Genomic DNA, 50,463 nt, shown 5'->3' on the forward strand with positions numbered 1-50,463 from the left:
GATTTTAAAGTCCCAAAAGCCTTTCGATCCTAATTATTTGACTGCTACCCCTTGACAGGTCAAGACAGTATCTACAGGCCTGTAGGGGCGGTTTTTACAGATAATATTTGAGCCTCACAAACAATCTAGATAAACCCGCCCTGGCTATACTAATTGAGTGCGTGAGTTCAGATTAATTGAGGTGAAAAGTCGATCGTCCTTTGGTGTATTAGAGAAGGGGCGATCGAACTTATGAGTCTCTGGTTTATTGCACTTCTTCCGGTTCATGCAAAATATGATTAACTGGTTGACTTTGGGAAGTGGGTAAACAGAGTGGCACAATATCTGCCACTAATGGTAAACCCCTAACCCCTAGTTAAACAATGATAGAGCCTTCAGTTATTCCTCACTTTCAAGGAATTGTCGAGCCACCCGTCCCCAATCAAAACGAGCTTCCTGTGCCTTATTGCGTAGTTTTCCAAGCGGTTGCTCATCCTCGTACCGCGCCCAAGCCATCAGTAACAATTTCAAACCTTCGAGACAATTTGTTAGACGAGAGCGAAGTGTTTCAGGATCTACGCCTTCTACCTCTTCTTCTAAAACTTCGACAAGGTTTTTGTAGGCAGGATGGTTAGCGTTCAAAAATATCATAATTGCACCTCCTCCCCTTTCAACAGAAAAAAAAGCAGCAGTTTCTATATCTGCTTTTCTAAAAGTGTACTTCAAACCATCAGAAACGGTTTTTGCAGCTAACTCTTCAGCTTCAGATGGCAGAACACCTCTATCTATTAATTTGCTTTCAATAATTTCCTTTCGCTCCTCTAAAGGAAGTGACTCATCCTTGTCGCTCTGCCCTTGGTGTCCCTCTTTCTTCCGTTCTTCTGTCACCTCAGTTGCCACTTTCTCGGCCAAAGAGCCTTGATGCCGCTTTTGTCCACTGCGTGAATCAGGCGTTTGTGCATTAATCTGATTTCTCATAGTTGCTATATTTTTATGGAGCTTATAAGCAAGGTCTATTAATGGGCCTCTGGGGTCTCCTTCTTGGATTAGTTCTTCTTTTAGTTCAATAATTGTTTTTCCATCTCTTAGCATGGATTCGATATCTAGATTCGCCAGTTCTGAAAAGTTACGGGCAGATTGCTTATTGTTAGTGACCCCAAACAAGTCGTCAAGTGTTGGGGGAAATTCTATCTCGACCCCCCACCATCGCTCTGTAGCTCTTTTCTGTGCCCAAGACTCGTCTAGTTCCAATTCACGCCCTGCACGAACTACTGAAACGCCTACATTCTTAGCAGCGTGCTTTCCATGCGGAAGATTACCAGGATTCTTTCCTGGCCGAGCTTCCTCCTTAGCATAAGAAAAACGAATTTTTACTTCGTGATCGTGGTCACGAAACTCAATGGTAACTGTTGTCTCATAGCTGTTTTCTTCTGGCCACGGATCAAACATTGGCGTTTTGTCAAAAGGATCTGGGCAAGAAGTCTTTGCCATGAGATAACCCGGATCGTTTGGCTGTGCAAATTTTTCTACCATGATTTTGGTAGGTTCATTAATATCAAAAGTTGCCATACGAATGACTACTTCTTGAGTATCTAAAAATTTTCGATACATTCGTCCAATCACGAACTCGGAATTTTCGATGATTGTCTTACCAGTCTTCCACATACAGCGATCGATATCTGACCAGACAACTAATGTTCCCGTCTCTCCAAAACCTGTTGTGACTTTTTCCCAAATCTCAGGGATAGGGCACTTCTGAGGTTCGGGAACTTCAGTAAGCTGCTTGTTTTTGATTTCCTTCAAATCTAGGTATGTGTAAATTGCATTTTCTACACCACTCTGCCAAGTCCAAACCTCCACCCGTTTACACTGGGAAATTGAAGAGCATGGCAACCCCATACCAAAGCGCCCCATTCCTGTATGTTTGTCTTCTGCTAGATAGGTTCCGTTGCCGAACTGTAAAGCCATTCGCAAAACAGTGGAATCCATACCGCTTCCATTATCTAAAACAGCGATTTTATGAATGCGAGAACGACGGCGCTGTTCTAGCTGAGTTTCTTTCTCAGCACAGAGAACTTCTACCCCAGTAGCTTTCGCTTGAATAGAATTATCTATCAGTTCTGCTAGTGCATAGGCAGCGTTTTTATAACCGTTGTCACGCATGGCCTGAACAACTAAATGTACCGGAACAATATCATGTTGTTTCGTCATTTTAATCTCCAAATGTCTTCCCAATTGTTAAAAGCATCGGCAACACTGCCAAAGCCAGGTAAGTCTGTGTCTACTACAGTAACAATCTCAGCTTGCTCATTGCCACCTGCTTTAAGTCCGCGAATAGCACGTCCAACCATCTGGCTGTATAAAACAAGCGACTTGGTGGGACGAGCAATCACGGCGGCACTGGTTCGCGGGGCATCAAATCCTGTTGTAAGAACGCCATAATTACAGATAATCTTAGTTTCTGGACTGTCCTCTTTAAACCTCGCAATGATTCGCTCTCTTTCTGAAGCAGGAGTTTTGGCAGTTACAGCGGATGCTTGCCAATTTCTAGCTTTCAGCACAGCGGCTAGAAGTTTTGAGTGTTCTACTGATATGGCAAACACCAAAATACGCTTGTGGGTCTTTGCCAAATCTTCTATTTCCAAAATAATGCGGAGATTGCGCTGTTCGTTTTGAGCTAGGCGAGTCAGGATATTTTTTGGTAACTCTAACTCTTCTTCAATACGCTTCAAGTCGTTATTAGATAAATTCAATCCACTCTGGTGTAGCAAAGGTCGGTATTCTACTCGTGCCAAGTATTGCTCTGACACTAGGTAGTCTACTGGATTCTCGTAGCCAGGAACCTCCAAAGTAACCTTGCGCTGTGCAAAGAACTCAGCTAACTCTTCGTCAACACTAATGTCTGCCCAAGTGCGGCCTGGTGTAGCTGTTAACCCAAGCAGTGCTGTGTGTTCGTATGGTAAAACGAGAGAATCGAGGACTAGCTTGTAAGTTTCTGCAATTGCTTGATGGGCTTCATCAATAATGACAAGAGAAGAACGATAACCTAATTTGTTAATAAATTTAATGCTACGTTTAGCACGAATGTAAAGCTTGGAAAGACCTGCAACTACTATGCCATCCCGCACCTGATCAAGATCGAGTTCGTGGTTTCCCCAGAAACGATAGACGGATAAATCTCGATCGCCCAAGTATTTCCAGGCGCGTTGAAACTCGGCGACGGCTTGTTCGCAAAGTTCTTCACTGTATGCCAGCCATACGACTAAAGTAGGCTCTTGCGATCGCAGGCGATCGGCGATAATGTGCATTGCCGTGCGTGTCTTTCCCGATCCGGTGGGCATATGAAGCAGAACACGCCGAGGTTCTTTTTGGAGGAACTGTTTGACTTTGCCTGCTGCACTACGCTGATGAGCAAACAAAGCGTATTGAGGTGCAGCCAGATCCGATGAGGGTGTTTCTTCAGATTCCTCAGTTGATGGCACAACCAATTCAAAAAAGTCGAAAAGGGCACGTTCGCGTTCTGAGCCGCGACGTATTTTAACTTCTTTCAGCGCTTGAAAGACATCTTCAGTGTCTGAAGCTGACAAAATTGTAGCGAGAATTTCAGCTTGTTTGGGTCGTAATAATTCAAATAGGATAGTGCGAGTGTCTTTTGATAAAAGCAGGCTTTCACGAGAGTAAATACTCACCAAGACTTCACGCAGATTAGTGGGAGTTGCTAGGCGACTATCTAAAAGCTTCACTAAACTGAAAGCTGAACTGCCAAATAGAGTCTCTAGCGTTTCTTCACTTGCTCGTGACAGTATATCATCAAAATTCAAAGGATGCACCCCTCGTATATATAATAATCGTCATAGCTAACAAGCTAAGCAGGGCAGCTCATCATCTTCGCTGCCAAGTAAGTTCTCTAGCTAACTTTATTGAGTTGCGATCGCCCCAACCAAATTATCAATCTCCGCCTCAGTTGTAAAATAGTGAACACAAGCCCGCACACAATCAGGGTTAAGAATAGTCCTTACCATAATTCCCTGTTTTTCCAACAAATCGACAAGCTTTTTGTGCGGCATCCCATTAGTTAATCGAAACGAAACCAAACCCGCTTCGGGCGCAGATTTCCGCAAACATTCCACATCGGGAAGTTCCGAAAAACGCTCCCAAAGATACTTACTCAAACGGCAAATTTCTGCATACCTTTCCTCGATCGTACCCCATTCATATTGCAGGGCGATCGCACTCCGCAAACCCGCATACAAAGGATAAGCCGAAGTCGCAATTTCATAGCGCTGCGATCCCGACTTCCAGCCAAGAACTTTAGCATTAGCATCCGTCACAATTCCCCGCCAACCGATAAACACCGGATGCAAATCTGCCAAAGCTTCAGCACTCACATAAAGTCCCCCCAAACCTTCCGGACCACACCACCATTTGTGACCAGTAAAAGCATAAAAGTCAACCCCCGATTCAATCAAATGCAAAGGCAAAACCCCCACAGATTGAGCCGCATCAACTAATACTCTAACTTTTTTATTCTTGGCAGGCAATTCCTCTTGTAACCCCCCTTGAATTAGGGATAAATCCTCTTGTCCCCCCCCTTGCCAAGGGGGGGTTAGGGGGGGTTCATGACACACTTTCACAATCTCAGCCAGAGGCAAAACTTGGCCAGTATTCCACAAAATGTGACTGATAACCAACAAGCGAGTATTTGGCTGCAAACTATCAGCAATCACCGCCACCGGATCGCCTTCATTCAAAGTAGCCGCCAACGGACAAACCGAAACCTCAATGTTGAAACGGCGCTGAAGTTCCATTACACTAGCTACAATGCCGGGGTGTTCGCAATCAGAAAGCAGCAAATGGTCGCCTGCTTTCCAGTCAATGCCCCATAGCGCAATATTGCAGCCGACGGTGACATCTTCAGTTAGGGCGATGGTTTCAGGAGGTACAGCCAACTCAGATGCGATCGCACGTCGCGTCAGCATCGCCTCCTGAACCACCCAAGCCCCCACCTCCCCCGAAAACGGCCCCCCAAGCTGCACCCGTTTGTAAGCCTGATAAATCGCGTCTAAAGCAGGCTCAGGCAGCGGCCCTTGTCCGCCGTAGTTAAAATAAGCTTTATTGGCCAAAGCTGGGAATTGTTGCCGGTGATTGTCCTTTGTCATTTTTTTTTGGGGAATTATTGATAGCGTTAATATTGAATAACTAATGCTGTGAATTTTATACCTTTTGCCTGATACTCTATGCCTTGCGAATACTAAATGTTAATAACTGACAAACTACTACTTTCCTATCAGCGATGCCATCTCCGAGCATTTTTAGACACCTGCGGAGACTGGAAACAACTAGATCCCCCCAGCGACTTTTTGCTGAAACTGATGCGCGACAGCGCGGCATACCAGCAGCAAGCTTTGGAACACGAGACTTACCAACAACCATATTATCCTAGAGGGGATTGGGAAGCCGGCGCGGCCGCTACATTGAGTTTAATGCAGCAAGGGGTCGATCGCATTTACCGAGGAGTTCTGATCCAGGGCGAATTCGGCCAAACCAACGGCGCCACAACTTCTCTGGTAGGAATTGACAGTCAATATTTCCCAGAATTTGGCGAAATCCCCGAAACTCCCGTTCATCTTTCCTCCTCCAATCTTCCCTCTTCAAACATTACCCTGATCGGCCGTCCCCATTTATTAATCAAACAGCCTGGACAATCAAAATTTGGCGATTGGAGTTATATTACTGCGGATATTTGGCTTAGCAAGCGACCCAAACTAGAGTATCAAATTATCGCAGCTTTTCACGCCCAAGTTTTAGCTTCCGTGCAGGAAACAATGCCCGAGGCTGCGTGGCTGATGCTGCGAAAAAAAGGGTGGTGGCAGGTGAATCTAGACCAGCGAACTCCTCAGATGTTCGAGATTTTAGACGACTGCATTCAGATGATAGAAAATCGGGATAAACCAGAGGTGTTCATTTCCCGGCAAAAGTGCAATCTTTGCGGTTGGTATACTATCTGTCACGCCGAAGCCGAATCTATTAAACATCTTTCCTTATTGCCGGGAGTTACTGCCAGCCGCTATGCTAGACTAAAAAGTCTCGAAATTACTGATGTAGAAGCTCTCGCTCGTGCTAGTTCAGAACTGCTTGCTGAGTATCCAGAATTCCCCGACAGAGTTGCTTTTGATGTAGTGCAGCAAGCTCGATCGCACTTGCTAAATCAACCCCTGTTGCGGGAAGAAGGAAGTTCGGCAACGGATTTTGTAACGGATGTAACGGATAGATGTTCGGCAGCGAACACTGTACGAGATTTAACAAATTTAACGGATGTAGGTGTGAAGAAAGAAGGAATAAGGGAAGAGGCAGAAGTTAATAAATTTATAACCATACCTGAAGTTACCGAGAAGAGTTTAGCAACAGTTAATCTTGTTCAGGGAAAGACTACAGAAAATAAACCTGCCACATCTTCTATACCTGCGCCAATTCTCCGCAAGAAACCAATTCCCTATTCTCAATCAGTCTTTTTGCCGATCGCCCCAATCGAACTCTACTTTGACATTGAAGCGGAACCAGAGTTAAACTTGGATTACCTGCACGGAGTCTTAGTTGTTGACCGATGCAACAATACGGAAAAGTTTCACGGTTTTTTAGCAGAATCAGCAGCAGAGGAAGGTGCAATCTGGCAGCAATTTTTAGAATTAATGTGGGCTTATCCCATTGCTCCGATTTTCCACTTTTGCGACTACGAAGTCAAGACTTTTAAGCGACTTGCTAAACTTTACAATACTCCAGCTTATTTGTGGAAACCCGTACTGAAACGGTTTGTAGATATTCACAAACAAGTGACGCAAAAGGCGATTATGCCGGTGGAAAGTTACGCACTCAAACCAATTGCCCGCTGGCTGGGTTTTGACTGGCGAGATGCTAAGGCTAATGGTGCTCAGTGCGTCTGCTGGTACGACGATTGGCTCAAAACTGGCGATCGAGATCTCTTGGAGGCGATCGTCCGCTACAATGAAGACGACTGTCGTGCTACTTATGTGGTTAAAGATTGGTTGACCAATTTTTTGCTGAATCATGAGCCGTGATTTTTAGATTTAACGAACCGCTTTCGTCGTGGCGCGAAGGAAGAAAGGGAAGAGGAAGATAGGTAATAATGTATTTATTGGAAAAATGCGAAAGCTAGGAAAAGCAACTATATTTATTGTCTGTTTTTTGATAGCAGCAACTGTTGCTATTTGGGCAAACCAATCAGCTCAATCTTTCGCTGTTACGAAAATAGATTTTATCGGCAGAGCAATATTTCCTACAGGTTCTCAGTTTCAGGGGACGGAAATTGGCGGACTTTCGGGCATTACTTATGATGCCGAGAAACAAGTTTATTATGCCATTTCTGATGACCGCAGCAGTAAGGCTCCGGCGCGCTTCTATTCTCTCAAAATTAACTGGCAATCTGGTAAACTGGAAAAAGAGCAAATTACTTTTACTGGTGTCACTACTTTATTAGATGAAAACGGCAAAGGTTTTCCTGAATTAAGTTTAGATCCGGAAGGGATAGCTTTTACTGGCAACAGCGTGTTTGTTTCTTCTGAGGGAGATGTCGATCGCCAAATAAATCCTTTTATCAAAGAGTTCTCGCTGGATGGTAAACTCCTGAAAACGCTGGCAATTCCTGAACTATTTTTGCCCGACGACAAAGGCACTAAAGGCATCCGCAACAATCTCGCTTTTGAAAGTTTAACTTTAACGCCCGATCGCAAATACCTATTCACCGCTACCGAAAACGCCTTGGTTCAAGATGGCGCCGTAGCTTCCCTGGAAACCGGGAGTCCGTGCCGGATTTTGCGCTACGATGCCGTAAGCGGCAATCCAGAAGCATCGTTTCTCTACATCACCGAACCGCTACCGGCTGGCGCGAATCCTTTGGGAAAATTAACTAGCAACGGTTTAGTGGATTTGTTGGCGATCGACGATAACCGCTTGCTGAGTTTAGAGCGTGCTTTCTCCCTGGAAACCGGCACAACTATCAGAATTTTTGAGATTTCTCTGGAAAAGGGCGATCGTATTGAAGCGCTCGAAAGCCTCAAAAGCCGTCTGGGCGAGGTTTCTCCCGCTCAAAAACGCCTGCTGCTGGATTTGGAAACCCTGAAAATTCCCCTAGACAACATTGAGGGGTTGACATTTTGCCCGGTGTTAGGCGATGGTAGCAGAGGTCTGATTTTGGTGAGCGACAACAACTTCAGTCCGCTGCAAGAGACTCAAATTTTGGGCTTCCAAATAAAAGTTCAAAAAACCTCTTGACAAAAGGTGAAGTTATAGGCATAATAGAAATTGTGCCTGAAAAAACGGCAAAACGAGGGACAGTAGTTCAATTGGTTAGAGCACCGCCCTGTCACGGCGGAAGTTGCGGGTTCGAGCCCCGTCTGTCCCGTTCAAAATAGAAAATGTTCAGATTGCTGAAAAAGGCGATATGCTGAAAAATAACCGCTTGTACTGAGTTTTCACAGTACAAGCGTTTGTTTCACAAAGCCTAGATCAACATCAGAAGGTAAATTGTGTCAGCACGCACAGAACTGCTACTGAGTCTCAGACAAGAAATTCTTGGCCCCAGACAGTCTTGTTACGAGGTTCTGCCAAGCAATCAAGAACCCCGCAACGAATTCATCACGGGTGTCCTGATCCCCAGAGATGCCAGCGAGGAAGATGCCAGAGAAATTGAGGGGGAAGCAGAAACTTTAGGGACTGGGATAGACGAATATGCCGATGACGACTCGGAGGAAGAAGTACCAGTTGCAGCCTCCGCCCCAGTTCTAGACCCAAAATCTCTACCCCGTTCTATGGGGATTTCTTTTATTGTTCGGGCTACTGATGAACATCAGCCGCAGATAGTTTTTTGTGCAACTTGGGCGCGATATAAAGATGAGAAAGATCCGCGCGGCAAGCAAGTCTTCAGGCGAATTCCCAACTGCTACCTCACACCAGAACCAATTCCTGTTGCAGAACCTTTACCAATACCAGAAATAGACGCGGTTAGAATTAGTCTTCGCAGCGTAAAGCGGGGTGAAAATACTTACAAAGTATCGATTTACTTAGTCAATGAGACTTGTCTGATCGACTCGATGGAAGAATCGGGAAAGCGACGGTTTGAGACAAGTGACATGATTTTTCAGCCTCAAATTCGAGTGGTTTGTGCAGAAAATACAGAGCTTTTGCCTTTCGATAGTTTCGAGCCTGCTGCGGAAGTTCCCGAACCGGGAAGTCTTGAAGAAGAAGATGAGTCATTAGCACTAATTTATCGAGAGTATCAAGCTTATGCACGGGGTCATTTGTGCGCTGCTGTATGGCAAGAAATAGACCCCGAACGTCCTTGTCAGGGAGAAAATCCCTTGCGGTGGATTGACGGGGAAGTTGTCGATTCTCAATATGGAGAACAGCAAGGGCAACAGTTTGTAAAGCCTGACTGTCGAACAGAATATGTCCCTTGCTACCCCATCCAATCTCCTGAAATTGACTGGAATTTAGAATTAACAGGACAGACACCAGAACTCAGCACGGCACAACTCGCAGAAACTTGGAATCATACTGCAATGCGCGAGGCTCTTCAACCTCTTGTAGATGGGTATGGAGTCTGGATAAGTCAACAACAAGCTAGAGTTAATGAGTTAGATTGTAAATATCTGAGAGCTGGTAACAGACACTTAGAAAGTTGCGATCGCGCGCTGCTGCGAATGCAAGAAGCCATTGATTTGATTGTTGGAAATGAGGAAGTTAGACTGGCTTTCTGCTTGGCTAATAAAGCGATCGATTTGCAGGCATCTTGGAAGGGAAGAGGAAGGGATTTCAGGTGGCGGCCGTTTCAACTTGCATTTGTCTTGATGAATATTCCAGCAATTGCTAACCCCCTGCATCCCGATCGCAGAACTTGCGATTTACTAGCTTTTGCTACTGGCGGCGGCAAGACTGAGGCTTATTTGGGTTTAGCTGCTTTTACGATGGGATTGAGGAGATTGAGGTCTCAGAAAGATACTAATGGCGATCGTACTGGACAGGGTGTTAGCGTCATCTCCCGATATACTCTCCGACTCCTAACTATTCAACAGTTTCGTCGAGCTTTGGGCTTAATTACTGCTTGTGAAGTATTGCGAGTTGAAAATTTAGGGAAAGGTCGTCCTGTCGGCTGGCGACCTAAAAATTGCAGTTGGAAAGATAGTAATATTTGGGGAACTACTCGCTTTTCTGCGGGATTGTGGGTTGGCGGCAGCGTTACGCCCAATGCACTGAAGGATAAGTTTATAAAGCCTACCAAGACTTATTTACCCGGTGCAATTTCCGCACTAGCAGGTAAAAGAGGAGTGGAAGGTGAGCCCGGTCAGATTCTTAACTGTCCTTGTTGCGGCTCAATTCTGGCTGTTCCGAAAGATGGTTTGGGTACAAAGCAAGAAGGACATACTATTCATTTGGTAATGAAAGGTGATGTCAACACCAGATTACTTCCCAGCCAAGTTATTCCTTTAGATGAGATGACAGAGGCTCCTGTTTTTTCTGTATCTAACAACAGTACCGCTGAAGGTTACATCACTCTCTCAATTAATTTTAACTTAAAAGCAAGTACGAGAGTTTTTTCAGTCAAATTAGATGATTGGTGGAAAAATCAAGTAAAGCCTCACTTAATTGATGCTGAATTAGTTGCTTTTAGAATCAGCAGGTCGGGCTATTTTAAGAAAGCCTATACAGGAAGTCAAGGTGCTGAAAATATCGAAAATTTTGAAATTTATTGTCCCAATCCCAAGTGCGGATTAAACAACGAAAAAAAATGGAATGAGAAAGTTCCCCTGCAATTTAACAGTCAATATAGAGGGTGCCTGTTAGATGCTCCTAATAATTTTGTTTGGGAAAAACCAATAGACGCTTTTTCCCAAAATTGTTACTCTTTAAAAATACCAATATCAGCTTTTACAGCGGATGACCAAATTTATTCTCGAATTCCTTCTTTGCTGGTTGCTACAGTTGATAAATTTGCCCGTTTAGCGTTTGAGCCAAGAGCAGGATCGCTTTTTGGCAACATTAATCGCTATTGCAGCAGAGAAGGTTACTATCGTGCGAATGCAGCAGTTGAGCCTAAAACTCCTCAAAAACAACAAAAAGATGTGAATCCGCTTTTACCGCCAGATTTAATTCTTCAAGATGAGCTGCATTTGATTGAAGGGCCGCTAGGCAGCATGGTAGGGCTTTACGAAACAGCAGTCGATACTTTATGCGAACAAATGTGTGGGGGTAAAATTGTCAGCCCGAAATATATTGCTTCTACAGCAACAGTACGGCAGTCTCAATCGCAAATACAATGCCTGTTCGATCGCAGTGTTTTTCAATTTCCACCTCTTAGCTTGTCAGCAGCAGATAGCTTTTTCGCCAGAACGCCAGCGAATGTTCACCCGATAGATACTGACGCAAACTCTCGGCATCCTAGCGGTCGCCTTTATGTTGGAGTTTGTGCTCCCGGCAAAGGCGCTCAAACTCCGCTCGTTCGGCTTTATTCATCAATGCTCCAAAGTATTTGGGAACTGAGACAAGCAGAATATAATGATACAGATTGCGATCCTTTTTGGACGCTGGTGGGCTATTTCAATGCGATTAGAGAGTTAGCAGGAGCTTTGACCCTTTACCGTCAAGATATTCCTGAAAGACTGAGGTATGTGGCAGGTAGTCGAGAAGTTACTGAACGAGAATTAGGTGAAGAAGTTGAGCTTTCTAGCCGTAAGGATTCTACTGAATTGCCGGGGTTATTAACCAGCCTGGGACAAGAATTGCCAGAAGCTAAAGATATTGTTTTAAGTACATCAATGTTTGGGACAGGTGTTGATATCGATCGCCTGGGTTTAATGATAGTCAACGGTCAACCCAAAACCACTTCATCCTACATTCAAGCTACGGGTCGCGTCGGTCGTTCTCAAGGAGGGTTAGTCATTACTTTCTTTAGAGCTAGCCGTCCGAGAGACTTAGACCACTACGAGTTTTTTACTGGGTATCACAGGGCAATTTACCGCTATGTTGAACCGATTACAGTCACACCATTCGCTGCTAGGGCTAGAGAGCGAGGCATGGGGCCGGTAGCAGTGGCATTACTGCGGCAAGCGAGAGAAATTCAGGGTGTACCAGTTGCACCTGAATGGGTGGCAAAAACCAATGCTTCTGTCATGCAAAATAATCGCAACTCAGCGACAGAGTTAGAGAGAATTAATCAAGTAATTAACAGGCGATCGCAAATTCAACTGCCAATCCGCCGCCCGCCAGAAGATCAGGTCGATCGCGAAGTGCGAGGGGGATTCGACCGCTGGCAAACAGTCGCAGAAAATGAGAACAATCTTGTTTATCAAGAGTATGCAATTGACAAAGACCCGACTGCACCCGTTGTTTTGGGAGACGAACAACACCAAGAACGAAACTTTACAGTCGTCTATCGGAATGCTCCCCAGTCACTGCGTGAAGTAGAAGGAATGACACGCTTTGGCAGCATTCGCTCCAATCAGTCCAACCAAAAAAATCAACGAGGTTAATTTATGGCAGCCAAAGGTCAATCTCTGCGGCCTTCACAGTACATTACAACTTTTGGGCCGAGCAGCATTCTGGAAACGCCAGACGGTCCGGTTGTTATCGCTGCTCCCAGCCACTCCGGGCTATTTGATAATATTCATCCTGATGCTTATGAAATTCGAGACCTGCGACTTTCACAAACTCTACTCAATAACAAAAAAATCTTTCGGATTCCCTCTAATGCTGAATTAGGATGCAAAGAAAATCGGCTGGTATATAATGCCTACTATTTTCCGAGGTGGTCGCTGTGCCCTACTCACGGCATTCTCTACAGATACGAACCTCAGTCTTTAATTGGCTGTCCCAAATGTCACCAACAGCGTCCGACCAATAATTGGGGAGAAGTATGGGCTAAATCTCGCGAAGAAGCTGTGCGTTTTGTTTTAGCTTGCTCTCACGGACACTTAGATGAAGTTCCTTGGGGTTCGCTCATGAGACACAGAGGTAAATGTTTGGGTTCCAACTTCTACAAATGGGAAGGCGGTGGAGGTGCGATCGGAAACATTCAGATTACGTGTCCAAATTGTGATGCTAGGGAAAATTTTGGAAGTGCTTACTCTAGAAGATTTCCATGTAGAGGTAGATTTCTAGAACGAGGCTCAGAAGACGGTGGAGCTTGTGCAAGAACAGCTAAAATAATTCAACGCGGTGCTGCTAACTTGCGAGTTTCTGAAATTCGATCGGCACTCACAATTCCTCCTCTTGACACCGCTTTACACAATTTACTTCAAAGGCGAGTAATTCTTGATACAATCTTCAGCGAGGACTGTATAGACTCAAAAGACCAGCTTATGCAAAAATTGAACAATTTAGTCAGAAGAAATCGTCTAGATATTACAACTGCTGAAACTATTAAGCGATATGATGAAGCTGAAATACGAGGAGCAATTAATGACATTTTAGGCGCAATAGATAATCCTAGAGACTTGACAGAAGCGACACTCAGACAAGATGAATTTATTAGCTTGCGGAATGCTGCTTGTTATGGTGCGCCACCTCAGAGAGCTGATAAACCAGGCGGCCCGAATCAATTTGAAGTGTATATAGAAAATGTTAGAAACTTCAGCTTAGATTCAGGTCGAACGTTGAGGGTAACACCCCTTAGTAGGTTGCGAGTGGTGATGGTACAAATTGGCTACACGCGACCTATTGATACAGATAATGAAGAAAATCAGCCTAGAATTGTCCCAGTTGAATACCTGCCACCTAATGAAAGTATTGCTTGGCATCCGGGCGTTGAGTTATTTGGCGAAGGGATTTTTATAGATTTTATATCTGATGAAGAACCTAAAGGAATTTCCGAACACTTTCCTGTACAGGGAGAAGCATACCAGCCCTGGCTAGCGGCCTACAATTCACCCGAACTATACAGACAAATAAGGGCTATGCCAGGAACTAGAGAGGAATATTTACATCCTGTGTTTGTCTGGTGGCACACGCTATCTCACCGTTTAATCACAGCACTTTCTGTTGATTCTGGCTACTCTTCTGCGGCCATTAGAGAACGAGTTTATACTTGCACAACTAACAATAAAACAGCAGGAGGCTTGCTACTTTACACAGCACAGTCGGGCGGCGACGGCACGCTGGGGGGATTAATTGGATTAGTTCCCCATTTCGATCGCATCCTTAAATCTGCTCTTCGCAATGTAGATGCTTGTTCTAATGACCCCATTTGCATTGAGGAAAAATTTGGAGAAGACAAGGTAAACGGTGCTGCTTGCTATGCTTGCCAGTTAATTTCTGAAACTTCCTGCGAGCACAGGAATACTTTACTAGACAGGCGATTGTTACTGGACAATTTACCGTGAAAGCTCAAACAGTAGTTACTGGACTGACTTGGATGGGGAGCGGTGTCCGCTCTGTTCGATCGGCATTGACAGATATGTTGAGAAATGCAGAAAGCGAGGTTTTACTGTGTGCGTATTCTGTAACCGGTGGTGCTGACGAAATCCTTGCAGAGTTTGAAGATTGTCTGAAGCGCGGCATCAAGTTTGAAGTAATTATTAATCGCTTTCACCAGCAGCCTCAAGACATTCAAAAATATTTTTTCAATTTAGTGAAAATTTATCCTTATTGTCAAGTTTATAACTTTAATGACTCGGTTGAGGAATTGCATTCAAAACTAATTGTAGTCGATCGCTCAGTTGCTCTGATTGGTTCTGCTAATTTAAGTATGCGGGGCATGAAACAAAATTACGAATTGGGTATTGTTCTCCGCGATGCCGAGGTTAGCACTATCTCTAAGTGCTTTGACAGCCTGCTTAATTTCGCATCTGTTTCGCCTATAAATGGTAGGAATAATTGAGCTAAAAACTTGCATGGTAAGCTTGTACTTGCTCGACAATTGGTTTGGCGATAGCCTCAGCTAAAAGAGGCGGCACAGAATTACCAACTAACTCAAACATTCTAGTCATAGGTGCATCAAATACAAAACGATCTGGGAAACTTTGCAGTCTTGCAGCCTCTCTCACAGAAATACTTCTAGTCTGAGTTGGATGAATATAAGCTAAACAGTCTTTCTGCATATGTGCAGTTAGCGTCCACGACGGTTTATGCGATTCCAATCGTCTGTACTTGTCCTCAAAAATTTGATCGCTATAGCGTTTAAGCTCGTCAGGTATATTTTTATATTTTCCTCCTTGAGGCATGATGCTAAATATATACAAATCTTTGTCATTGTGAGCGCGACAAAGATGATTCATTACTGTTGTGTCAGATTGGCTTCTCATCAACTTTTGATATTCGGATTGTGGCCCGCACTTGTAATCTGTGGCAGAGTCAACTTGCTTTGGTGCCGTGTTTTTTGTTTTCAAGGACAGACATTTAGGCTCTAATTGCGGTAAATCTTCAATAGCTTCTCCCACAGAAATAGGAGAAGCTGTATTCGGTTCGGGAAACTTAAAATCTAGATTTAAATCCTGGCGCCGCCCGACGATGAACAGGCGTTTTCTGATTTGAGGTACGCCGTAATCTGAAGCCACCAAAATTTTTGAGCTAACATTGTAGCCTGGATAGTCCCCATCTTTTTTGTGCAGTCCTTTTTCCAAATCTTCTATCAAAATAGGGAAGATCCAGTGGCTGTGCAGATAATTAACATTTTCAATTACAAAAAAACTAGGTTTATAATATTCAATAAATCTAATAAAATCTTTGTATAAAAAGTTTCTAAGATCGTTTTCTATATCCTTGCCTAAAGACCTCATTTTGCCTTTGCCAACTACTGAAAATACTTGGCACGGCGGCCCGCCAATTAAAATATCAACTTCTCCGGGCTGTAGACCCAGTTCACTTAAATCAGTAATGGATTCGATTGGTTTGGCATCCAGCTTAAGCTGGCAGTTAGGGAAGTTTCTATGATGGGTTCTGATGGCATGGGGATTTTTATCAATACCCCCTAGAATCTCACAGCCGGCATTTTGAAAACCTAAACTCATCCCACCTGCACCGCAGAAGAGATCGAGTACAGTCGGAGCTTTGGTTGTCGGTTTACTTGGCTTAAGCATTCGATGGAGAAACGGTTTTAGGTAAACTAACTACTACGCGGTACAGTTTACCGGAAAAGGCTGGCAAAAAAACTCCTGCTTGCAGTTACGATCGACTCCCAGCAGCGCTCAAAGGTGTGAGGAAATAAACGGTCGGGCGATCTGATATGTCAAAACCAGGGCGATGGGGACGAGAATAGGAATAGCAACTAGCAATCCCCATTTGCCAAACCTAAGTTTTTGACCGTCCGATTTGAAGAGGAAAATCACAGCGGCAATTCCCATAAGTATCCAGAGACCACCGAAGCCCATGAAGACTGTATAGCCTGCATCTTGCATTTTTTTTGACCTTTAATAGTAGTCCATCTTTAATGTTAGTTGCAGTCTGTTTATGCTGACATCTTCTGATAGGTCGATCGCACTTACTAAATATGACTCATTTCGAGTTGGGTCGGCAGCGGCCTTGACTTTCGCACTCGATCCGCACAGTTCGATCGCTCATAATAGTTGCTAAATCCGGCCTTCCCGTCAGCTTCAGCCGCCAGTCCGCCCAAATTCCGTACAGCCAATTGGCGATCGCCCCGATCGCTGGTAACTTAGTCACAGCATAAACCCATCCCATACCTAAAATCTCGTAGGTGCGGCGAAAAACCTCTACATTTTTAACCGTCGTACCGTCGGGTAATATCGCGTGAATCCGACCCATCGCCGTTTCGTAGTCGATTCCGCCGTGGGTCTCCGGGTTGTAGCCATCATCCGCGATATCGACAAACGACACTAAACCTCGCCCCGCGTCGCGTTTTTTCAAGAAATTAACCTCCCGCACGCACAGAGGACATTCACCGTCGTACAGTAACTCAATCTGCCAAGCAGGCGCAACAGACTCGGGTGAGGGCGCAACAGATTCGGAAAACTCAGTTTTAGCAGCAGACATAGGGAAATATATTTTAATGTCGTCGATCGCACACAAACATTTTACAAGCATCAATAGTTATCAGGTGCGCCTTGGGTACTCCTAAAGCAGTTATTTGTGGTGTGAAAAATAGTCCCAAAGGTGAATCCAATCTTGGCCACCCGCAAGCTATTATCATCAAGATGCCCTCTCTTGCCTTGCCGGAGACTTTCGCCCGATCGCCCGATAGTCGAATATCAAGCAATTCGAGGCAAAGCACCTGCCAAGCACAACTGTTAATTCGGCAACAAAATATAATAAAATTTGAAGTCTTAAACATCAGCTATTCCCCCAACCCGTAAATCGCCCAATCTAAAAGCAAAAATCTACATGAATGTCAGAGTCCGTCTAGCGCCCAGTCCCACCGGAAACCTACACATCGGTACCGCCAGAACCGCCGTATTTAACTGGCTGTTTGCCCGCAACCAAGGCGGAAAATTCATCCTGCGGGTAGAAGACACAGACGTAGAACGTTCTAAAAGCGAATACACCGATAACATCCTCGAAGGACTCACCTGGCTGGGTATGGAGTGGGACGAAGGCCCGAGTTTTCAGTCACAGCGTCTGGAAATATACCGCCGAGCAGTCCAAACCCTTCTAGACAATGGACTCGCCTACCGCTGCTACACCACGTCGGAAGAACTCGACGAAATGCGGGAAGCACAAAAAGCCAACAAACAAGCCCCCCGCTACGACAACCGGCACCGCAACTTGACAAGCAAAGAGCGCGCAGCTTTTGAAGGCGAAGGGCGACAAGCTGTGATTCGGTTTATCATCGACGACGATCGCACGATCGCGTGGAACGACATGGTACGCGACACCGTAACCTGGAAAGGTAGCGACCTCGGCGGCGATATGGTAATTGCCCGTGCATCCAGCGGCGGCGTCATCGGTCAACCCCTCTACAACCTCGCCGTAGTTGTCGATGACATCGACATGGCCATCACCCACGTCATCCGCGGCGAAGATCACATAGGCAATACTCCGAAACAAATATTGCTTTACGAAGCTTTGGGCGCGACAATCCCAGAATTTGCCCACACGCCGCTGATTTTAAACTCCCAAGGGCAAAAGCTTTCTAAACGCGACGGCGTAACCTCGATTTCTGACTTCAAAGATATGGGCTACGTCCCCGAAGCTTTAGTTAATTACATGACTTTGCTCGGTTGGACTCCGCCGGATTCAACGCAGGAAATATTTACACTGTCGGAAGCAGCAGAATTATTTACATTCTATCGAGTCAACAAAGCTGGTGCAAAATTTGATTGGGATAAACTCAATTGGCTAAACAGTCAATACCTGCACAAAATGCCAGTGCCACAATTGACAGATTTGCTGATACCTTATTGGTGGCAGAAAGGCGGTTATGAGTTTGACTTGGAGGCAGATCGCCCCTGGCTCGAACAAATAGCTGCTTTAATCGGCCCGAGTCTCGTTCGCTTAACCGATGCTGTGGATATGTGTAAGGTATTCTTCTCCACAACGGTGGAATACGAAGAAGAAGCACTCGCACAATTGCAGCAAACAGGGGCTGCACAGGCTTTACAAGCAGTTGTAGAAGCTATGGAAAGTCATTCGTCCCTGACATCAGCGGAAGCTCAGAAAATCACTAAAAAGCTCAGTAAAGAGAAAAATCTTAACAAAGGGCTAATTATGCGATCGCTCAGAGCTGCTCTGACAGGTGCAATGCACGGCCCCGACCTGATAGAATCTTGGGTAATCCTTCACCAGCGAGGAACGGCTAAAACCCGTTTGCTTGATGCCATTAGCAACTTGAATGGGCCTGCTGTTGGTGTCGCGGACGAAACTCCTACCCCAGAACAACCACACGCAGAAACAGTAGCCGAAAGTTCTGCTACAGAACAGTCAGCAGTGGAGGTTTCAAAAGTCGAAACACCGACTCTTGAAACAGTCGAAACCCCGGTTGTTGAACCATCAGCAGCAGAGGTTTCAGAAGTGGAAAAACTTGCGATCGAAACAGTCGAAACGCCGACTGTCGAACAAGCAGTGGAAGTTACAGCAGTCGAAATACCGACTACAGAAACAGGCGAAGTGTCGGCTCTTGAACCAACCGACGGGGAGGTTGCAGCAGTCGAAATACCGGCTCTTGAAACAGTCGCAGCAGCAGTTGAAATACCTGCCGCCAACCAGCAAAAAACTATTGCGAGTGGAGAAATGACTTCATCAAACGAACCAGAAACAACCGTTATCATTACCGAAATTCCTGCCGGAAATGAAGCAGACAGTTCAAGCGGTACAACAAAAGTCATAATTACCGAAGAACCGCCAAGTCAGGCCCAGCAGATCAAAGAACAAATTATAGCAATTTTGTCCGAGTTTCCCGCTTACATCGGCAGCTTTTACGAGCAGTACAAAAGTCCCCTGACTGTTATCGGTGTAATTGTAGCCTCGATTGTCTCTTTGAAAGTGCTTTTGGGCGTAATAGACGAACTCAACGACATCCCCCTGCTAGCACCCACATTCGAGCTAATTGGTATCGGATACACCGTGTGGTTTGTCTACCGCTATTTGCTGCGATCGTCCAATCGGCAACAATTAGGTCAAGAAATTCAAGCCTTGAAAGAACAAATTTTAGGCAAAAAATCCTAAACTTTTGCTGTAATTTGTTGAATTTTTACCCGAAACTGACAATTTTAAATAAGTTGTCAGTTTCGGGTTTTTAAAAGACTGTTGACTGTTGACTGTTGACTAATGACTAATCACTAAACCCCAGCCGCAGTAAAAGCCGCCCAATAATAAGGATTGGCAAAAGGATAGGGTTTGCGGTTGCGAATTTGCTGCAAAGAAGCCTCCGCAATCAGGCGAGAACTTTGAGAAAGCCGATCGAACATTTGCGAAATTTGAGGTTGAAAATCCGCCAGCAGCACCTCCAATTCCTCGCCAGTCAAATCCCGCAGCCACCTTTGAGCGTCTCCCAGCGCGATCGCTACATCTCCCACCTGCAACCGAGAAAACCGTCCCAGATTTTCATAAAACTTGCTCGTCAGCAGCAGCGTAGAAACATCGTTCACCTTCCAAAGACTGCTAACCACACTAGAGGTGCCAGCATACAACAAACCCGCCGACAAGCCCACAAAATCTCCTCCAGCACCGCTAACTCCGCCGGCGGCAATTTCGCAACCCGATAAAGTAACTAAAAAATATTGCCGCAAATCCAGATTAAAAATTTCCTCTAAACTCAGAGAATCATTCCTCAAAAACACGGCGGATTTCAGAGGCCAAGCCAAATTAAGCAAACTCAAACAAGCAAAATGAGCGCATTTTTTCTGCGGCAACTGCCCTATTTGCTGAGGCAAATTTCCATTATTAGCAGACATTTCTTTGGAAAAAGCCTCTTTAATTGCCGGCTTATGGCGCACAACTTCTGTACTTGCAAAATACTGGGAAATATTGCCGATTTCAATGTTGCTGTAGAACGCATCTCTGGTGAAAGTTGGGATTGCTAAAAGGTGCTGCAAACCTGGTCTGTACCGACCGATAGCCGCTCCGCGTGCACTTTGTCTCAACAGCAATAACTGACAGCTAGGAGCATAGCGAATTCCTCCGACAAATCGATCGCTCAAATAAGCAGCAGGCGCTGCAACGTCGCCAAAAGACGAACTTTGAGAAAAATCCGAAAGGCTGTAGGTTTCCACATCAAAACCGCTGCGATCGCTCCACCCAGACCTAAAAATTCCCCCATCCTCCTCAAACCCGTCTCTCCCCGCCAAAGGCAAAGCGTGGAGTGGCAAAGCGTGCAAAAATCGGTGCGGCACAAAAATCAGCCGATCGCAATTCTCCGGAATCAGCGCCACCACTCGATCGATTTCCAGTATCGCAGCCAAGCGTTTGAGGCGAGCCGGGAGATGATTGATCCAGCGACCTTTTTGTTCAGAATAAGCGCTGAGGTACTCCTGGCCCCAAGTTTCGGCAGCCAAAGCATTTTGCGGGGAACACAGGTGAACGGCGGGATATTGTGCACTCTTTACCACCACAAAAGCAACCAGCAACTCCCCTAAACTCGCCCACACCACAGCAGCGCAATTGTCATCAGGCAACAATTGGCGAATTTGCTCGAAAGCGATCGGTTCAACTTTGTGAGCTAGGCTGAAGAAAGGATCGTTTGCCTGCACCTCCCGCGCAATCAACCTATCAAACTGCTTCCACAATTGATTTAAGTGCATGAAGTCCGAGTTCGGCATCAGAGAACCGCTGTTCAAACCTTGGCTATCGCCCTCAGAAATCAAGGTCGTGTTCGTCTCAGGTTCTCCCTGTTCTTGGTGCCGCTGTTCCCCCGCTATTTCCAGTCGCAGCGACTCCAACTCGCTTCGCACCGCTGCTGGAATTTCGGCTTTCGGAGTCAAGTGGCATTTAACCAGCATTTCTACCAAATTCCGATTTTTGTGGCGTTCGGCGTATTCCAGAGCCTTAGCGTAATATTCAGGTTGGCTAGCGCCGAGTTCCAAGCAAACTTGCACCAGGCATTTATAGAGTCCCGCCCAAGTGCGGGTTAATTTGACTTTTTCGGTACTCGTCCGTGAAGCGTAGCTATCCCGTAGGGAATCGCCAAAATCGACTGTATCAGCCCCAACTTCGCAACGCAAGAATTCAACAGTATCGACAGCAGCACTAAAAACCCCGTAGGCGCGAAGCAAGTCGCCTCGAACTCGGTAAGCTTGACCCAAATAAAATAAAATTTCAGCCCAGCGGTGGGGATAGGTTTCGCGAGTGTAGACTTGACAGGCGCTGTGATAGCAGCCGATCGCGCTTTCCATGTGGGACACATTTTCCGCCTCCGTCAGTTGCGAGTAAGCTCTGCCGAGATAAATTTGCAGCATTGCCCAGCGGTTGGGATAGGCCTGCCTGGTGTAGACTTCGCCCGCATTTTGATAGCAGGCGATCGCGCTTTTGAGGTTGCGGTTTTTTTCCCCTTTCACGTGTTCGCAGAAAGCGCGGCCGAGGTAAGCACACAGCATTGCCCAGCGTTCGGGAGATTTTTGGCGGTTGCAAAACAGCAAAGCATTTTGATAGCAGGCGATCGCCATTTCCATATTTTCGGCTTTTTCCCCTTTCACCCGCCGACTGTAGATCCTACCGAGGTAAGTTTGGATCGAAGCCCAGGCTTCGGGAAATTTGATGCGGGTGTAGACTTGTAAAGCATTTTGATAGCAAGCGATCGCCATTTCCAAATTTTCCACCGGATCGCCTTTAATGCGATCGACAAACACCCGGCCCAAATTCCTTTGAGTCGTCGCCCACTGCTGCGGAAAAGCTTCCCGAGTCCGCACCTGCAAAGCTCTCTGATAGCACGTAACCGCGTATTCGAGATTTTCAGCTCGGTTGCCCCGCAGCAACTCGCAGTAAGCATTTGCCAAATTATTTTGAGTTGTAGCCCAACGCCGGGGAAACACCTTGCGGTTGTAGACTTGCAAAGCATTGTGGTAGCAAGCGACTGCCAGTTCCAGATTTTCAGATCGGTTGCCCCGCAGCCGCCGACTGTAAGCACGGCCGAGATTGTTTTGAGTGCTCGCCCACTCTTGGCCGAAAGCCTCGCGGCTGCGAACTAGCAGCGCGTTTTGATAGCAGGCGATCGCGTGTTCTAGATTGTCTGCCGGATCTCCCCTGAGACGCTCGCTGTAAGCGTTGCCCAGATTGTTTTGCAGCGTCGCCCACTGTTCCGGGTACTGTTCGGGCGTGCGTACTTGTAGGGCATTTTCAAAGCAAGCGATCGCCTGTTCGATATTTTGAGCCTTATCACCTTTGGGACGATCGGTGTAAGCGTTGCCCAGATTGTTTTGCATCACCGCCCATTCTTGGGGAAACTCTTTGCGGGTAAACACCTTAGCAACTGTTTCGTAACCTGCAATTTCGATTTCCAAGTTATGAGCTTTGCTGCCGAGGGGAAACCGCCCAATTTTGTTGCTCAGATTGCCGATTAAGGCTGCAATGCGCCTAGTCTCAGATTCTTTGGCAGCAGAGAACACCAAATTAGCCCAGTGGCGCAGCAGTTCTGCGAAATTCTGGTCGAGTTTGTCTAAATTGTTTCTCAGCAGCGAGTACAGGTGCTGCGAATCAGCACCGCGCGCGACTGCTTGCAATACTTCTGCTAAAAAAGCCAGATATGCTGCCCCGGTTGCGGGCAATTTATAATTGCCTTTTGCAGACTCTAAAGGTGCGATCGCCCTTTGGAAAAATTTTGCAGCTTTCAGCAAGCTTTCTCGCGTCAGTACCACTTCTTCCAAATAAAGCGTTTGCACGAACCCAAAGTCGATCGACTTTGGGTTCGTCCTCAAAATCAAATCTATTCCTGAGTCCCCAGGATTTTCCAGCAGCGCTTGGAGCATATTAACATCAGTTTTGCGACGCTGTTCATCCATCGTGCATTCCGCCGAACTATTAACGATAGGATTAGTGCCCCCCGTGCAGCCAATTAAATCCAGAAATCGGGAAATTTCAATCCCTAATTCTATTTACCCTGCTTTCTGCCTAAAATCAATGGTAGCTGTGACTCGTTTAACCTAAATGAGTAGTAATATTCAGGGATCACTAGCCTAACCCCCTGGTTAGTATAACTGACTACACATTTTGAAGCATGAATCAAGAAGAGTTGATGATCAAATAACTCTCTTAGCAAAATATCCAACCAATTGAACTCGCTGCGACACAAATTTTTGTCTGCTTGACAAGGACTAACGGGACTTAGACATTTTCTAGCCCCTTTAGGGGCTGAAAACCTCTCTGGACAAGCAAAACAGGTTGATGACCTAAAAACGCCTGAAATCTGTGTACATACTAGACTTATGCCTATTCGAGCTAAAAGTCTTTCTAGCTCTGGGTTTGACGCCATGTTAGCTTCTGTTTTTGTCTACATCCTGCTAATTAGGTTGATATAGTTTTACAATAGGTCTAAATATAGTCGTCTTCAAAGGACTTACATCGGCTTGCAGCCACGCAAATACAAAGAAGCTGGGCTTCATCAAGAAACCCAGCTTCTAGTGTATGACTTATAAATCAGGAATTTGCTGTAAGTTTGTATCGCCCAAATACTTGACCAATCTTAATATAGGCAGGAGAATTTGCAATGAGCACAGAAAAAGATTTATGGAAAGCGACTAGCTGTTACTTTGGAGAACGAGTGGAAGAGGGACAAGTTCTCGCAATAGCTACGTATGTTGATCGGCGACGCATTTGTTTTCTGCTTAATGGAAAAACAATAGGTCAATGGGTTCCCGAAGAATCTTTATACGGATCTGTCTCCTCCTTCAAAGTCGAAAAAGAAGCTCAAAAAGAAGCCAAAGATGATGTGAATACATTGACAGAAATTGTCAAAGAGCATAAACAAATTGTTGAAACCCAAAGCGTCAACATCGCAGACATATCAATTTTTATACAAACAATTATTAGTGGGCTTGAATTTGGAGCAAAACTTGTCGTAGATCCTCTATCTTTCCCATATAAAGTGGTTGTTAGTTTGCTAGAAGCCATACCACAGTTAGGAATTTCAGTTAAAGATGAAATATTGAAAACGGTTGAATTATGGAGTAAAGTTTGGAAAGAAAGAGTTTTGACCACACTAATTAAAGGTGAAAAAGTTCACTTTAGTACATCTAATAAAATAGTAGATCAGTTAAGAATTGACTATCCTGATGAAACCAATTATCAACTTGCAGGACGCCTGGTTTTAGAGAAGGCTGTGTATACAAGCATTACCGGTTTTATACAAGGCTTAAGTAGAAGTTGTGCAGGTAAGCTTCCCCAAGAAATTAGTGATTTTATTGCAGGGAATAAAGGATTTGAAACTCTGCATCAATTACTCAATAGTCGTCTAGTTAATTTTTTTGATACCAATAGCTTGCTGGTAGAGATGATTTACCAAATTTCTCTTATTTATGGTATGGAAAGCGGTGAAGGTGATATTTTATTCATTTTAGGTGCTGCCTTTACCAAACAAATGGCTGATCGTTTGGAGATGGCAGTCTTGATTGGTTCACCCGATGTAAGAATTTCGCTGCTAGTAACACCACTTAAAAATTTGTCCGTATTTATGTTAGTGGGTGGCATGGCTATTGATTACTATAAAGCTAAAAAAGAAACTGGTAAGATGCCAATAGATTCCTTAGAAGCTTTATTATCATTACAGAATCAAGCGTTTGCTTATTTGACAGAAACATTGTCAAAAGGCCCCGAACTAGAGCAAGCTTTAGCTAATGCTATTTCCGTTGAGGCAGTTGCTGTTCCACAATTATTTTCGGCTACCAGCTAAATTGTTGAGAGATTACAGCGGATTGTAACTTGCATAGGTACTTCTATCATGCGAGAGGTTTTTTTTTCCTCTGGTTGTACCTACGCGACTGCAAGCCGCTGTAAGCGATAAGAGGGGGGTTTTAACCCCACTCCGGGTGAGAAAACTAACTAAGCTAGAGTATTTCCCAAGGAAACGATCGCACTTTCTACTGCTTCTAAAGCTCGATCGACTTCAGCGGAGGTGACAATCAGCGGCGGGACAAACCTCAGCACTTTCGGCCCTGCTGGAACCAACAAAACTCCTGCGGCGATCGCAGATTTGACAATATCAGCGGATGTAAGTTCGATATCAGCTTGCAATTCCATCCCGACAATCAAACCCCAGCCGCGCACTTCGGCAATTAAATGCGGATATGCGGCCGCCAACTTGTTGAGCCCTGCTTTCAACTGTTCCCCGCGCTGCTGCACGTTTTCCAGAAGGTTTTCCCGTTCCAAAGTTTGGCAAACGCACAAAGCTACAGCGCAAGCAAAAGGATTGCCGCCGAAAGTGCTGGCGTGACTTCCCGGTTCAAATACATCGCAGGCAGATTTGCACAGCATAGCGCCGATCGGGATACCGCCGCCCAATCCTTTGGCAGAGGTAAAGATATCCGGTTCAATGCCGAGGTTTTCGTAGCCCCAGTATTTGCCGCTGCGTCCCATCCCGACTTGCACTTCGTCGAGAATCAGCAAAATGCCTTTTTCGTCGCAAATTTCCCGAATGCGCTGGAAGTAGGGGATATCTCCGGGCCGAACTCCGCCTTCGCCTTGCAGCGCTTCCAACATAATTGCAGCTACTTGGCGTTCGTCTTTGTCGAGTTGCTCGATCGCCGTTTCGATCGCACTAATATCGTTGTAGGGCACATAGTGAAATCCGGGAACCAAGGGGCTAAAACCCTTTTGGTATTTAGGCTGTCCCGTTGCGGTAATTGTCGCCAAAGTCCGCCCGTGGAAACTCGCAACAGCGGTAATAATTGTCGGATTCGAGATATTTAATTTTTCGTGGGCGTACTTGCGGGCGAGTTTAATTGCCGCTTCATTAGCTTCCGCGCCGGAGTTGCAAAAGAAGGCTCTGTCCGCGCAGGAATGGTCTACAAGCCACTTTGCCAGCTCGCCCTGTACGGGGATGTAATAAAGGTTAGAAACGTGGTGTAGGGTTTGAATTTGCTGAGTTACCGCTGCAATCATTGCCGGGTGTGCGTGTCCCAGAGTGCAGGTAGCAATACCGGCCACAAAATCGAGATATTCGCGGCCCTCGGTATCCCAAACGCGGCAGCCCAGGCCCCGTTCTAGGGCGATCGCAAAACGCCCGTAAGTCGTCATTACATAGCTGTCGAAGCTTTCAGAACTGAAGGGACTGGCTTCGGCTTGCACGCTTGGTTCTTTTAGTAAGGTTTCTGGACTCACGAATCGCTCCTTAACACATAATATGCAGACCTCGATTGTACGGTAAAAATCCAGGTTAGCGGTGCAGGCTGTTAGTTTTGTCATAAAATCATAACAGTAACCTCAATTAATCCCTCACAAATCTACTGATGAGTTATTACATTTCTCCTAACTTTCTCGATAAAGTTGCGGTGCACGTCACTAAGAACTTTTTAAATTTGCCCGGGGTAAGAGTTCCCCTAATTTTGGGAATTCACGGCCGCAAAGGAGAAGGCAAAACTTTTCAAACCGAACTGGTTTTTCGGCGAATGGGCTTTGAACCGGTGATGATATCTGGTGGGGAATTAGAAAGCCCGGATGCAGGAGATCCGGCGCGTTTAATTCGCTTGCGCTACCGGGAAGCTGCGGAGCAAATTAGGGTGCGGGGCGAGATGTGCGCCATCTTTATTAACGATTTGGATGCTGGTGCTGGCAGGTTCGATACTACTACTCAATATACTGTCAATACTCAGATGGTCAATGCGACTCTGATGAATATTGCTGATAATCCAACTAACGTGCAGTTACCAGGAAGTTATGACAGCACGCCGCTGCACCGAGTGCCGATTATTGTCACCGGAAATGATTTTTCTACGCTGTACGCGCCGCTGATTCGCGACGGGCGGATGGAAAAGTTTTATTGGGAACCCAGCCGCGATGATAAAATTGGCATTGTTGGGGGAATTTTTGAGTCTGACAAATTGTCAAAAAACGATATTGTGGCGTTAGTCGATAATTTTGCCGATCAGGCGATCGACTTTTTTAGCGCTTTGCGATCGCGCATTTACGACGAACAAATTCGCGAATTCATTCACAAAGTAGGAATCGAGCGAGTTTCCAAGCGTTTGGTAAACACTTTGGAAGCAGCGCCCGATTTCCATAACCCAGATTTCAGCCTCGCTCATTTAATAGAAATGGGCAGTTTGATGGTGGGTCAACAAAAGCGGATTAAGGAAATGCGCTTAGTAGATGAATACAACCAATCGCGCCTGTTTAACGTTCAAGGAACCCCCAATGCCCCTGCTGCGGCGCCCACGCAAAGTCAATTAAACGACCCGTCCTCCAAATATTATAAGGCTTACGTTGAGCCAAGTTCTGAAGGTGGTAACGGTCATGCAGCGCGGCTGAGTTCTGAGGTATTGGAACAAGTAAAGCAGTTGTTAGCAAGAGGCTGCAAAATTGGCATGGAATATGCAGATAATCGCCGATTTAAGACTGGTTCTTGGCAAAGTTGCGCGACGATTAACAGTGCACAGGAAAAAGATGTGGTTGCATCTTTAGAAACTTGTTTGGCGGAACACGGCGGCGAATACGTGCGGCTGATTGGTATCGATCCAAAAGTCAAGCGGCGGGTAGCTGAAACAATTATTCAGCGGCCAGAAAAGTAGACAAGTAGGGTGCTATGCGGCGCACCTTACAAGTTCCAGTAATGCGCGTTTGGAAAGTTAACGTAGGGTGCTCTTCGGCGCACCTTACCAAAGAAAAATTCACAATTCAGAACCCAGAATCAAGAATGGGTTCTGTGGGACAGGATGGATAATCGAGGTTTAAAGCCTCCGATTTTAATATGAGACAATAAAAAAATATTTCCTTACCGGAACCCCTGACTTCATGCCTGGGGAATTCTGAATTCTTAATTCTGTCTTCTGACTCCTTCTCATAAATTTAAATTAAATTCTGCAAAAATTTATCAAAAGTTGCCCGATCGGGCATAGCACCTTGAGCACCCACTTTAGTTGTGCACAGAGCGCCCGCTGCTGCGCCCCACCGTACCGCTTCCGGCAAGGACAGACCGGCATCTAATGCAGATGCCAAACCGCCGTTAAAAGCATCGCCAGCAGCCACAGTGTCGATCGCCTCCACAGCAAAAGCCGGTACAAAAAACGTTTCATCCGCCGTAACAGCAACAGCCCCGCGAACGCCCAATTTGACAATAACATTCTTGACGCCACGCTCCTGCAAGTGTTTGGCAGCTACAATCGCTGTTTCCGTGTCATTCACCCGAAAACCGGCTAACTGGCTGGCTTCCACTTCATTCGGCGTGATAATGTCAATTAGCGGATAAAGTTCGAGCGGCAAATCCGCCCTAGCCGGTGCTGGATCGAGAATAATTCGCACCCCCGCTTGACGAGCAGCTTTCGCAGCTTTTTGGACAACTTCCAGGGGAATTTCTAACTGTAACAGCAAAGATGTAGCTGCTGTTAACAGTTTTTGGAGACGTTCTATATCTGCTTTACCGACATTATTGTTCGCGCCCGGAATCACAATAATATTATTTTGACCTGTCTCGTCTACGGCGATAATTGCCACTCCTGAATGAGTGTTTTGGTCTATTAATACATTGTCTGTATTTACACCATAAGATTGTAGATTTGTCAATAATTCTTCAGCAAATTTATCGTTACCGACGCGACCGATGATGTGGGTGGAAGTGCCGAGACGGGCGGCGGCGACGGCTTGATTTGCTCCTTTGCCGCCGCCTGCTGTGAAAAAATTGCTACCGATTATAGTTTCCCCTGGCTGCGGCAACCGGGGAGTTTTTGCTGCTAGGTCGATGTTGATACTGCCGAATACAATGATGGTCATAATTAAAATTTGTTATTTGTTATTTGTTATTTGTTACTTGGGTATGGGGTATGAGGTATGAGGTATGCGGTATGGCGCCAAAAGCATTGGAACGAACCAATAACCAATAACCAATAACCAATACCCAATAACCAACAACCCTCAAACGTGCTAGAACAGTTATGATCTACATCGGTCAATTCAATGGCTGCAATTACTCTCGATCGCAATCCCTGTGTCCTGCTAGTTGAAACCGACGAAGTTCTCGCCGGACACTTGAGTCTCGACTTAAAATCCTCCGGCTACGAACCGGTAGTGGCTTCTAATACCGCCACCGGCCAACATTTAGCTCATGAATTGCAGCCAGCTTTGATTGTAATCGATCGCATACTTGGCCCTGAGTCGGGGCTGTCACTGTGTTCTTACCTCAGAAGTATTGGCAATCGGGTGCCGGTGCTGCTACTTGTCGGTCGTGATACAGTTGACGATCGCGTAGCTTGTCTGGAAGCTGGGGCGGATGATTATTTTCTGAAACCTTACCGCACTGAGGAGTTTTTGCAGTTGGTGCGCTTGTATTTGCAGCCGGATAACACCAGCAACGAACAATTGAGGTTTGGCGATTTAGTTTTGGATTTGGCCTCTAGACGGGCCCTGCGGAATGGACGGGCGATCGACCTGACGATGAAAGAATTTGAGCTGCTAAAGTATTTAATGGAACACCCCCGTGAGGTTTTGACTAGGGAACAAATTCTCGAAAATGTTTGGGGTTACGACTTTCTGGGCGAGTCGAATGTAATTGAGGTTTACATCCGCTATCTGCGACTCAAAATTGAAGATGAGGGCGAAAAGCGCTTGATTCAGACGGTGCGCGGTGTTGGCTATGTGATGCGAGAAGCTTGAAGTAGTCAGTTGACTGTTGACTGTTGACTGTTGGCTAGTTCCAATGTCCAATGGTCAATTACCAATCTAAAATCTAAAATCAATATGAATTATTTAGCTACTTTGCTCGGTATTGGAGTAAGTATATTTTTGCTGGGATGTTCGCCGACTTTACCCATCGCCAATGCTGGTGCTACTGGTATTTTGGCGGATCGGTCTCCGACGGCGAAAACATCGGGTCAACTGCTGCCTGTTTCTGCTAGAGCTCGGATAGGCGATCGCCCAATCGAACTCGAAGTGGCGAAAACAGTGGAACAGCAGGCTATGGGTTTAATGTACAGAACTTCTTTGCCGGATGACAGAGGAATGCTGTTTGAGTTTAAACCGGCGCGGGGGGTCAATTTTTGGATGAAAAATTGCAAGATTTCTCTGGATATGATTTTTATCCGGGATGGGGTGGTTGAGGCGATAGAAGTTTCTGCACCTCCTTGTACAGCAGATCCTTGTCCTACCTACGGGCCCGATACTGCTGTCGATCGAGTGATTGAGCTCCGGGGTGGGCGTGCTGCTGAACTTGGTGTCAAAGTGGGCGATCGTATTGAAATTGAGTTTTTTAACGAAAACCTCCCTCAATAAACAATCCCCCGGTTTCCTTCTTGCTTCTTTTTAGCATCCGTTACATCCGTTCCCGAACTGCCTTGTGCCTTCGGAATACCGGCGAAAATTTAGAAACTTTACAAAAATTGATAAAATCTATTAGAATATTAATGTAAGATTCAGTACAAACACCAAAAGATTTGCTACGATGTCGATCTCAGCCAGTCAGGACTTGAGCTTGTTTCCGGAAGCTGTAGATTGTTGGTCGCAGGTATGAGACGAGTCAGCGACTCGTTACCAATCCTGAGAGACGATACTCAGCCTCAAGGTGTAGCAACACGAAAAGAAATTCTCTGGAAGTTCTGGCGCTCGAGGTAAATCTACTAAACCTATCTAAAGTAATATGCTACGAGCCAAGTTAATTGGCGGTAATTGGCAAACTTAACTTCTGGTAGCAGTTTCGGGTTTGATCGAAATATCTAACTAATTTTGCCGAAGTAGATTTGCGGATTCTGCATTTCGGCAGATGAAGTTAAACTCTGAACCTGGTTTAGTAGTTTTAGGTAGCAGAATAAATTCTGATTCGCGCTGCAAAGATGCCGAGGTATTCAGTTTAAGTTCGATCGCGATCGCAAGTCGATCGGGCCGACATCAGCAAAATTGCAAAACCTTTCACTTTTTGGGAAAGGTTAGCTTGTGCGCTTGCACTCAGCATTACGTTTGGCAGTTCAACCGCTAATAGCGTTTTAAAAGCTATCGACGGTAACAAGACAAATTTAAAACTGGCTTATTACTCATCAAAAACATCAGGTTCACATCAGAAAATGGTGTCCTATACTTAGAGGTGAAATCACATGGCACCCGCTAAATACACTCGATTAATTCGATTTTTACAAGAAGATTTGGCAATTTCCCCCGCGTCAATTGCTGTCGCCGAACGTGTCGGCGATAACAAACAGCGGCAGCGCGATAAAGACCCGAATTCCTTGCCGATGGTTCTGTGGCAATACGGTTTAGTCACTCTCGAACAGTTGGATAAAATCTTTGATTGGTTATCCGAAGCATATTAAAAGGATTTTAGATTTTAGAGAGTATCAAAAATCCAAAATCCTTTAACAACTGAGATTAGGATTCAGCCAAGAACTTGGCAGCAGCGGCAACGCCGGCACCCGGAGTGTAGCCTTCATGGCCCAATTCCCGCAACACGACTTCTAAAGAGGAAATTGCTGCTAGAATATCGCGATCGCACACAAAGCCCAAATGACCGATTCGGAAGATTTTACCTTTCAAATGGTCTTGTCCGTCGGCGAGAGCAATGTCAAATCTCTTTCTCATCAAAGTCCGCACTTTTTGAGCATCTACGGATGCTGGCGGCATAACCGAAGTAATCGCAGGGCTGGCGGCATCGTCAGCAGCAAACAAGGGCAAACCTAAAGCTTTTACAGCAGCGCGAGTAGTTGTCATCAAGCGTTTGTGCCGCGCGAAAACATTTTCCAACCCTTCTGTTTTCATCATCTGCAGCGATGCTTGCAGGGCAAAAAACATATTGACAGGGGGAGTAAAAGGAGTGGTATTTTTGGCAGCGTCTTTGCTATATTTGCCCAAATCCAAATAATAGCGGGGCAGTTTCGCAGTTTTGTAAGCTTCCCAAGCTTTGGGACTGACGGCCACAAAACCCAAACCTGGGGGAATCATGTAAGCTTTCTGAGAACCCGAAGCAATGACATCGATGCCCCAAGCGTCCATCGGAATATTGACAGCGCCTAAGCTAGTGACAGCATCGACCATAATTAAAGCTTCACCGTGGGCCTTAACGTGGCGGTTGATGGTTTCGAGGTCGTTGAGGACGCCGGTGGAGGTTTCCGAGTGGGTGATGATGACAGCTTTGATTTGCTTCTCTGTATCTGCTTCGAGTTTTTCGCGGAAGTGTTCCGGGTCTAAAGGTTGGCCCCACTCAGCTTTAATAATTTCGGCGTTTAAACCGTAAGCTTCGGCGACTTCAGCCCAACGTTCGCCAAATTTGCCGTTGCATCCGACTAAAACTCGATCGCCCGCACTCAAGAAATTAATTATCCCAGCTTCCATCGCCCCGGTACCGGAAACGGTTAAACTCAGCACGTCACTTTTAGTTTGGTGCAGCCATTTCAAATTTTCGGTACATTCTGCAAAAATCCCGTCAAATTCCTTGCTGCGGTGGCCCATCGGGTGTTTTGCCATCGCTAACAAGGCCGCTTCAGGTACCGGCGTCGGGCCGGGAATCATCAGCATTAATTTGTTGTCCATGATATTGTCCTAAGTTTTTCTGTGGGAGTTATATAGAATAAATCAAATACGATACGTCACGTCGCTACTCTAACTTTTTTAACTTTTAACTCCCTTGTGGTTAATTTCATTTAGAGCCCAGCGGTGTTCTACCGCTATGTTCGATCGCTCGCAGCTTTGTTCTAATTGCTTTTGAATGGCAAGGGCTTTACGCAGTGTAATAATAAGTTGGTGCACTTGTTGCTGCTGCGGCGATTGTGGACTGACAGCAAACATCGTTTTGCGTTCTAACAATTGAAGTAGCAATTCATAATGAATGTACGAAGGAAGGGGGATTGGCTCCATGAAAGCTAATATACCTCAGCGAACCGACACCCCATAGCAATTGCATGAGGCATCACAGGTGAACATTAGATGCCCGATTTTTTATTTGTTTTCTAACCGTACAGCAACCCCTGCTTTGCCGATCGAATATTCGGGGCTGGGGGCGTTGCACACGCTAAATCTTGCGATCGACAGGCTTACAGAATAGATTTAATTGCTTTCTGGCAAAATATTTCTATGCAATATAGCTTTCAGTGCTATTTCTTTTTTACAGTAGCGCTTGAGTCGATGCAGGCTAGAAATTCTCATTATTTACCTACTTAATCATTTTTTATCAGAATTAAGGGTGGTTTGTCAAGCGGTCTCGCCTTTCACAGGCTGGGAGGGCGATCGGCAAGGGAGGCTAAAGCCGCACCCGGATCGGGCTGCTTGACCAGAGATTCGCCAATGAGAACGGCTTCTGCTCCGGCGCTGGCAAGTTTAGCTAGGTCGTCGGGAGTGTGGATTCCTGACTCGCTGACGATGAGGATGCCTTTTTCTTGGATTTCGGTTTGGCGGGAGGCTAATAGTTGAGTGGTAGTTTCTAGGCTGACGGAAAAGTCTGCTAGGTTGCGGTTGTTGATCCCGATCAGGTTGACGCCTTCTAGGGTTAATACCCGATCGAGTTCTTCGAGAGTGTGAACTTCGATTAAAGCTGTCATGCCCAAAGTCTTGACAATTTTTACAAAGTATTGTAAGTCTTTGTCAGATAGAATAGCGGCGATTAACAAAACAGCATCGGCACCGTGAATGCGGGCGAGATAAATTTGGTAGGGATAGATAATAAACTCTTTGCAAAGTAAGGGTAAATCGACGGCCGCACGGATTTTAGCGAGGTTGTCGAAACTGCCTTGAAAGAACTTTTCATCGGTGAGTACGGAGATGCAGCTAGCGCCGTTTTGTTGGTAAGCTAGGGCGATCGCCACCGGGTCAAAATCTTCGCGAATTACGCCTTTACTGGGGGAAGCTTTTTTAACTTCGGCGATGATAGCGGGTGTGGTTTTACCGTTTTTAAGGGCGGCAAGAAAGTCGCGGGTTGGCGGTGCAAACGGGAGTTTTTTGTGAAGATCTGCTAACGGGGTGCGATCGCGCTTTTGGGCCACTTCAGCTTCTTTTTCCCAGACGATTTCTTCGAGGATGTGCTGGGGTTCGGCGTCGGGTACGGCGATTTGGTAGCTGAGATAGAGTACGGAGACTGATGTGCTGGGGGGACGGCGGCGGATTTGAAGCATGATAGGGGGATAAAGGGCGATCGTAACAAGTTTCAACGTATTATATAATGGTTACAGTAAATCCTCCTAGCCTGAGAGCTAATGCGTGCCAGCTAAAGATATATATCACGATACAGTTAAGCGTGCCTTAGAAAAGGATGGCTGGACAATTACTCACGATCCATTTCCCATGCAAATTGGTCGCAAGCGTTTATCTGCAGACTTGGGTGCAGAGCGTCTAATTAATGCGGAAAAAGGAACAAAAAAAATTGTTTTTGAGGTTAAGAGTTTTGTGGGACGCTCGGATGTAAAAGATTTGGAACAGGCTTTGGGACAGTACGTTCTTTACCGCCATGTGCTTAATGAAATGCAGAGCGATAGAAAACTATATCTTGCTATTTCTGAGGAGGTTTTTAATAGTGTATTTTCTATAGAATTAGGGGAAGTGTTATTTAAAAATCAGACAGTTAAACTGATTGTTTTTGATAAAAAAGTGAGGCAATACTTCAATGGATACCCGATTGAGATACCAAGAAATTATCAAAACCATACTTCAAGAACACGCTAACTTCCGCAATACTATACCTGATGGCTATCATTCTCAAATGTTATTTGATGATGAACGAGGAGGATATTTAGTTTTGGATATTGGTTGGAATGAGAACCAGTACCTTCACGCCACACCAATCCACCTTGATTTAATCGGCGATAAAATTTGGATTCAATATGATGATACCGAAGAAGGAGTGGCGACTGATTTACTGGCGGCAGGTGTTCCTAAAGAAGATATTGTACTGGGTTTTAGGCATCCTCAAGTGCGACAATATACTGAATTTGGAACTGGTTTGAGCGACAAAGATGAAGAAATTGTTGCTGAATCTGCTGCTGTGCGATCGGCCTAATTTGAGTAAGGCAGAGGTTTGGCTGTTCTGGCTTTTGCCTGTTTCAGGGCACTTAACAAGCGATCGGCGTTTTTGGGCGATCGCAGCAGGTGTAATGTCTCCAATAAGCTTGCCAACTCGTCAGCGACAATTAAGGCTACGTTTTCGCCGTCTTTGCGGGTGATGATGATGGCATCGCGATCGCTGATGACTTGTTCGCACAGTTCATCAAGATTGGCCAGAGCTTCAGTATAGGTTACTTAGGTTTGTGTGAGTGACATGGTTTTTAGCTTCCCAATACTAAGAATATTATAAGGGCGATCGGGATTCTTTTTATATGTTTGGGCGGGGATAGTTAGTTTTAACATACTCTTTTAGTACGGGTTCAAGGGTGAAAAATGTGCGATCGCCCTCCGGGATTTTTTCAACTAATGAACGCCGTCCCAAGGATTGCATAACTTTCAAAAATTGCGATCGAGATAATTGCAGATTCTCTGGCACTTTTGAGATGGAAACTGGCGCGGTTTCACTCGCTAGCCATGACATTACCTGTTTTTCTGACTCGGATAAGCGATTAAATGGCTGATGCAGTAAAGATTCTAAATCACCTAAAAATAGTGTATCATCCGACAAAAATTCCGATTGGCTGCCGTTAAATAAATCTTGAATCATTGTCGCAACTATTTTTAACCACAAGGGATTGCCTCTGTATTGTTCAATTAGTTCTGACAATTTTGCATCTTCAGTTAAACCTTTTTCTCTAAGGATTTCCCCCGCTTCAGCACCTAAACCATTCAGTTGCAATGAGCGAATTGGCTGATTTTTTCCTTCTAATGCGGCGATTTCTCTAGGCTTTTCCGAACCGAGCAGCATTAAGCAACTGTTGTGAGATAATTCTCCTACCTGTCTGAAGAGTGTGCCGTAATCTTCATATCCAGGTTGGTAATTGCCAGCGAGTTGTCCGCTGCTATTTATCATTTGTACGTCATCGAGTATCAGCAGACAGCGGTATTGTTGCAAGTAGTTCAGTAGGGGAAATCCCCCCGTGGTTGTCCCTTCCTCTGGGGCAGACAAGCCACCGGCATTTGGGGCGGGCACGGGGGCGCCGCCCCTACTGAAGAATTGAATTATATTTGTTTGAAGTATTGACAGGGGTGGAGATGTGGCGAGACTTCGCCAGATGATGAAATCAAATTCATGTTTGATTTGTTCTACTAGGTGTACGGCGAGTGCGGTTTTGCCAATGCCGACTATGCCTAGTATGGCGAGTAGGCGGGTATTTTCGTGGAGAATCCACTGTTTGAGGGTGGCGAGTTCGGATGTGCGATCGTAAAAGGTGAAAATTTTGGGTGCGTCGCTTAAGTCTAGATGGGATTGAGTTGGGGTTTGTGGGGAGTTTCGGGGAGCTGCGGGCGATCGATTATTCATAACTTCTTCTGATTGTTGTATGTTACCATTACAAAAATTAACATTCCTAACATTTGTAAATTCTGTTGTAAAAGTTGATGAACTAATAGATAAATAAGATTTTTGTAATGTACGTCGAAAATTAGATTTATTAACTTCTTGACCTAAAGCATTAGAAATTATTTGCCATAATTCCGAGGCGACATTTCTTACATGACCTTCGGTACAATGTTCTTCTTCTGCAATGTCGCTATATTTCTGACCCTCCCATGTTCCTTTCAAAATTGTCTCTTGCAGACGATCTATATGTTTACCCGTCTCGGAAAAAAATAGACTATCAGTAAACTGCAATATATCTTTTACGTCCATTGCTTTGATTTGTCAATGATTTATATCATATTATCACAAATATCTGACAGTTGATGACATTAGCAATAGTAGATGACATTTGCCGATCTTTGGGCTGACTAAATTAGTTACTTATTCTGACATATTGTAATTTGCATTTTTAAGATTTTAGTTGAATAATATTAATATAAAGTGTTCAAAGCTTAATTGTTTAAATAGGAGACCATAATTGATGATAAAACCAGCGCAATTTAGTAAAATAGCGATGGCTGCCTTAGTTGGTAGTGTAGTTCTGTTTTCTCACACAGAGTCAGCATCGGCTGGGTGGTTTACAAAAGATGAATACCTAGGTCGCCTTTCGACAGGAGACAATTGTAATTATTGGCGAGCACAGGGAAGACTATGTATGCCTACACCTCCTGATGCGAATAAGCTTTGTCAATGGAGATATGGTGGTAGCAATGTATGGGGCCAGTCTGTTTGGTTGAGTTATGACACAAAGTGTTACCGTTGGCGATGGTTTTGGCAGTAATTTTACCTTCATCTTGTCGCGGTTAACATTCTTATGGTTGTTAGTCAATCAGGATAAACACCAATATCTATAAGGCTGAAAAAGTTCCTACTACGAACATGGGCTTCCAGTAGGAACTCTTTGTGCCTAGTTAATTTTACTGTTGAATTAAGGTAAAATGAAATATATTTTAAGGATTTTTTCTCGGCTTTATCGCAAGCCAAACTCAGGTTTCACTCTAGTAGAGTTGTTAGTCGTTATCCTAATTATAGGTATTCTCGCTACTATATCTATGGGGGGTATGTTGAAATTTATAAATAAAGCTAAACAAGTAGAGGGCATTACTTACGTTAATACTTGTCAGAAAAAACAACTAGCTTACTATGCTGAAAATACTCAGTTTACCGACTCCCTAGAACTACTGGGATTGCCCAAGGAAACCAACAATTACATTTTCAAAGTAGATATATTTCCTCCCACCAAGCCTGAAGACGGTAATCAAACATTCGCTTGTTGTATGGCTGGGGAAAAGGGAGGTAGTAAAGAAACGGTGTTTATGTGTGCATCATCTGGTGGCTAAAGTGCTTGTCATATCGGAACGATCGCCCTTTCCTTACTCAGAGCGCGAGCGCTCTTTTTTGGAGTATCACTAATCCTTTTTCTCCAACACCATAGGGGATTTTTACCGCTTTGACAACCATTCATAAGACCAACTATAGTGAGTAGGAGAAAATCGGAGTGGGATATTTGGTATAACGAAAGAATCCCGATCGCCCTCCAATCATTTATAACAAATATGAGCATTAACGATAAGCTTAAAAATATACTGATGCAACTTCGATCGCACTTCGAGCAACTCTACGGCGATCGCCTCACGCAAATGGTGCTCTACGGTTCCCAAGCCAGAGGCGATGCACATCCAGACTCAGATATAGATGTTTTAGTAGTTCTGAAAGCGCCAGTTCAAGCAGGCGAAGAAATTGATAGAACTCTTCAGATTGTAGCAGATTTGTCGCTCCAAAATGATGAAGTGATTAGCTGCCAGTTTATGAATGAAGAAAAATTTACTAATTATCAAAGCCCTTTGCTCAGAAATATCCGTAAAGAGGGAATTTTAATATGACATCGGCTCAATTAAACTTACTCGCAAAAGCTCGTCAAAGCCTTTCAGCGGCTAAGTTAATGTTAGATGGCGAATACCCGGATTATGCAGCATCTCGCGCCTACTACACCATGTTTTATATTGCCGAAGCATTTTTAGAAGGGGAAGGGTTATCTTTTTCTAAACATTCCGCAGTCATTAGTGCCTTTGGCCGAGAATTTGCTCGTACAGGAAGAGTTCCTGTTAAGTTTCACCAATACCTCATCAGATCTCAAGAATTGCGAAATGCTGGAGATTACGGCGAACTTGATGCCGTTACGAGCGATCAAGCCGCAGAATCGATCGCCCAAGCTGAAGAATTTCTAGAATTAGCCCAAAATGCGATCGGCACTCTACCACCGCCTTAAAACAGTATACCGAAATCCCCGACTTATTCAACAAGTCGGGGATATAAAACAAGAAAACAGCCCCTACAAATTAATGACTACCCGCTCCAGCCGCCCGTTTAAACGCCTCATCCAACACTTCCGAAAGCGTCGGGTGAGTGTGAACTCGGAATGCTAAAGTGTTCACAGAATCGCGCTGGGCGATCGCATTTGCCGCCTCCTGAATCAAATCCGCAGCGTGCAAACCGAAAATGTGAACTCCCAACAACTCGCCAGTATCTTTCCGGTAAATCACCTTAGCCATACCGTCGGTTTCACCCTCCGCAATAGCCTTAGAATTTCCCTTAAAATAACTCTTGACAGAACCGACCTCAAACCCTTCAGTTTTTCCTAACTCTTTGGCAGCAGGTTCAGTCATCCCCACATAGCTAATTTCCGGGTGAGTAAAAGCCGCCGCCGGGATACTCAAATAGTCAACTTCGCGGGCACGGCCGCAAATATTTTCTACTGCGGCAATTCCCTGAGCAGACGCAGAATGCGCTAACATCATCTTGCCATTAACATCGCCGATCGCCCACAAATTTTGCACCGGTTCTCCCGCCGCCAAAACCTGCATCTTATCGTTAACTGGGATATAACCGCGCATCGTTTCCACGCCAACTGTTTCTAACCCCAAATTCTTACTGACAGGAACTCGGCCAGTTGCTACCAAACAAGCATCAACTTCCAAAACTTCGACAACTTCCTTAGTTTTGAAATCAGCTAATTCAATAATGACCGGCGAACCAGGAGTAATCTTCTTCGCCAAAACACCTACTTTTGTTTCAATATCGCGGGGTGCAATTAACACTCGTTCTGCCAACTTAGCAATATCCGGGTCAAAAGTCGGCATCAACTGATCTAGAGCTTCAATCATCGTAATTTCGCAGCCCAGTGCGGTGTAAATATCAGAAAACTCCAAACCGATATAACCGCTACCAATAATTGCGATCCACTTCGGCAGCGATTCCAACCTGACAGCATCGTCGCTGGTAAATACAGTTTTGCCGTCAATTTCTATCCCGGGGGGGACGAAGGGAACCGAGCCGGGAGCGAGAATAATATCCTTGGCGGTAATAGTTTTCTCGCCTTTATCTGTTTCGACGGTAATTTTTTGAGCACTGGCAATTTTGCCCCAACCTTGGATGACATCGACATTCAAACGTTTGAGGCTGTTGGTCAAGTCGCCGCGAAGTTTGCTAACAATAGTATTAGCGTGATTGGCGATCGCCCCGCGATCGAAATCCACACTGCCCAATTGAATACCCAAAGTCTTCAGGTGGTGGGCATTCCGCAAATCTCGCACCCGCCCGGAAGCCGCCAACAGCGCCTTCGAGGGAATGCAGCCGCGGTTGACGCAAGTCCCCCCCATGTCCCCTGCTTCGATAATTGCCACTTTCAGCCCGCAGCTAACCGCGTGTATGGCCGCGCCGTGTCCGCCCACGCCAGCGCCGATAATTGCTAAATCGTAATCAAATCCCTGAGTCACCTTAAAATCTCCTAATGCCTTTGAAATCTTAGGACTCAAGCAAAAAACACCGTCTCTCCGTCCTTTCGAGGTGGCGCGTTGCCATCGCAACCCTTGAACAGCGGTAATAGTTGCATAAGTCCTGTCTCCTTATTCTCGACTAGACTAGGGTTAATTAGACAACGAAAGAGCCTTAACTGAGATTTTTTCAGGGTCGATGATTTGGAGCTGGGTCTACACAACGTCTCAAATCACTCAGTAGGTGGGTGTAGAGTTAAATATAAGTTTGAAGGCTGACAATGGTCGCTGCAGGTTTTATATGGGGCAGCAAGTTCAGCAGCAGGCATTCCACCGTCCGGTTAAATAGTGTGCGCTTGCTTGTTTTAGTCGGGTTTTCATGTCTGCACGCGCCGGGGGCGGGCAGAGTTTATTGGCAACTTTTAGAGTCTATGGAGTGGCTTATGACAGATGACGACCAGAAAGATTTACGCCGGGCCTCGGCTCAATCATTTTTTGAGTCCCTGGATGAATTGTTCGATTCTATAGAATCGAACAGCACTCAAGCGGCACAACCTAAATCTCCACCGCCTCCGGCTAAGTCTGCGAGTCAGTCTTCGAGTTTGCCGAAGAAGACTAGACCTGCGAAAATTAATTTGTCGGATTTTGAAGATGCGATCGCCGATTTGGAACAGTTTATCCAGAGTAAACACCAGAAACGCCCGGAATCCAATCAATAGTGCGATGACACATTTTCAAGTAATGAGTGTTGACTGTTGACTGTTGACGGTTGACTGTTGACTGTTGACAAGTGAAAAATTTTAGACCGAACTTCCAACTCCCAGATTCATCTGTGGAGTCAGTTTTTCAATCTAAAATCTAAAATCTAAAATCTAAAATCGACTGGCTGTTAACGGTGCTTTAAGCTTAAGGTGCTTATGTCGCCGCCTACAATATATTCATATTTCATTGAAGATGGCTTGACAAGAATCAAGCCAGATAAATTATCTCAATTTACTATTAATAGCCTTATTTTTAGGCTTTGACTGCTGCGGTAATTGCCTCGATCGCACTTCGATCGCGCGATCGCCGATCGCACTCAAAGGCAACTCGAATTCCTCAATATCATTGCGGAACTTCACCGGAATATCAGCACCGTTAATAATCGCTCCCAACAGCCGCGGCCCGGATTTATGCGACTCGTCCTCCTCAGATTCCAGCAACTGATCCGCAGCCTCAGACAACATACTAGACAAAGTGTAACCAGGCCGCGCCACCAAAATCATACCGTCCGTGTACGGTTCCAGTGTCAGCGCGTCGTTGCACTCGCTCAAAGCCGGAGAATCCACAACCACAAAATCAAAGCGGTTGCGAACATCCTCAAACAATCTCCGCATTTCGCTCGATTCTAGTACGGCGGAGGCTTGCCGCAAAAAGCCGGGACTCGGCACAACGTATAGATTCTCTACCTCGGGAACCAAAAGGACGCACTCGCTAATATTGCCGTAATAGTGCAAAGGTTCCACCGTCGCCAAAGGATCGGCAGCAATTTTCAAAGATTCAACGTTAGAAGCCGATCGCAAATCTGCTTCAATTAGCAAAGTCCGCTTACCCGATCGAGCCGATGCAATTGCCAAATTGTAAGCACTAAAACTTTTCCCCTCCAAAGGCGCCGCCGAAGTCAGCAACACCACCTTCACCGGTTTGTTCCCAATCCGGCGCAAATTAGTACGCAACCGCTCGTAAAATTCCAAATAGGGAGAATTTGCCTCCAGGGCCAGAGGCATTTCATCGCCGTAGGAATCAAACACCGTCACTTCCGGCAAAACTCCCAATATCGGCACCTCTTTTTCCACCAAAGCCGCCCGCACTTCTTCCCAACTGTAAAACTTGCCGTTGAGCATCCCCAACAAAAATATCAACCCCCCGCCCAGCAGCAATCCCACAAAGCCGCCCACCGCCAGCATCACGGGCAAACCTCTCTTGTTTGACTCAACGTCATCAGTTTGCGGCAATTGGGCGATTCTCAAACTCCCCGTTGTCTCAGCTACCGCTGCCTCAGCATCTACCAAAGCCGACTGCATCTTGTCGTAGAGAGCTTTTTTGAACGCCACTTGCTGGGCTAACCTAGCTTGTTCTAACTGCTTGTTGGGGATTGTCGCGTGTTCCCGGCGCAATTCTTTTTCAGTTTTCTCGATTCCTTGGAGTTGCTGTTGCACCGTATCCCGCTGCGTTTGCAAAGCAATCAAAGTTTGAGCTAACTGCTGTCTGGCCGGATCTAAAGAAGAGTCTACCCGAATTCGATCGGCACTTCTGAGCGGAGCCGCCACCCCGTTACCGCCGAGTACCTCAGATTGCCGCTGCTGCAACTGCTGCTCAAAAGCAAGTTTTTGTTTGAGCAATTCTACAATTTTCGGGTGTTCCTCCTGCAAGTCGCTGCGGAGAATTTTGAGCTGAGATTCGATCGAAAACAATTGCACTCGCAGTTGGGCAATAATTGGATCGGCAGAGAGTGCTTGAGCGACGTAAGCTTGCTCCACATTCAATCCCAAGCGAGCCTGCAAACTGTTAATTTGAGCTTCAATTCCTCCCAACTGCACGCGGAGTTGCCGCTGCTGCTGTTGGATGCTGGTAATCGCTTGCGGCAAAGCACCGCTCTGAGCTGCTAAAATTGAAGTTCCTTCTCGTTTTTCGTAGGCTTCAAGTTTTGCTTCCGTCTCTCGGAGTTCCTCAGTTACTTTCGGCAAACGCTGGTTAATTTGGGCGATCGTCGCTCGCAGTCTAGAAGTATTAAATGTTTTGCTGTACTCCACCATTTCCTTCATCAGCGTCTCTACTACCTCTACTGCTTTTTTACGATCGGCATTTTTGTACAATACTTGAATCAAAGCGCTGGGGTCATTATTCTTAGTGGGCATCTTTACTTGCACATCTTTTGCCAGCTTTTTAGCCAAAGCCTGTACTTTTTTTGCCGCTTCTTCTTGGTTTAATTTTTGTTGGGGTTTGATGAGTTTTTCTGCGGCTGGTTTAATCACCCTTGTATCCAGCAGCATATCTTTAGTTATTTCTTGTCCTTCCTGTTGAATTTTAGTAGTAGTCGATGAAAAAATCACGCTCGGTCTGTCGTAGGCCAGCGTACCTATGGCAACGTAAACTGGCGCTGCCTTTGGCTGCAGGGCCACTACTCCCGACACCCCCACAGTCACCGCGAGAGTAGCCAGTCCCACCCACTTGTATTGGTCGAAAGCAATTAAATAACGTTTGACAACTGATAAAGTCATGACGATTTTAGATTTTAGATTTTAGATTTTAGATTGCTAATTGTTAACGATAACTAATGACTGCTGACTAATTCTACCAATCCCCCAAAAACCTGCAACCGTAGGTTCGCGATCTAAACTCATATCCCATAAGTCATTGCCCGTCGCCAATAGAAAATGGTATGACTACCTATCATTACGTGACGGACCGAACAAATCTGTTACCCCATTTCTCAACTGCTCAAAGAACAGAATAAATCCCAAAGTATCCCGGAATGGTCGAGTAAAAGTATTGATTACATAACCAATGCGCTCTACCAAATTCCTACCAATAACAATCACATCATTATCTTCGAGCATCGGGTTCTGAGAAACATTGCCCTCCAAAGCAGCTTTAGCATCTATCGAACGGTTGATTGCTCTACCTTGCTTTTCGTCGAACCGAATCAGGGCTATTTTCCGCAAGTTAGCAAGATTAACAGGCAAGTTGTTGAGAGCATCCAAAAACCTGCTGCCATTTTCTACGTAGAACGAGGTCAAACCACCACTAGCGTAACTCAAAACTCGAACGTAGATCCTGGGTTTAATCAGAGTAGACCGCGAAACAAGAGCTTGGTCGTAATCTAGGTTTTTGGTACTAGCGTCCAATTCCGGGATGACAATCACATCTCCCGATGCCAAAGGAAAATCGAACAAATCGTTAGCGTTTGCTAGGGGAGTGTAGAGGTCGATTGGTTCCTCCACCGAGGAGCCGTCCATCAGCGTCCGCCGCACTCGTACCGCGCGCAAATCGGCTTTTCCCGTGACTCCCCCCGCAATCACCAAAGCAGCCGAAATTCGACCAGAACCCGCCGGAAGCGTGTAAAAACCCGGTTTGCTGACTTCTCCGGTGACAGTGATTTGGACGGGGACAGCAGCAGCAGCCAGGCTGTACCTGGATGCTAAATCTTGATCCGATTTACGATCGGGCGTAACCTGTTTATACGGTACGACGATCGCATCTCCATCTTCCAAACGCAAATCCGGCGGAGCAATACCAGTTTGCAGCGGTGTCAAAATATCAACAACTTGCTCCGCCACAGCACCTCCCGGCAGAGTCCGCCGCACCCGCACCGCCCGCAGTTCCGCCGTAGGATTAGTCCCAGCAGCCGCCGCCAGAGCTGCAGGAAGCTGGGGGGTTTGCAGCGGATAAAAACCCGGTCTGGCCACTTCCCCCGTCACCGTCACCACTACGGGCCGCTGAACCAGCAAAGCAGCCGAGACTTGAGGATTTTTAATAAATTGACCAAAGCGCTCCCGGAGGCGCTGCTGTGATTCTTCGACAGTAAGACCGCGCACATTTACTGTTCCGATTAGCGGCAGTACAATTACGCCTTCAGGGCTGATTGGACCTGTAAAACCTAGCTCTGGGAAGCGCTGAACTTGAACAGCAATCTGGTCTCCCGGGCCTAGGCGGTAGGGCCGATTCCGAAAAGCTGGGTTAATATCCCGGTTGAAATTGGCAGGCGGCGGTGGCGGGACCCGCAATGGCGGCGGCGCCACGAGCCGCTGGTCTCTTGGAACAACAGATTGAGCTAAAGCCGTTTCCGAAAAAATTTTGCTATTAAAACCCCAGAATACAGCAGCAAAAGATATAGTCCAAGCAGTTGAATACAGGCCTGCCAAGGAAAAAGCGAGGCGATTTTTAATTGTGGATTTTCCCCGCCTTTTCAGAGGATTTAAAAAAGTATTATTTTGAATAATGACGTGAGTTGTAAGTTTCATCTAAATATAGCGACGAGAAAAAACAATAAGATATTTTATGGGCGAGTTGAATCCTGATATTTACTAGGAAGCAGTTGATTTTGGCAAAATCGGCCCACGCCCTAGGCTGATTTATTTGCACCTACCTGCTTACTAAAACCGAAAAGTTTCTGTAATTAATTTAGCCTGAACACTTTCACCGAGAGATTCGAGCAAGGGTTGAGCTATCTTAATGTCGTCCTGCGGTTGAATGGGAAGGATGATACTGACAGCAACCCAAGAGGCGCGGCGGTTCGACAGTCTAGCAATGCTGTCTTCCCAAAACCAGCGGCTGGTTGCTGGAGAACCCCCGTTAGGCCAAGCGTACCATTGCGCGACAGCAAAAGTTTGTTGGGGAGTCCAGCTTCGGAAAAACCGGGCTTCGACAGTAGGCGGTGGCTGGTCGGGTATTGGTGCTAATTTTACTGTAAAGCTCAAAGTACGATGAGAATCGGTTTGCCACTGATGAAATCCATCGATATCTAGCCATTCTACTTGGGGCTGGTTTTTGGGGTAATTTTGAGGCAACAGCAATAAAATGGCAATTGTTTTATCCTTTCTAATTTCTTCAACTAACCATCTGTGAGTGCCAATTTGGACGTTATTCTGAACGGCTATAACCTGCCACCCAGGAATTTTTATACCGTTTTGGCGCACACTTCTTAATTGCTTGAGGTTGGCAAGGGTTGGCGGGTTTGTCCAAGGCCACCTTCCGGTCGCGTAGCCGGGAATTGCTACTGCCCCAACTAATACCAGCAAAAACACCAGTACCATAATTTTAGATAATTGATACCGCCGCAGTAGTTTCTGTGCTGAAATCATCTGTTTCATTAATTGCCAGACTGATTTGGGAAATACTTGTCCATCCCGTTGAGGATAAGTACCAATAACCCTAGTATACAAGCAGAATACAAATCTCCGCCCCATCCGGCGTGCAGCCAAGTAAAAAGCACCTCTCTGTTGGTTCCGTGAAAGTAAGTTAGTACAGTGTTGCGAAAAATGTTGGAAGTGATGCTAATAATGGATGTAATCACTAAAAATAAAAGGCTTTTTTTTCGAGACATCCAAACTCCCGTCCAATCCAGCAGAATTAAGCTGACGTAAAGACTGGTAAACAGCATTTTTAAGCCTGCACAGTGTGGAGCAACTTCTACAATGCGCTCGTTTACGTACAGATAAATTTCTTCCACTCTCACGTGGATACCAACCTTAATTAATATCCAGCCTGATGCTTCAGCAATGAATTGCTGTAAGGGCAAGGCGTAGGGTTCTATGAGGTAAGGAATGTGGTTTGGCGATGCCAGAAATACGAATAAAAGTGGCATCGCCTGCAATTGCAAGCCGGGAATTCCTTTTAAAGATAAGCAAATGCTGACTAGCATTACGGGCAGGGATAAATTTACTAAATCGCTCAAGCGACTTAGATAAAAAAGCGTGGCTAGTACCAGCAAAAAGCCTCCCAAAGGATGCGGTGAGTTGGGCAAGCTGCGCCAGCACTTTCGGTTCATCCAAGCAATATAAGCTGCGTAGGGCAAACCAATTAGTCCGTGGCTGAAATATTCGTGTTCGATGCTGATGCTTTTGTTCAGCCAGCCGTCGTACCAATGTACTAGCAGGGGGGCGTACAGCAGCACTAGGAGCACCGTGATACCTTCCCCCAGGAGGTATCGTTTGAAAACAATGCGAATTTTGCGCTGGATGTGCATGGTGTGAGAAGTTTTAAGATTGCCGCGCTGGATTCGCAACGCTTTGGGGTTTTAAACTGTCAGTTAAAGATTTGTTAATTCCTCACAAAAACGCTGTGACAACAGCACCTTACTGCTTGAACCACCTGCCGCATAAGTTTTAGGAACAATTAGTAATTCAATGATAGTACGATCGCCCGAACAACTTGCTCGATCTGAGTATTGCTCAATCCGGGATACATTGGCAATGATAAAATCTGTTCGCACAGGGTTTCTGCGCGGGGGAAGTCGCCCCGATTCCCTAAGTTTTGGTAGGCGGGTTGCAGGTGACAAGGTACGGGATAGTGTATGCCTGTTTGAATGCCGTGTTGGGCGAGTTTTTCCTGAAGGGTGTTGCGGTCGATCCTCTTCGTTGGCGTAGCCCCCGTAGGGGCGGGCTTCGCTAACGAGCTTTCCTCAGTAATTTTGATAACATAGAGGTGATAAATATGACCGCTGCTGCTGTGGTTGGCGATCGGGACAATGCCTTTGTGTTTCAATGGTTCTAGTAGAGTATCGTAGTGTTGGGCGGCCTCGGTGCGATCGCGATTCCATTTTTCTAAATAAGGCAATTTAACATTGAGCACGGCGGCTTGCAAATTGTCGAGGCGGCTGTTGCTACCGATTTCTGTGTGCAAATATTTGCTGGGTGCTCCGTAATTGCGGAGAGTTCGCATTTTTTCTGCGAGTTGTGCATCATTAGTAATTAACATCCCGCCGTCGCCAAAAGCACCGAGGTTTTTGCTGGGATAAAAGCTGAATGCTGCTGCTTTTCCAATGGAACCCGCGCGGTATCCTTCTCTCTCGGCTAAGTGCGCTTGGGCGGCATCTTCAAATATGATTAAATCGTGGCGGTTCGCAAAATCTAAAAGCTGCCGGGGCGATACCATTTGACCGTAGAGGTGTACGGGGATAATTGCTTTAGTTTTCGAGGTAACTGCTGTTTCGGCTGCTGTCAGGTCAATCAGGGCGGTTTCCGGGTCGCAATCTACAAGAATAGGTATAGCTTTGGCTTGGAGGACGGCGATCGCGGTGGCGATAAAAGTGTTAGCGGGTATGATAATTTCGTCACCCGGATTAATGCCGCAAGCTTGGAGTCCCAGAGCGATCGCATCTGTTCCGCAAGCCACTCCTACGCCGTATTTTACTCCTGAAGCTGCTGCAAATGCTGTTTCAAATTCTGTCAGTGCTTGACCTAAAATAAAATCTCCTTGCTCGATAATTTTCCCAATTGTTTCTGTTATTTGAGATTGGATTGGTTGGTGTTGCAGGGAGAGGTTGACAAATGGAACTTTTGGCGGGCGACTACTCATACATCAGACGAATACGAATTATTTATATTAACATTTAAGTGCAGATTTTTTTTACCGCAGAGGGCGCAGAGAGCGCAGAGGAATTAAGAGGAGAAAGCTTCGTGCACTTTTCTGGATCTGTAAATTAAATCAAGGTTTTTCTGTAATATAGAATCAGATATTTTTCCAGCAATCAAACTCGTGGAATACAAAAAACTAGGCGACAGCGATTTATCAGTATCTGAAATCTGTTTGGGTACGATGACTTACGGCCAGCAGAACACCGTTGGAGAAGCAGCACAACAGCTCGATTTTGCGATCGATAGAGGAATTAACTTTATCGATACAGCAGAAATGTATCCTGTCCCTGGAAAGGCGGAAACTCAGGGAAAAACAGAGGAATATATCGGCGAATGGTTGGCGAAACAGCAGCGGGATAAAGTCATTATAGCGACTAAAGTAGCGGGCAGAAGCACTCGATTAAAGTGGATTCGGGAAGGGAAAAATCAGATCGATCGCCCAAATGTCGAAAAAGCCCTGAATGACAGCCTGAAGCGCTTGCAAACTGACTACATCGACCTCTATCAGATCCACTGGCCCGATCGCTACGTGCCCTTATTTGGCGCGCCGGATTACGACATCGCCCAAGAACACGAAACTGTACCGATTTTGGAACAGTTAGAGGTATTTGCTGACTTAATCAAAGCTGGAAAAATCCGCTATTTGGGTTTGAGTAACGAGACGCCTTGGGGAGTTTGCGAGTTTTGCACGTTGGCTGAAAAACACGGTTTGCCGAAGGTTGTCTCGATTCAGAATGCTTTCAGTTTGAGCAATCGGACATTTCACCTAAATTTAGCAGAAACTTGCCGTTTTAAGAATGTGGGATTGATGGCTTACAGTCCTTTGGGGTTTGGGCTGTTAACGGGTAAATACTTAAAGGAAATTCCCGAAAATTCTAGGTTGGCTTTATTTGCGGGATTTGGTCAGCGTTACGATAAAACTAATCTGAATGATGCGGTGAAAGCGTATGTTGAGATTGCGGGGAAACATGGGATAAGTCCGGCGCAGATGGCTTTGGCGTATGTGCGATCGCGCTGGTTTGTAACTAGCACTATTATCGGTGCAACAAGTCTCGAACAGTTGGAGGAAAATATCGGTAGTTTGGAGGTGAATTTGGATCGGGAGATTATAGCGGAAATCGATGCGGTGCACGCTAAGTATCCGAATCCGACACCGTAAGATATCTCGGCGGTTGAAACCGCTTCTACACACACAAAGTCCGCCTGCGCGGACTAAGAGATAGAGGGTAAATTTAACCCGGATTTGGTATTAGTAGGTTGGGTTGAGGTAACGAACCCTAGGTTTCACTTCGCCCAACTTACCACTGGCTAGGAAAAGCATTTTTAATTCGATCGCACTCAAGTATTAGATGTGCTCAGAGGTTTTCTTGAGGAAGTGATGCAGCTAGCTGTAGATAAGGGTTACATCACGTTGGAAGAGAAGGAGGAGTTTATTCGTCCGGCTTTTGCTAGCAGTACGGATGCTGCGATATTGAGTAAGTAGTTTGTTTGGGTGGTGTGAAGGGCGATCGACCTGCCAATTCATCCATCAGGGTAAGCTCATCTAATTTGGTATAAATTGTACTTGACAAAAAGCCGCCAATAGGCTCTATATCTGTGCACCGAA

The 50,463-nt window shown here is 45.6% G+C and carries 38 protein-coding genes, 1 tRNA gene and 2 pseudogenes; 21 read left to right on the forward strand and 20 right to left on the reverse strand.

All coding sequences use genetic code 11. From position 1 onward, the window contains the following. Positions 1 to 378 precede the first annotated feature (378 nt). The 3 genes from QUA33_RS17320 to QUA33_RS17330 all read right to left on the reverse strand — a co-directional run bounded on the left by QUA33_RS17320 (position 379) and on the right by QUA33_RS17330 (position 5,138). Complete coding sequence (locus QUA33_RS17320) at positions 379 to 2,190, reverse strand: ATP-binding protein (protein WP_333149763.1); 1,812 nt, start codon at positions 2,188 to 2,190, stop codon at positions 379 to 381. After that, positions 2,187 to 3,800 carry a DEAD/DEAH box helicase gene (locus QUA33_RS17325; protein ID WP_333149765.1) on the reverse strand — a complete coding sequence of 538 codons (1,614 nt, stop codon included), beginning with the start codon at positions 3,798 to 3,800 and terminating at the stop codon, positions 2,187 to 2,189. Before QUA33_RS17325 ends, QUA33_RS17320 begins: the two co-directional genes overlap by 4 nt. 96 nt (positions 3,801 to 3,896) lie before the next feature. Further along, positions 3,897 to 5,138, reverse strand: coding sequence for an aminotransferase class V-fold PLP-dependent enzyme (locus tag QUA33_RS17330; RefSeq protein WP_333149767.1), 1,242 nt, complete (start codon positions 5,136 to 5,138; stop codon positions 3,897 to 3,899). Positions 5,139 to 5,234: 96 nt separating this feature from the next. Between QUA33_RS17330 and QUA33_RS17335 the strand changes: the two genes are divergently transcribed. The 6 genes from QUA33_RS17335 (at position 5,235) to QUA33_RS17360 (ending at position 14,866) form a co-directional block, all read left to right on the forward strand. Then, on the forward strand, positions 5,235 to 7,055 hold the full coding sequence (locus QUA33_RS17335) for a TM0106 family RecB-like putative nuclease (RefSeq protein WP_333149768.1): 1,821 nt from the start codon (positions 5,235 to 5,237) through the stop codon (positions 7,053 to 7,055). An 85-nt stretch (positions 7,056 to 7,140) separates the two neighbouring features. Further along, positions 7,141 to 8,268, forward strand: coding sequence for an esterase-like activity of phytase family protein (locus tag QUA33_RS17340; RefSeq protein ID WP_333149770.1), 1,128 nt, complete (start codon positions 7,141 to 7,143; stop codon positions 8,266 to 8,268). A 56-nt stretch (positions 8,269 to 8,324) separates the two neighbouring features. Further along, a tRNA-Asp gene (locus QUA33_RS17345) sits at positions 8,325 to 8,398 on the forward strand. Between the two features lie 124 nt (positions 8,399 to 8,522). After that, positions 8,523 to 12,521, forward strand: coding sequence for a DISARM system helicase DrmA (gene drmA, locus QUA33_RS17350; protein ID WP_333149772.1), 3,999 nt, complete (start codon positions 8,523 to 8,525; stop codon positions 12,519 to 12,521). Positions 12,522 to 12,524: 3 nt separating this feature from the next. Then, positions 12,525 to 14,369, forward strand: a complete 1,845-nt coding sequence (locus QUA33_RS17355; RefSeq protein ID WP_333149774.1) for a DUF1998 domain-containing protein — start codon at positions 12,525 to 12,527, stop codon at positions 14,367 to 14,369. Next, the gene (locus QUA33_RS17360) at positions 14,366 to 14,866 is read left to right on the forward strand and encodes a phospholipase D family protein (RefSeq protein ID WP_333149776.1); all 501 of its coding nucleotides are present in this window, start codon (positions 14,366 to 14,368) and stop codon (positions 14,864 to 14,866) included. Before QUA33_RS17355 ends, QUA33_RS17360 begins: the two co-directional genes overlap by 4 nt. Before the next feature lies 1 nt (position 14,867). Here the strand turns inward: QUA33_RS17360 and QUA33_RS17365 are convergent, their stop codons facing one another. From QUA33_RS17365 to QUA33_RS17375, 3 genes are all read right to left on the reverse strand, one after another. Beyond that, positions 14,868 to 16,064, reverse strand: coding sequence for a DNA cytosine methyltransferase (locus QUA33_RS17365; protein WP_333149778.1), 1,197 nt, complete (start codon positions 16,062 to 16,064; stop codon positions 14,868 to 14,870). A gap of 108 nt (positions 16,065 to 16,172) precedes the next feature. Next, entirely contained in the window at positions 16,173 to 16,382 is a 210-nt protein-coding gene (locus QUA33_RS17370) for a hypothetical protein (protein WP_333078845.1), read from the reverse strand. 97 nt (positions 16,383 to 16,479) lie between these two features. After that, positions 16,480 to 16,977: a DUF393 domain-containing protein gene (locus QUA33_RS17375; RefSeq protein ID WP_333149780.1), complete on the reverse strand. Its 498-nt coding sequence runs from the start codon at positions 16,975 to 16,977 to the stop codon at positions 16,480 to 16,482. Positions 16,978 to 17,325: 348 nt separating this feature from the next. Here QUA33_RS17375 and gltX point away from each other — a divergent pair. After that, positions 17,326 to 18,768 (forward strand): annotated as a pseudogene (gene gltX, locus QUA33_RS17380) (glutamate--tRNA ligase); the annotation flags it as partial. A 402-nt stretch (positions 18,769 to 19,170) separates the two neighbouring features. Next, entirely contained in the window at positions 19,171 to 19,605 is a 435-nt protein-coding gene (locus tag QUA33_RS17385; RefSeq protein WP_333149823.1) for a CAAD domain-containing protein, read from the forward strand. Between the two features lie 113 nt (positions 19,606 to 19,718). On the opposite strand, the gene QUA33_RS17390 is transcribed toward QUA33_RS17385, so the two are convergent. Beyond that, positions 19,719 to 23,372, reverse strand: a complete 3,654-nt coding sequence (locus QUA33_RS17390; protein WP_333149782.1) for a CHAT domain-containing tetratricopeptide repeat protein — start codon at positions 23,370 to 23,372, stop codon at positions 19,719 to 19,721. Between the two features lie 704 nt (positions 23,373 to 24,076). Between QUA33_RS17390 and QUA33_RS17395 the strand changes: the two genes are divergently transcribed. Next, positions 24,077 to 25,258, forward strand: a complete 1,182-nt coding sequence (locus QUA33_RS17395; protein WP_333149784.1) for a hypothetical protein — start codon at positions 24,077 to 24,079, stop codon at positions 25,256 to 25,258. Positions 25,259 to 25,407: 149 nt separating this feature from the next. Here QUA33_RS17395 and QUA33_RS17400 read toward each other — a convergent pair whose 3' ends face one another. Continuing rightward, the gene (locus tag QUA33_RS17400; protein WP_333149786.1) at positions 25,408 to 26,685 is read right to left on the reverse strand and encodes an aspartate aminotransferase family protein; all 1,278 of its coding nucleotides are present in this window, start codon (positions 26,683 to 26,685) and stop codon (positions 25,408 to 25,410) included. Positions 26,686 to 26,813: 128 nt separating this feature from the next. Between QUA33_RS17400 and QUA33_RS17405 the strand changes: the two genes are divergently transcribed. Next, entirely contained in the window at positions 26,814 to 28,091 is a 1,278-nt protein-coding gene (locus QUA33_RS17405) for a ribulose bisphosphate carboxylase small subunit (RefSeq protein ID WP_333149788.1), read from the forward strand. 277 nt (positions 28,092 to 28,368) lie between these two features. Here QUA33_RS17405 and rbsK read toward each other — a convergent pair whose 3' ends face one another. Next, a complete protein-coding gene (gene rbsK, locus QUA33_RS17410; RefSeq protein ID WP_333149790.1) occupies positions 28,369 to 29,289 on the reverse strand; it encodes a ribokinase in 921 nt (306 codons plus the stop codon). A gap of 183 nt (positions 29,290 to 29,472) precedes the next feature. On the opposite strand from rbsK, the gene nblR reads away from it, so the two are divergent. The 3 genes from nblR (at position 29,473) to QUA33_RS17425 (ending at position 31,814) form a co-directional block, all read left to right on the forward strand. Further along, a complete protein-coding gene (nblR, locus tag QUA33_RS17415; protein WP_333149793.1) occupies positions 29,473 to 30,168 on the forward strand; it encodes a response regulator transcription factor NblR in 696 nt (231 codons plus the stop codon). 84 nt (positions 30,169 to 30,252) lie between these two features. Next, positions 30,253 to 30,783 carry a DUF192 domain-containing protein gene (locus tag QUA33_RS17420; protein WP_333149795.1) on the forward strand — a complete coding sequence of 177 codons (531 nt, stop codon included), beginning with the start codon at positions 30,253 to 30,255 and terminating at the stop codon, positions 30,781 to 30,783. Between the two features lie 815 nt (positions 30,784 to 31,598). After that, complete coding sequence (locus tag QUA33_RS17425) at positions 31,599 to 31,814, forward strand: DUF2949 domain-containing protein (RefSeq protein ID WP_333078854.1); 216 nt, start codon at positions 31,599 to 31,601, stop codon at positions 31,812 to 31,814. 55 nt (positions 31,815 to 31,869) lie between these two features. On the opposite strand, the gene QUA33_RS17430 is transcribed toward QUA33_RS17425, so the two are convergent. From QUA33_RS17430 to trpC, 3 genes are all read right to left on the reverse strand, one after another. Beyond that, entirely contained in the window at positions 31,870 to 33,027 is a 1,158-nt protein-coding gene (locus QUA33_RS17430; protein WP_333149797.1) for an alanine--glyoxylate aminotransferase family protein, read from the reverse strand. Positions 33,028 to 33,105: 78 nt separating this feature from the next. Next, positions 33,106 to 33,351: a DUF5340 domain-containing protein gene (locus QUA33_RS17435; RefSeq protein WP_333149799.1), complete on the reverse strand. Its 246-nt coding sequence runs from the start codon at positions 33,349 to 33,351 to the stop codon at positions 33,106 to 33,108. Positions 33,352 to 33,701: 350 nt separating this feature from the next. Continuing rightward, positions 33,702 to 34,601 (reverse strand): indole-3-glycerol phosphate synthase TrpC, encoded by a 900-nt coding sequence (trpC, locus tag QUA33_RS17440; RefSeq protein ID WP_333149825.1) that lies wholly within the window; start codon positions 34,599 to 34,601, stop codon positions 33,702 to 33,704. Positions 34,602 to 34,686: 85 nt separating this feature from the next. On the opposite strand from trpC, the gene QUA33_RS17445 reads away from it, so the two are divergent. Together QUA33_RS17445 and QUA33_RS17450 are read left to right on the forward strand one after the other, a co-directional pair. Then, a complete protein-coding gene (locus QUA33_RS17445; RefSeq protein ID WP_333149801.1) occupies positions 34,687 to 35,148 on the forward strand; it encodes a XisH family protein in 462 nt (153 codons plus the stop codon). Further along, positions 35,090 to 35,482, forward strand: coding sequence for a XisI protein (locus tag QUA33_RS17450; RefSeq protein ID WP_333149803.1), 393 nt, complete (start codon positions 35,090 to 35,092; stop codon positions 35,480 to 35,482). Before QUA33_RS17445 ends, QUA33_RS17450 begins: the two co-directional genes overlap by 59 nt. Here QUA33_RS17450 and QUA33_RS17455 read toward each other — a convergent pair. Together QUA33_RS17455 and QUA33_RS17460 are read right to left on the reverse strand one after the other, a co-directional pair. Further along, a complete protein-coding gene (locus QUA33_RS17455; protein WP_333149826.1) occupies positions 35,479 to 35,703 on the reverse strand; it encodes a type II toxin-antitoxin system Phd/YefM family antitoxin in 225 nt (74 codons plus the stop codon). The genes QUA33_RS17450 and QUA33_RS17455 overlap by 4 nt on opposite strands. A 91-nt stretch (positions 35,704 to 35,794) precedes the next feature. Beyond that, entirely contained in the window at positions 35,795 to 37,237 is a 1,443-nt protein-coding gene (locus tag QUA33_RS17460; RefSeq protein WP_333149804.1) for an NB-ARC domain-containing protein, read from the reverse strand. A gap of 668 nt (positions 37,238 to 37,905) precedes the next feature. Between QUA33_RS17460 and QUA33_RS17465 the strand changes: the two are divergent. From QUA33_RS17465 to QUA33_RS17480, 4 genes and pseudogenes are all read left to right on the forward strand, one after another. Beyond that, positions 37,906 to 38,013 (forward strand): annotated as a pseudogene (locus QUA33_RS17465) (type IV pilin protein); the annotation flags it as partial. Positions 38,014 to 38,028: 15 nt separating this feature from the next. Next, positions 38,029 to 38,307: a type IV pilin-like G/H family protein gene (locus QUA33_RS17470; RefSeq protein WP_333149828.1), complete on the forward strand. Its 279-nt coding sequence runs from the start codon at positions 38,029 to 38,031 to the stop codon at positions 38,305 to 38,307. Between the two features lie 216 nt (positions 38,308 to 38,523). Continuing rightward, on the forward strand, positions 38,524 to 38,850 hold the full coding sequence (locus QUA33_RS17475; RefSeq protein ID WP_333149806.1) for a nucleotidyltransferase domain-containing protein: 327 nt from the start codon (positions 38,524 to 38,526) through the stop codon (positions 38,848 to 38,850). Next, a complete protein-coding gene (locus tag QUA33_RS17480; RefSeq protein ID WP_333149808.1) occupies positions 38,847 to 39,236 on the forward strand; it encodes a HEPN domain-containing protein in 390 nt (129 codons plus the stop codon). The genes QUA33_RS17475 and QUA33_RS17480 overlap by 4 nt, the downstream gene beginning before the upstream one ends. Before the next feature lie 70 nt (positions 39,237 to 39,306). Here the strand turns inward: QUA33_RS17480 and lpdA are convergent, their stop codons facing one another. Then, positions 39,307 to 40,743, reverse strand: coding sequence for a dihydrolipoyl dehydrogenase (lpdA, locus tag QUA33_RS17485; protein WP_333149810.1), 1,437 nt, complete (start codon positions 40,741 to 40,743; stop codon positions 39,307 to 39,309). Positions 40,744 to 41,183: 440 nt separating this feature from the next. Here lpdA and QUA33_RS17490 point away from each other — a divergent pair, with 440 nt between their 5' ends. Further along, entirely contained in the window at positions 41,184 to 41,459 is a 276-nt protein-coding gene (locus QUA33_RS17490; RefSeq protein ID WP_333149812.1) for a hypothetical protein, read from the forward strand. Positions 41,460 to 41,723: 264 nt separating this feature from the next. On the opposite strand, the gene QUA33_RS17495 is transcribed toward QUA33_RS17490, so the two are convergent. The 5 genes from QUA33_RS17495 to QUA33_RS17515 form a co-directional block, all read right to left on the reverse strand. After that, positions 41,724 to 44,000 (reverse strand): AAA family ATPase, encoded by a 2,277-nt coding sequence (locus QUA33_RS17495; RefSeq protein ID WP_333149814.1) that lies wholly within the window; start codon positions 43,998 to 44,000, stop codon positions 41,724 to 41,726. 165 nt (positions 44,001 to 44,165) lie between these two features. Beyond that, the gene (locus QUA33_RS17500; protein ID WP_333149815.1) at positions 44,166 to 45,743 is read right to left on the reverse strand and encodes a polysaccharide biosynthesis/export family protein; all 1,578 of its coding nucleotides are present in this window, start codon (positions 45,741 to 45,743) and stop codon (positions 44,166 to 44,168) included. A 132-nt stretch (positions 45,744 to 45,875) separates the two neighbouring features. Continuing rightward, positions 45,876 to 46,592 carry a cyanoexosortase B system-associated protein gene (locus QUA33_RS17505; protein ID WP_333149817.1) on the reverse strand — a complete coding sequence of 239 codons (717 nt, stop codon included), beginning with the start codon at positions 46,590 to 46,592 and terminating at the stop codon, positions 45,876 to 45,878. Next, a complete protein-coding gene (gene crtB / locus QUA33_RS17510; RefSeq protein WP_333149830.1) occupies positions 46,592 to 47,467 on the reverse strand; it encodes a cyanoexosortase B in 876 nt (291 codons plus the stop codon). The genes QUA33_RS17505 and crtB overlap by 1 nt, the downstream gene beginning before the upstream one ends. 149 nt (positions 47,468 to 47,616) lie before the next feature. Beyond that, positions 47,617 to 48,798 carry a DegT/DnrJ/EryC1/StrS family aminotransferase gene (locus QUA33_RS17515; protein ID WP_333149819.1) on the reverse strand — a complete coding sequence of 394 codons (1,182 nt, stop codon included), beginning with the start codon at positions 48,796 to 48,798 and terminating at the stop codon, positions 47,617 to 47,619. A 180-nt stretch (positions 48,799 to 48,978) separates the two neighbouring features. Between QUA33_RS17515 and QUA33_RS17520 the strand changes: the two genes are divergently transcribed. After that, on the forward strand, positions 48,979 to 50,016 hold the full coding sequence (locus QUA33_RS17520; RefSeq protein WP_333149821.1) for an NADP(H)-dependent aldo-keto reductase: 1,038 nt from the start codon (positions 48,979 to 48,981) through the stop codon (positions 50,014 to 50,016). The last annotated feature ends 447 nt before the right edge of the window (positions 50,017 to 50,463 follow it).

Origin of the sequence: Microcoleus sp. Pol14D4 (assembly GCF_036701245.1) — a bacterium.
Classification (GTDB): Bacteria; Cyanobacteriota; Cyanobacteriia; order Cyanobacteriales; family Microcoleaceae; genus Microcoleus.

Coding starts and splice junctions, on each gene's coding strand:
- QUA33_RS17395 (WP_333149784.1), top strand. CDS start 24,077: ATGAGCACAGAAAAAGATTTATGGAAAGCGACTAGCTGTTACTTTGGA.
- rbsK (WP_333149790.1), bottom strand. CDS start 29,289: ATGACCATCATTGTATTCGGCAGTATCAACATCGACCTAGCAGCAAAA.
- QUA33_RS17515 (WP_333149819.1), bottom strand. CDS start 48,798: ATGAGTAGTCGCCCGCCAAAAGTTCCATTTGTCAACCTCTCCCTGCAA.
- QUA33_RS17340 (WP_333149770.1), top strand. CDS start 7,141: ATGCGAAAGCTAGGAAAAGCAACTATATTTATTGTCTGTTTTTTGATA.
- QUA33_RS17435 (WP_333149799.1), bottom strand. CDS start 33,351: ATGGAGCCAATCCCCCTTCCTTCGTACATTCATTATGAATTGCTACTT.
- QUA33_RS17335 (WP_333149768.1), top strand. CDS start 5,235: ATGTTAATAACTGACAAACTACTACTTTCCTATCAGCGATGCCATCTC.
- QUA33_RS17450 (WP_333149803.1), top strand. CDS start 35,090: ATGGATACCCGATTGAGATACCAAGAAATTATCAAAACCATACTTCAA.
- QUA33_RS17460 (WP_333149804.1), bottom strand. CDS start 37,237: ATGGACGTAAAAGATATATTGCAGTTTACTGATAGTCTATTTTTTTCC.
- QUA33_RS17480 (WP_333149808.1), top strand. CDS start 38,847: ATGACATCGGCTCAATTAAACTTACTCGCAAAAGCTCGTCAAAGCCTT.
- QUA33_RS17495 (WP_333149814.1), bottom strand. CDS start 44,000: ATGACTTTATCAGTTGTCAAACGTTATTTAATTGCTTTCGACCAATAC.
- QUA33_RS17425 (WP_333078854.1), top strand. CDS start 31,599: ATGGCACCCGCTAAATACACTCGATTAATTCGATTTTTACAAGAAGAT.
- QUA33_RS17470 (WP_333149828.1), top strand. CDS start 38,029: ATGTTGAAATTTATAAATAAAGCTAAACAAGTAGAGGGCATTACTTAC.
- QUA33_RS17500 (WP_333149815.1), bottom strand. CDS start 45,743: ATGAAACTTACAACTCACGTCATTATTCAAAATAATACTTTTTTAAAT.
- QUA33_RS17355 (WP_333149774.1), top strand. CDS start 12,525: ATGGCAGCCAAAGGTCAATCTCTGCGGCCTTCACAGTACATTACAACT.
- QUA33_RS17490 (WP_333149812.1), top strand. CDS start 41,184: ATGACAGATGACGACCAGAAAGATTTACGCCGGGCCTCGGCTCAATCA.
- QUA33_RS17505 (WP_333149817.1), bottom strand. CDS start 46,592: ATGAAACAGATGATTTCAGCACAGAAACTACTGCGGCGGTATCAATTA.
- QUA33_RS17475 (WP_333149806.1), top strand. CDS start 38,524: ATGAGCATTAACGATAAGCTTAAAAATATACTGATGCAACTTCGATCG.
- QUA33_RS17405 (WP_333149788.1), top strand. CDS start 26,814: ATGAGTTATTACATTTCTCCTAACTTTCTCGATAAAGTTGCGGTGCAC.
- QUA33_RS17430 (WP_333149797.1), bottom strand. CDS start 33,027: ATGGACAACAAATTAATGCTGATGATTCCCGGCCCGACGCCGGTACCT.
- QUA33_RS17320 (WP_333149763.1), bottom strand. CDS start 2,190: ATGACGAAACAACATGATATTGTTCCGGTACATTTAGTTGTTCAGGCC.
- trpC (WP_333149825.1), bottom strand. CDS start 34,601: ATGCTTCAAATCCGCCGCCGTCCCCCCAGCACATCAGTCTCCGTACTC.
- QUA33_RS17390 (WP_333149782.1), bottom strand. CDS start 23,372: ATGGATGAACAGCGTCGCAAAACTGATGTTAATATGCTCCAAGCGCTG.
- QUA33_RS17365 (WP_333149778.1), bottom strand. CDS start 16,064: ATGCTTAAGCCAAGTAAACCGACAACCAAAGCTCCGACTGTACTCGAT.
- QUA33_RS17420 (WP_333149795.1), top strand. CDS start 30,253: ATGAATTATTTAGCTACTTTGCTCGGTATTGGAGTAAGTATATTTTTG.
- QUA33_RS17330 (WP_333149767.1), bottom strand. CDS start 5,138: ATGACAAAGGACAATCACCGGCAACAATTCCCAGCTTTGGCCAATAAA.
- crtB (WP_333149830.1), bottom strand. CDS start 47,467: ATGCACATCCAGCGCAAAATTCGCATTGTTTTCAAACGATACCTCCTG.
- QUA33_RS17375 (WP_333149780.1), bottom strand. CDS start 16,977: ATGTCTGCTGCTAAAACTGAGTTTTCCGAATCTGTTGCGCCCTCACCC.
- nblR (WP_333149793.1), top strand. CDS start 29,473: ATGGCTGCAATTACTCTCGATCGCAATCCCTGTGTCCTGCTAGTTGAA.
- QUA33_RS17370 (WP_333078845.1), bottom strand. CDS start 16,382: ATGCAAGATGCAGGCTATACAGTCTTCATGGGCTTCGGTGGTCTCTGG.
- QUA33_RS17385 (WP_333149823.1), top strand. CDS start 19,171: ATGACTTCATCAAACGAACCAGAAACAACCGTTATCATTACCGAAATT.